This is a genomic window from Butyrivibrio sp. TB (assembly GCF_900110805.1).
GTDB classification, from domain to species: Bacteria; Bacillota; Clostridia; order Lachnospirales; family Lachnospiraceae; genus Butyrivibrio; species Butyrivibrio fibrisolvens_C.
In genome coordinates this window covers 1-57,671 of record NZ_FOER01000020.1, presented here as the reverse complement: position 1 = coordinate 57,671, position 57,671 = coordinate 1, and the positions used below count along the sequence as shown (strand labels likewise).

General features: G+C 38.7%; 56 protein-coding genes (1 of these 56 running past the window's edge). 50 read left to right on the top strand and 6 right to left on the bottom strand.

What is annotated here, in order from left to right; translation table 11 throughout:
* From BMX21_RS13460 to BMX21_RS13440, 5 genes are all read left to right on the top strand, one after another.
* Positions 1-1,032, top strand: partial view of a glycoside hydrolase family 2 TIM barrel-domain containing protein gene (locus BMX21_RS13460; RefSeq protein WP_092045235.1) — the 3' end only. Its footprint begins 1,554 nt before the window's first position; only the last 1,032 of its 2,586 coding nucleotides appear in the window; its start codon lies off the left edge, out of view; it ends in the stop codon at positions 1,030-1,032.
* A gap of 198 nt (positions 1,033-1,230) precedes the next feature.
* Positions 1,231-2,592: an ElyC/SanA/YdcF family protein gene (locus BMX21_RS13455; RefSeq protein ID WP_092045233.1), complete on the top strand. Its 1,362-nt coding sequence runs from the start codon at positions 1,231-1,233 to the stop codon at positions 2,590-2,592.
* Positions 2,593-2,624: 32 nt separating this feature from the next.
* Positions 2,625-3,587 (top strand): ABC transporter ATP-binding protein, encoded by a 963-nt coding sequence (locus BMX21_RS13450; protein ID WP_092045231.1) that lies wholly within the window; start codon positions 2,625-2,627, stop codon positions 3,585-3,587.
* A 132-nt stretch (positions 3,588-3,719) separates the two neighbouring features.
* The gene (locus tag BMX21_RS13445) at positions 3,720-4,472 is read left to right on the top strand and encodes an ABC transporter permease (RefSeq protein ID WP_177174043.1); all 753 of its coding nucleotides are present in this window, start codon (positions 3,720-3,722) and stop codon (positions 4,470-4,472) included.
* Positions 4,473-4,588: 116 nt separating this feature from the next.
* Complete coding sequence (locus BMX21_RS13440) at positions 4,589-5,389, top strand: ABC transporter permease (RefSeq protein ID WP_177174042.1); 801 nt, start codon at positions 4,589-4,591, stop codon at positions 5,387-5,389.
* A 27-nt stretch (positions 5,390-5,416) separates the two neighbouring features.
* On the opposite strand, the gene BMX21_RS13435 is transcribed toward BMX21_RS13440, so the two are convergent.
* Positions 5,417-6,784, bottom strand: coding sequence for a CapA family protein (locus BMX21_RS13435; protein ID WP_092045223.1), 1,368 nt, complete (start codon positions 6,782-6,784; stop codon positions 5,417-5,419).
* Positions 6,785-7,067: 283 nt separating this feature from the next.
* Here BMX21_RS13435 and BMX21_RS13430 point away from each other — a divergent pair, with 283 nt between their 5' ends.
* The 4 genes from BMX21_RS13430 (at position 7,068) to BMX21_RS13415 (ending at position 9,788) form a co-directional block, all read left to right on the top strand.
* Complete coding sequence (locus BMX21_RS13430; protein ID WP_092045221.1) at positions 7,068-7,511, top strand: LytTR family DNA-binding domain-containing protein; 444 nt, start codon at positions 7,068-7,070, stop codon at positions 7,509-7,511.
* Positions 7,508-7,975: a DUF3021 family protein gene (locus tag BMX21_RS13425; protein WP_092045219.1), complete on the top strand. Its 468-nt coding sequence runs from the start codon at positions 7,508-7,510 to the stop codon at positions 7,973-7,975. The genes BMX21_RS13430 and BMX21_RS13425 overlap by 4 nt, the downstream gene beginning before the upstream one ends.
* Positions 7,976-8,092: 117 nt before the next feature.
* The gene (locus tag BMX21_RS13420) at positions 8,093-8,794 is read left to right on the top strand and encodes an ABC transporter ATP-binding protein (protein ID WP_092045217.1); all 702 of its coding nucleotides are present in this window, start codon (positions 8,093-8,095) and stop codon (positions 8,792-8,794) included.
* 202 nt (positions 8,795-8,996) lie between these two features.
* Positions 8,997-9,788 carry an ABC transporter permease subunit gene (locus BMX21_RS13415; RefSeq protein WP_092045216.1) on the top strand — a complete coding sequence of 264 codons (792 nt, stop codon included), beginning with the start codon at positions 8,997-8,999 and terminating at the stop codon, positions 9,786-9,788.
* 61 nt (positions 9,789-9,849) lie between these two features.
* On the opposite strand, the gene BMX21_RS13410 is transcribed toward BMX21_RS13415, so the two are convergent.
* Positions 9,850-10,437 (bottom strand): 4Fe-4S binding protein, encoded by a 588-nt coding sequence (locus BMX21_RS13410; protein ID WP_092045214.1) that lies wholly within the window; start codon positions 10,435-10,437, stop codon positions 9,850-9,852.
* 64 nt (positions 10,438-10,501) lie between these two features.
* Positions 10,502-10,705, bottom strand: coding sequence for a 4Fe-4S binding protein (locus BMX21_RS13405; RefSeq protein WP_092045212.1), 204 nt, complete (start codon positions 10,703-10,705; stop codon positions 10,502-10,504).
* Between the two features lie 255 nt (positions 10,706-10,960).
* Between BMX21_RS13405 and BMX21_RS19955 the strand changes: the two genes are divergently transcribed.
* The 3 genes from BMX21_RS19955 to BMX21_RS13390 all read left to right on the top strand — a co-directional run bounded on the left by BMX21_RS19955 (position 10,961) and on the right by BMX21_RS13390 (position 13,326).
* Positions 10,961-11,470, top strand: a complete 510-nt coding sequence (locus BMX21_RS19955; RefSeq protein ID WP_330390229.1) for a winged helix-turn-helix transcriptional regulator — start codon at positions 10,961-10,963, stop codon at positions 11,468-11,470.
* A gap of 205 nt (positions 11,471-11,675) precedes the next feature.
* A complete protein-coding gene (locus tag BMX21_RS13395; RefSeq protein WP_022753421.1) occupies positions 11,676-12,050 on the top strand; it encodes a C-GCAxxG-C-C family protein in 375 nt (124 codons plus the stop codon).
* Between the two features lie 184 nt (positions 12,051-12,234).
* Positions 12,235-13,326, top strand: a complete 1,092-nt coding sequence (locus BMX21_RS13390; RefSeq protein ID WP_022758369.1) for a hypothetical protein — start codon at positions 12,235-12,237, stop codon at positions 13,324-13,326.
* 553 nt (positions 13,327-13,879) lie between these two features.
* Here BMX21_RS13390 and BMX21_RS13385 read toward each other — a convergent pair.
* A complete protein-coding gene (locus tag BMX21_RS13385) occupies positions 13,880-14,569 on the bottom strand; it encodes a 2-phosphosulfolactate phosphatase (RefSeq protein ID WP_092045210.1) in 690 nt (229 codons plus the stop codon).
* A 380-nt stretch (positions 14,570-14,949) separates the two neighbouring features.
* Here BMX21_RS13385 and BMX21_RS13380 point away from each other — a divergent pair, with 380 nt between their 5' ends.
* From BMX21_RS13380 to BMX21_RS13365, 4 genes are all read left to right on the top strand, one after another.
* Complete coding sequence (locus BMX21_RS13380) at positions 14,950-16,104, top strand: glycosyl hydrolase family 8 (RefSeq protein WP_022758377.1); 1,155 nt, start codon at positions 14,950-14,952, stop codon at positions 16,102-16,104.
* Between the two features lie 432 nt (positions 16,105-16,536).
* Positions 16,537-17,352, top strand: a complete 816-nt coding sequence (locus tag BMX21_RS13375; protein WP_092045208.1) for a helix-turn-helix domain-containing protein — start codon at positions 16,537-16,539, stop codon at positions 17,350-17,352.
* A 285-nt stretch (positions 17,353-17,637) separates the two neighbouring features.
* Entirely contained in the window at positions 17,638-17,910 is a 273-nt protein-coding gene (locus BMX21_RS13370; protein WP_051199482.1) for a helix-turn-helix domain-containing protein, read from the top strand.
* 114 nt (positions 17,911-18,024) lie between these two features.
* Complete coding sequence (locus BMX21_RS13365) at positions 18,025-18,312, top strand: helix-turn-helix domain-containing protein (RefSeq protein ID WP_092045206.1); 288 nt, start codon at positions 18,025-18,027, stop codon at positions 18,310-18,312.
* Positions 18,313-18,377: 65 nt separating this feature from the next.
* Here the strand turns inward: BMX21_RS13365 and BMX21_RS13360 are convergent, their stop codons facing one another.
* Complete coding sequence (locus BMX21_RS13360; protein ID WP_092045204.1) at positions 18,378-19,145, bottom strand: hypothetical protein; 768 nt, start codon at positions 19,143-19,145, stop codon at positions 18,378-18,380.
* 274 nt (positions 19,146-19,419) lie between these two features.
* Here BMX21_RS13360 and BMX21_RS13355 point away from each other — a divergent pair, with 274 nt between their 5' ends.
* The 4 genes from BMX21_RS13355 to BMX21_RS13340 all read left to right on the top strand — a co-directional run bounded on the left by BMX21_RS13355 (position 19,420) and on the right by BMX21_RS13340 (position 23,426).
* Positions 19,420-20,457 (top strand): hypothetical protein, encoded by a 1,038-nt coding sequence (locus tag BMX21_RS13355; RefSeq protein ID WP_092045202.1) that lies wholly within the window; start codon positions 19,420-19,422, stop codon positions 20,455-20,457.
* Positions 20,458-20,490: 33 nt separating this feature from the next.
* Complete coding sequence (locus BMX21_RS13350) at positions 20,491-21,054, top strand: PD-(D/E)XK nuclease family transposase (protein ID WP_177174041.1); 564 nt, start codon at positions 20,491-20,493, stop codon at positions 21,052-21,054.
* Positions 21,055-21,396: 342 nt separating this feature from the next.
* Entirely contained in the window at positions 21,397-22,233 is an 837-nt protein-coding gene (locus BMX21_RS13345) for a CPBP family intramembrane glutamic endopeptidase (RefSeq protein ID WP_092045198.1), read from the top strand.
* A gap of 287 nt (positions 22,234-22,520) precedes the next feature.
* Positions 22,521-23,426, top strand: a complete 906-nt coding sequence (locus BMX21_RS13340) for a hypothetical protein (protein ID WP_092045196.1) — start codon at positions 22,521-22,523, stop codon at positions 23,424-23,426.
* Here BMX21_RS13340 and BMX21_RS13335 read toward each other — a convergent pair.
* Positions 23,414-24,307, bottom strand: coding sequence for a LysR family transcriptional regulator (locus BMX21_RS13335; protein WP_092045194.1), 894 nt, complete (start codon positions 24,305-24,307; stop codon positions 23,414-23,416). The two genes, BMX21_RS13340 and BMX21_RS13335, sit on opposite strands and share 13 nt — an antisense overlap.
* A 127-nt stretch (positions 24,308-24,434) precedes the next feature.
* Between BMX21_RS13335 and BMX21_RS13330 the strand changes: the two genes are divergently transcribed.
* From BMX21_RS13330 to BMX21_RS13180, 30 genes are all read left to right on the top strand, one after another.
* Positions 24,435-25,472, top strand: coding sequence for a YeiH family protein (locus BMX21_RS13330; protein WP_092045192.1), 1,038 nt, complete (start codon positions 24,435-24,437; stop codon positions 25,470-25,472).
* A gap of 91 nt (positions 25,473-25,563) precedes the next feature.
* The gene (locus BMX21_RS13325; protein WP_092045190.1) at positions 25,564-25,800 is read left to right on the top strand and encodes a hypothetical protein; all 237 of its coding nucleotides are present in this window, start codon (positions 25,564-25,566) and stop codon (positions 25,798-25,800) included.
* A gap of 223 nt (positions 25,801-26,023) precedes the next feature.
* Positions 26,024-27,889, top strand: coding sequence for an AAA family ATPase (locus BMX21_RS13320; protein ID WP_092045188.1), 1,866 nt, complete (start codon positions 26,024-26,026; stop codon positions 27,887-27,889).
* A 174-nt stretch (positions 27,890-28,063) separates the two neighbouring features.
* Positions 28,064-28,258, top strand: coding sequence for a hypothetical protein (locus BMX21_RS13315; RefSeq protein ID WP_022755914.1), 195 nt, complete (start codon positions 28,064-28,066; stop codon positions 28,256-28,258).
* Positions 28,233-28,847 carry a hypothetical protein gene (locus BMX21_RS13310; protein ID WP_022755913.1) on the top strand — a complete coding sequence of 205 codons (615 nt, stop codon included), beginning with the start codon at positions 28,233-28,235 and terminating at the stop codon, positions 28,845-28,847. Before BMX21_RS13315 ends, BMX21_RS13310 begins: the two co-directional genes overlap by 26 nt.
* 79 nt (positions 28,848-28,926) lie before the next feature.
* Positions 28,927-29,766: a hypothetical protein gene (locus BMX21_RS13305; protein WP_092045186.1), complete on the top strand. Its 840-nt coding sequence runs from the start codon at positions 28,927-28,929 to the stop codon at positions 29,764-29,766.
* Positions 29,767-30,127: 361 nt separating this feature from the next.
* Positions 30,128-31,945, top strand: a complete 1,818-nt coding sequence (locus tag BMX21_RS13300) for a hypothetical protein (RefSeq protein ID WP_092045183.1) — start codon at positions 30,128-30,130, stop codon at positions 31,943-31,945.
* A 68-nt stretch (positions 31,946-32,013) separates the two neighbouring features.
* Positions 32,014-33,183: a hypothetical protein gene (locus tag BMX21_RS13295; protein WP_092045180.1), complete on the top strand. Its 1,170-nt coding sequence runs from the start codon at positions 32,014-32,016 to the stop codon at positions 33,181-33,183.
* Between the two features lie 153 nt (positions 33,184-33,336).
* Entirely contained in the window at positions 33,337-34,959 is a 1,623-nt protein-coding gene (locus BMX21_RS13290; RefSeq protein WP_092045178.1) for a hypothetical protein, read from the top strand.
* Between the two features lie 24 nt (positions 34,960-34,983).
* A complete protein-coding gene (locus tag BMX21_RS13285) occupies positions 34,984-36,141 on the top strand; it encodes a GTPase (RefSeq protein ID WP_092045176.1) in 1,158 nt (385 codons plus the stop codon).
* A gap of 46 nt (positions 36,142-36,187) precedes the next feature.
* Positions 36,188-37,111, top strand: coding sequence for a helix-turn-helix domain-containing protein (locus tag BMX21_RS13280; RefSeq protein WP_092045172.1), 924 nt, complete (start codon positions 36,188-36,190; stop codon positions 37,109-37,111).
* Between the two features lie 235 nt (positions 37,112-37,346).
* Positions 37,347-37,766 carry a hypothetical protein gene (locus BMX21_RS13275; protein WP_092045169.1) on the top strand — a complete coding sequence of 140 codons (420 nt, stop codon included), beginning with the start codon at positions 37,347-37,349 and terminating at the stop codon, positions 37,764-37,766.
* 30 nt (positions 37,767-37,796) lie between these two features.
* On the top strand, positions 37,797-37,982 hold the full coding sequence (locus tag BMX21_RS13270; RefSeq protein ID WP_027207443.1) for a hypothetical protein: 186 nt from the start codon (positions 37,797-37,799) through the stop codon (positions 37,980-37,982).
* Positions 37,983-38,321: 339 nt separating this feature from the next.
* On the top strand, positions 38,322-39,437 hold the full coding sequence (locus tag BMX21_RS13265) for a tetratricopeptide repeat protein (RefSeq protein ID WP_092045166.1): 1,116 nt from the start codon (positions 38,322-38,324) through the stop codon (positions 39,435-39,437).
* A 304-nt stretch (positions 39,438-39,741) separates the two neighbouring features.
* Positions 39,742-39,960, top strand: a complete 219-nt coding sequence (locus tag BMX21_RS19715) for a SymE family type I addiction module toxin (RefSeq protein ID WP_092045162.1) — start codon at positions 39,742-39,744, stop codon at positions 39,958-39,960.
* Positions 39,961-40,182: 222 nt separating this feature from the next.
* Positions 40,183-40,407, top strand: coding sequence for a helix-turn-helix domain-containing protein (locus BMX21_RS13255; RefSeq protein WP_092045160.1), 225 nt, complete (start codon positions 40,183-40,185; stop codon positions 40,405-40,407).
* 17 nt (positions 40,408-40,424) lie between these two features.
* Entirely contained in the window at positions 40,425-42,143 is a 1,719-nt protein-coding gene (locus tag BMX21_RS13250; RefSeq protein WP_092045157.1) for a phosphoadenosine phosphosulfate reductase domain-containing protein, read from the top strand.
* A gap of 13 nt (positions 42,144-42,156) precedes the next feature.
* Positions 42,157-43,056 carry a DUF4007 family protein gene (locus BMX21_RS13245; RefSeq protein ID WP_092045154.1) on the top strand — a complete coding sequence of 300 codons (900 nt, stop codon included), beginning with the start codon at positions 42,157-42,159 and terminating at the stop codon, positions 43,054-43,056.
* On the top strand, positions 43,053-46,661 hold the full coding sequence (locus BMX21_RS13240) for a hypothetical protein (RefSeq protein WP_092045151.1): 3,609 nt from the start codon (positions 43,053-43,055) through the stop codon (positions 46,659-46,661). The genes BMX21_RS13245 and BMX21_RS13240 overlap by 4 nt, the downstream gene beginning before the upstream one ends.
* A 15-nt stretch (positions 46,662-46,676) precedes the next feature.
* On the top strand, positions 46,677-47,822 hold the full coding sequence (locus tag BMX21_RS13235; protein WP_092045148.1) for an aminotransferase class V-fold PLP-dependent enzyme: 1,146 nt from the start codon (positions 46,677-46,679) through the stop codon (positions 47,820-47,822).
* Between the two features lie 10 nt (positions 47,823-47,832).
* Positions 47,833-50,043 carry a DEAD/DEAH box helicase family protein gene (locus tag BMX21_RS13230; RefSeq protein ID WP_092045145.1) on the top strand — a complete coding sequence of 737 codons (2,211 nt, stop codon included), beginning with the start codon at positions 47,833-47,835 and terminating at the stop codon, positions 50,041-50,043.
* Positions 50,044-50,190: 147 nt separating this feature from the next.
* Complete coding sequence (locus tag BMX21_RS13220; RefSeq protein WP_092045139.1) at positions 50,191-52,185, top strand: AAA family ATPase; 1,995 nt, start codon at positions 50,191-50,193, stop codon at positions 52,183-52,185.
* Positions 52,186-52,196: 11 nt separating this feature from the next.
* The gene (locus BMX21_RS13215) at positions 52,197-52,736 is read left to right on the top strand and encodes a hypothetical protein (RefSeq protein ID WP_092045136.1); all 540 of its coding nucleotides are present in this window, start codon (positions 52,197-52,199) and stop codon (positions 52,734-52,736) included.
* A gap of 19 nt (positions 52,737-52,755) precedes the next feature.
* The gene (locus BMX21_RS13210; RefSeq protein ID WP_092045133.1) at positions 52,756-53,301 is read left to right on the top strand and encodes a DUF4357 domain-containing protein; all 546 of its coding nucleotides are present in this window, start codon (positions 52,756-52,758) and stop codon (positions 53,299-53,301) included.
* An 11-nt stretch (positions 53,302-53,312) separates the two neighbouring features.
* Positions 53,313-54,500, top strand: coding sequence for a sigma-70 family RNA polymerase sigma factor (locus BMX21_RS13205; protein ID WP_177174040.1), 1,188 nt, complete (start codon positions 53,313-53,315; stop codon positions 54,498-54,500).
* A 22-nt stretch (positions 54,501-54,522) separates the two neighbouring features.
* Positions 54,523-55,560 carry a DUF262 domain-containing protein gene (locus BMX21_RS13200; RefSeq protein ID WP_092045128.1) on the top strand — a complete coding sequence of 346 codons (1,038 nt, stop codon included), beginning with the start codon at positions 54,523-54,525 and terminating at the stop codon, positions 55,558-55,560.
* Positions 55,553-56,416 carry a protein kinase domain-containing protein gene (locus tag BMX21_RS13195; RefSeq protein WP_092045125.1) on the top strand — a complete coding sequence of 288 codons (864 nt, stop codon included), beginning with the start codon at positions 55,553-55,555 and terminating at the stop codon, positions 56,414-56,416. Before BMX21_RS13200 ends, BMX21_RS13195 begins: the two co-directional genes overlap by 8 nt.
* Before the next feature lie 157 nt (positions 56,417-56,573).
* A complete protein-coding gene (locus BMX21_RS13190; protein WP_092045122.1) occupies positions 56,574-56,885 on the top strand; it encodes a glutaredoxin-related protein in 312 nt (103 codons plus the stop codon).
* A 282-nt stretch (positions 56,886-57,167) separates the two neighbouring features.
* Positions 57,168-57,368 (top strand): hypothetical protein, encoded by a 201-nt coding sequence (locus BMX21_RS13185; protein WP_092045120.1) that lies wholly within the window; start codon positions 57,168-57,170, stop codon positions 57,366-57,368.
* Positions 57,369-57,385: 17 nt separating this feature from the next.
* Positions 57,386-57,595 carry a hypothetical protein gene (locus BMX21_RS13180; RefSeq protein ID WP_143057263.1) on the top strand — a complete coding sequence of 70 codons (210 nt, stop codon included), beginning with the start codon at positions 57,386-57,388 and terminating at the stop codon, positions 57,593-57,595.
* Positions 57,596-57,671: the final 76 nt, after the last annotated feature.

The following is a 57,671-nucleotide window of genomic DNA, read 5'->3' as shown; positions in this document are numbered from 1 at the left end:
CATAGAAAGTTCCCTGATAAGGTCTTCCTTGGAAGCGAGAACGGACACGGAATAGGGCAGTGGGAAGCTGTAGTACGTAATGACTACATCTGCGGACAGTTCCTGTGGACAGGGATCGATTATCTGGGAGAAGCTCATGGCTGGCCGATACACGGTGCATATTCCGGCCTTATAAATACAGCAGGACTACCTAAGCCGGAATATTATAAGAGAAAGAGCCTGTGGACATCAGATCCATTTATCAGGATATTCACATTAAGACCTGATGAGGAAAAAAGAGAATGGATAAGCAGAACACGTTCTTGGAATTATGATAAGGGAGAGAAAGTCATAGTAAAATGCTACGTGCCTATTTTGGAAAAAGATATTGTTGAATATGGCAATGAAGATAAAGGCGGTAATTGTGCCGATACTAATGCAAATGCCAATACTAATAGTAGCTTTAAAAACTGTAAAAGCAGTGCATATATCAAAAGTGTCAGATTATATATAAATGACAGACTTGTAGGAAGTGCTTCCAAAAGGTCGGATGACGGATCCTACAGATTCGAAACAGAGTTCGAGCCCGGCAAGATAGAGGTAAGAGCAGAGCTTGAAGATGATCGAGAAATACAGAGCAATAAAGAATTAGCATCAACTTCTAATTTGAGCTATATATCAGATATTATATATACATCGTCTCTGGCAGACCATGCTGAAGTATCTGTATATGATAGAGGAGACATCATCACAGGCGAGAGTTTCGAAGAGGCATCTTCTAAGAAAGGCTATATCTATCAGGTCCTTGTAACACTAAAAGACGCAGATGGAAGAGACGTAGTATGCCAGGATGAAGAGATAAGTGCATCAGTATCTGATAATGCGCAGGTACTAGGCCTCGATGGCGGTGATCTTGCAGATAATACCGACATGAGATCACCAGTCAGGAAGACATATCAAGGCAGAATTGTCATATACGTAAGGCGCATAGGCGTAGGTAAGATAGATCTTGATATTTCTTTTGGGAATTACAAAGAACATATTGAACTGTAGAATTTATATTTTCAAGGAAGTTTGTCAAAGCATATAGGAGCCAGCCATGATGAGGCTGGCTCTTTTTGGCGTAGTTAGTGTGCTGGTTCATTCATATTTGATCAAATATGAATGAGCCAGCACACTAGATTTACTATACTTATAATATTTGTTACTATACTGTATTATGCGATATTGGATATAAGAGGAGGTTTTTAGATGACGTACAGGTTATTGGCGCTGTCTTTTATGGCAGTATTTTATATGATCTATTTTGGCAAGATGCTGATCCAAAGAAGGAAAGGCATTGTTACCAACCAGATCGCCAAAGGCAAAGAGCACGATAGAACTTTCTATGTAGAAGCTGTTATGAAAGTGGCAACTCTTGTAGTACCGCTTGCTGAGGTGATATCAATAGTACTTGGTACATCAGGACTTATGATCATGTGGCGAGTTATAGGAATGTACTTTGCATTTATCGGAGATATAATATTTTTTCTATCAGTATATACCATGAAAGACAGCTGGAGAGCAGGAGTGGCAAGCTTTGATATGGCTCAAAGAAAGCTTGTGACAAGAGGGATATATAACTATTCCAGGAATCCGGCTTTTCTTGGATTTGATCTTGTTTACATAGGTATACTACTTATGTTCTTCAATCCGGTACTTATGGTACTTACTATATTTGCAATAGTAATGCTCCATCTTCAGATCCTTCAGGAAGAGAAGTTTTTGCCCAAGGTATTTGGCGAAGACTATCTTAAGTATAAAGAGAGAACCAGTAGATATGCAGGACTTGGAAAGCTTTCTTTTGATAAAATAAGATTGTATATCTATTTTATACTTTTTGTCTGGTCTGTTTTGTATTTCTTTACATGCCTTGCATACGGAGGTGGACTTAGCCTCTCATGGGTATGGATATGGATCGTTATCGGCGCATTTTCTTTGGTCAGAGTATTGATGCTTGGAGCAGGGATCAAGGGACGTAGCAGGATTAAGATAGCACCTGTGTTTAGATGGGTTTACAGGATAGTTTTTGGGATATTCCTTATATCTTTTATCATAATCGAGTGCAAGGTTATAGGTGCGATGACTGCGGCGGCGCCTGATAACCTTGAGTATGTGGTACTACTAGGAGCCGGCTTACATGGAACGCAGCCTTCTAATCCCTATAGGGCCAGAATTCAAAAGGCAGCAGAGTATCTTGAAGGCAATGAAAACGCTATATTGATCGCATCCGGCGGACAGGGTTACGACGAAGCCATAAGCGAAGCAGAGTGCGCCAAAAGGGTCCTTGTAGAGCAGTACGGTATAGACGAAGACAGGATCATCCTTGAGGATAAATCCAGAGATACAGAAGAAAATCTGAAAAATAGCCTTGCTATAATAGGAGATGCAGATGCATCTGTAGGAATCATAACCAATGGATTTCATGAATGCAGAGCCATGTCTATCGCAGAAAGTGTCGGATATGAAAACGTTCACTCTGTCCCTGCCAAGACTCTTTTCCCGGTAGGAATCCATTATACCGTAAGAGAATTCTTTGGAATGGTAGAATTCTACCTCAAATACGAACTATAAATGCCCCCTGGGGACGAGTTAAAGGAGTGATAATGAGCTTTATTGAAGTAGATAACTTACAGAAAGATTTTATAGTAAAAAAGAAACGTGAAAAAGGTAAACTTTTAAGAGAAAAAGAAATCGTGAACGCTCTCAAAGGCGTTTCTTTTTCTGTGGATAAAGGGGAACTTGTAGGATACATAGGTCCTAACGGAGCCGGTAAGTCAACTACAGTCAAGATTCTCTCCGGAATCCTGACACCGGATGGCGGCCAGGTATCGGTCGGCGGTATCGTTCCCTGGAAAGAGAGAAAAAAGCATGTCAAGAACATCGGCGTAGTCTTCGGTCAGCGAAGTCAGCTCTGGTGGGATGTCCCCATAATAGACAGTTACTCGCTTCTTAAAGATATCTACAGGATCCCGCAGGGAGATTATGAATCAAGGTTAAAAGAGCTAAGTAGCGCCCTGCAGCTTGAAGAGCTTATGAGGACGCCATTAAGACTCCTTAGCCTAGGGCAGAGAATGCGAGCAGAGCTGTGCGGATCACTTCTTCATAGACCGGAGCTGCTTTTTCTTGATGAGCCAACCATAGGCCTTGATGCAGTCAGTAAGCTGGCTCTAAGAGACTTCTTAAAATGGGAAAATAAGCAGTATGGCACCACCATCATGCTCACAACCCATGATATGGAAGATATCGAGGCGCTTTGCTCCAGGGTTATGGTCCTTGGTCATGGCAAGAAGCTTTTTGATGGTAAACTTCAGGAACTTCTTGAGCACTATGATACAGTCCGCAGAGTAAATGTTAAGTACGATGGTCATGTTGACTTGAAATTCCCGGAGGGAGTAACCCTTGGTGATACAGGAGAAGGAATAGAACTTATCTACAATCCATCAGAGCTTCCTACAGCAAAACTTCTGGAAACATTGCAGAAAGCGGGAAATGTTGCTGAGCTTACACTAAAGCCTGAGACCACGGATCATATGATCGCCGCTATGTACAAGGAACTGGACTTATAAGTATCAGGCCAAAAATATCATGATTTTATGACAATGTAGATAAATTCATAGACAGGTACTTAGATAACAACTGACTATATATGATTAGAGGTGTATATGCCATATTTTACCGTGTTCAAAATGAGGCTTCGGATGGAGCTTCAATATAGAGGAGCCATGATTGGAGGGATAGCCTGTCAGATGTTCTTTGGCCTTATACTGGTGGCCCTGTACAGAGCACTTTATGAAGGAAGTCCCCAGTCGTTGCCAATAGAAAGCGTAGCAACATATGTCTGGCTTCAGCAGGCTTTTTTCCGTATGATGCTGGCATCTGACACAGAGCTTGTGGATAAAATAAGGTCAGGAGATATAGCTTATGATATGTGCAGGCCTGTAGATATGTACGGATTCTACTATGCAAGGATCATGGCGCAGAAGCTCATGGGTAGCCTCATGCGAGCTGTGCCTATGCTGGTGGTAGCGTTCCTTCTGCCAAAAGGATGGGGTATTAGTCTGCCGGCATCAGTGCCGGGACTTTTGGCTACTATACCGGCTCTTTTGTTGGGAATGTTATGTGTCTGCGCTCTTGAAAATATCACTGTGGCTTTTACCATGAAAACCCTTGACCCAAGAGGAATGCAGGGACTGCTTAATCTTTTGATGATGACACTTTCAGGGAATCTGTTCCCGCTTACTCTTTTCCCGGAGAGCTGGCAGAAAGTTATAACATTCCTTCCGTATGCCCAGCTTCTTGATGCGCCTATAAGGCTATATACAGGAGGGTATCCGCCCCATGAGGCATTATGGATCTATGGACTTCAGGCTTTCTGGGTTGTGATACTGATAGCGCTTGGCACATGGATGTGGAATGCTAACAAAAAAAGAATGATAGTTCAGGGCGGTTAAAGGTAAGCATAGCGTACGATATTTTGGCCCCGGCCTTACCGATCAGGTGACGTATGTTTGGCAAGTGCGAAGTTTGAGTAACTTATTATGTAACTAACCAGATGGAAGGAAGATACATGAATACGATACATTTATACATAAAATCAATAGGAATGCTCCTTAAGAGTCATCTGCAGTACCCAAGTTCTTTTATTATGCAGACCCTTGCCCAGCTCGTTATGGAGGGCGGAGAGATGATGGTAGTCATCCTCATAGTTGACAGATTCGAAAGCCTTAAGGGCTGGAGCGGTGGGAATCTGTATTTCTTCTTCGGGATAATGTCTGTATCTTTCTATCTTACAGAGATGTTCGGAAGAGGGATCACCGGAGACTTCCCATCTATGGTCAGAACAGGGCGGCTGGATACTTTCCTGGTAAGACCAAGAGGAGTGCTGACCCAGGTTCTGTGCGGAGGGACAGACCCAAGACGTATCACCTGTATAGCAGTTGGCGTAGCGGCACTTATCATGGGCAGCAGACTCTCAGACATAATCTGGACACCCCTTAAGGCTCTTGCATTGGCAGAATCCATAGCCATGAGCTGCCTTCTGATACTGGGACTTTTTATGATAGAAGCTATCTTTTGTATATTTAGTGTAAAATCAGTAGAGCTGGTCAATGCCATCACTTACGGAGGCCGAAGCGCCTGCCAATACCCGATCGATGTATATCCGCTGCCGCTTAGAGCTCTTTTTACAGTAATAGCACCATTTGCTCTTACAATGCATGTTCCGGCATCCTATATATTGGACAAGCCGCTATATGGCTGGCCTATGTGGACAGCTTTTGTTACTCCGCTTTCGGGAGTATTAGTATTTGGCGTGATGACAGCAATGTTTCATCTTGGCATGAGACATTACAGATCTACAGGAAGCTGATTAATAGAAAAAAATCTTATTTGCATATCAGTATGCAGTATCTAATGACATATCGCAGGACTCTCCCCAGACCTCCTCAACAAGAGCATTGCAATTGTCCAAAGTAAAGGATGAGTCCTGTTTTGATATCTTGTTCAAAAGAGCAAGTTCCTCGGTATATAAAGCCAGAGGATATACAGTCACGCCGTTTGTTTCAGGCTCAAGATGACATACGGTAGGGATGACATCATAGCTTTCTATATATACTTTTCCTTCGATATCTTTAGTAATAGTAACATTGGGGATGCCTCCAACAACTCTGTTAAGAACACCCTTGCCGCTTCCGGAAGTCCAGCTTACGAAGTTGCCTATAGAGTAGTAGCAGAGCATCTGCCTGCCATCTTCTTCGTAGAACTCTATATCCTCGATAACATGAGGATGAGTACCTATCACAAGATCAGCCCCGTGCTCCATAAAGAGCCTGCTCCAGTATTCCTGATTGGAAGTGTGGTGTAGCACATATTCCGTCCCCCAGTGAGGACATACTATGGTAAAATCAGCTATCGTCTCAGCAAGGTCAAGGTCTGCGATAACTCTGTCTTCGTCAAGCGTCTCAACGCAGTATGGCATACTCTTGGGGATCGGGATACCATTAGTTCCGTAAGTGTAGTTAAGAATCGCTATATTTATATCATTGACATTCACCACAGTAATCCCCGCAGAATCTTCTTCATTATCATATATTCCTAATGTTATGATCTCAGGATGGAAGGTATGCCAGTAGTTGAGCGTATTGATGATGCCTGTTGTCCCCTTATCAAGAGCATGATTGGTCGCATGGCATACTATGTCAAAACCTGAATCAGCCAGTGCATCTGCTATAGGATAGGGAGCATTGAAGCAAGGATATCCGGATATACCAAGCTCTTCACCGCCTATGATGACCTCTTGATTGACAAGGGCAAGATCAGCGCTACTTATGATATCTTTGGTATTTGCAAAAAGAGATGAGAAATCATAACTGCCATCTTCCTGCCTGCAGGTATCTTCGATAGGCATATGAAGGAGGATATCGCCTACCATCCTGATGGTCACATGCTTATAAAGACTCTCTGCAAGAGCCGCGGTATCTATATCAGTTATAGGAAGATTGTCAGTAATAGTAGATATGTGATCAGATCTTATAAGACGTCCGGAAGAAGTAGTGCCTTCAGGAAGTTTATCATAGGCAGAAGATGAGCTGGCTGCACCTTTCTTATTCCCTTTAACAGAATCAGACAGAGCAGGATTTGAAGGATTAATGTACGCAGTTTCAGGATCTATGCGGGCGCTGTTGTAGCTGCACGACATACATAGAAGAGACCAAGTAATGATCATAAGACTTGAAGAGATCTTCCTGACATCTATCTTGCCCATATCAACCTCACTCTCACCTTGACTGACCGCTTGGGGAGCAGTATCCCTATGAAGCCTTCGAGGATACTGCACTGTTCAAGTGTGAAGTCTGCAAATAATATATCATATACAATATAACGATAACAATAACGCGCGGCTCAGTCAACAGTATACACACATTAACGTAAAAACGAATATAATTACATAAACATATCTGCTATAATATTTTCAACAGTTAAAGTTCTAGTCATATATTCTTGTATTTCGCATTCAAGAATAAATCATCTCATGATAAGATAATCTTATGAAGACAGATATAATGCAGATCACAGAGGGTGAGGAATACGTCCGTATACGTTATAAGGATCTTACCCCATCTATAAAAAGAATAATAGGCATCCTTGAAGGGACAGAAGATAAACTTTGGGGCAAGACAGATACAGGTACAGTCAGCATCAGACGAAAGGATCTTTTGTACCTTGAATCTGTTGACGATAAGCTTTTTGCCTATACAGGGGACAAAGTCCTTAGGATAGACGGAAGCCTTAACTCATTTATGGAGGATTTTGATGACGGCACCTTTTTTAGGTGCAGTAAGTCCATGGTCATCAATGTCGGCAGGGTCAAAGCCTTAAAGAGCCTCTCATCCAACAGGATCGATGCCACTATGGAAGGCGGAGAGCATATCATCATATCCAGAAGATATGCTTCAGAATTCAGAAGACTTTTAAAAGGAGGCAGAGGATGAAAAAAGAAGGAAAGCCTACTTTGTGGGAACTGTATCTTACCAAAGAGATCGGGATTGAATTCAAGGCATGTTTGTACTTTTTTGCATTCCTATTCTATTATTGTGTGTACAGGATCATAAACGGAGTATACGATGCCAGTATCCTGCATATGACCGAACTTATACTCATATGTTATGTCATAGGATATGTACAGGTATATCTGCTGTGGAATTTTGATGAATCGGACAAACTGGGAGTAAGGGAAGTTATAGGGATAGTTATATGTACGGCTGTCTACTGCGTATCATCATGGCTATGCGACTGGTTTTCAAGAGATCTATTAGTGACGCTTTTATTCGCAGCATATATCCTTCTTGTATATTTCTGTGTATATCTGATATATAAATACAAGCGCATCATCGATGATAAAAAACTCAATGAAGATCTGAAAATTTTTCAGGCCCATCACAAAAAAAGTGAATGATAAAGGCAAAAAAGTGCACCTTACGGGAACATGTATTGTTCCTGTTTTTTTTATCTGTTATGAATAAGATATAGATAAGGCGTCATGAAAGAATAATGAAGTAAATCGGAGGATCATATGAAAGAAATTGCAAAAGGTCAAAAAGTAATAGAGATAAGCAATCTCACTAAAAGCTATGGAAAGCAAAGGGGCGTTATAGACGTATCTCTAAGCGTAGAGAAAGGGGATATATTCGGATTCATAGGACCAAATGGTGCCGGCAAGTCCACAACTATAAGGTCCATGCTTGGATTCTTAAAATTCAGTCAGGGTAGTATCAGGATACTGGGCATGGACAGCGTTAAGGATCATGAGGATATCTTAAAAGAAGTTGGCTACATGCCTTCGGAAGCATGGTTCTATGACTCCATGAAGGTCAGAGACGTAATAAAATATGCAGCTGATATAAGAGGACTTAACTGCAGCAACGAAGCTGATAAGATCTGCGAAAAGTTAAAGCTTGACACTAATAAGAGGATCAAGCAGCTGTCTCTTGGTAATAGAAAGAAAGTCAGTATAGTATGTGCCATGCAGCATAAGCCAAGTCTTTTCATCTTCGATGAGCCAACAGGTGGCCTGGATCCTCTTATTCAGAAGAACTTCTTCGAACTGATACATGAATATGTGGATAATGGTGCGACATGCCTTCTGTCAACACATGTGCTGTCAGAAGTTGATAAGTACTGCACCAAAGCTGCTATCATGAGAGAGGGAAGGCTTACGATGCTGGATACGCCGCATATTGATGATGAGACTTTTTTGAGTTTCTATGAAGATTAAAAAGAATGTCGGAAAGAAAAACTGAAAAGATCAAAAAAGAAAATCAAAAAGACCAATAAGAAGATCAAATAGATAATCCAAAAGACTAAAAAACAAGAATAAAAGATAAAATGAAAAGAATACTAAAAGAAAACTGATAACAGAATAGCATACATTTTTGAATCTTTGATTCAAAAATGTATAGAAAATGTGAGGTACAAACATGAAAGCGGTTTTGAAAAGGGAATTACTTTTGAATATAAAGAGCATGCTGATATGGAGCCTGTCTGTTGGTATTTTGGGACTTACCTGTATACTTTTGTACAGTTCCATGGAAGGCGAGATGAAAGATATGGCAGATGCTTTCTCTAATATGGGAGCCTTCTCGGATGCTTTTGGCATGAGCACACTTAGTATTGCATCGCTAAAAGGCTATTTTGCCACAGAGATAGGAGCAGTTCATGGCCTTGGAAGTGGCATGTTCGCTGCGATCATCGCTATCAATATCATATCCAGGGAAGAGGATGGACATACAGGAGAGTTCATCTTCTCAATGCCCCTGTCAAGAACCAAAGTCCTTACAGCCAAGGCTATATGCGTGTTTATAATGCTTATAGTATTCACTATAGTATGTACAGCCTGCTATGTTGTAGGATTTAACATACTTGGTGAAGAGATGCCCATGGATCAGTTCATGACTTTTATGTGCAGGCAGTTTGTTATGAATCTGGAAGTTGCCGGTATCTGTTTTGGCCTGTCATCTCTTGCAGGTAAGAACAGGATGGGACTTGGCCTTGGACTTGCACTTTTATTCTACGCATATGACGTAATGGGAAGAGTAATACCTGATCTTAAGGATTATCTCTTCGTAGGACCATATTCTTATGCCAATGCAGCAGAAATCTTTACAGGAGAGGATACTCCTGTAAAGGCGCTGATACTGGCAGTTTTGATCCTTGTGATCGGGGTAGCTTTTGGCTTTTATAATTTTAATAGAAGGGATCTTGCGAGCTGACGTATATTTTTTCTATATTTAACTCAGACTACCCACTTGGAAGGTGCAGTAGTTTGAGTATTTAATCCTTGCCTTTGAGTTTGCAGATCCCCTGAGTCATGGTTCCCATAGGGCAGAAGGTACACCAGGTCCTTGGCCTGTAGAGGATCATGACGATAAGGCCTATCAGGGTTGAAGTCAGCATGAGACTGTAGAACCCATACGAGAACTGAGTGATCCACGCAGGGACACCGGTAACAGTATAGGCCCAGTTCCAAGGAAGCTTGAAAGTCCAGAACAGTTTAACAACTGTGCGCAGCGTAGCACTTCCTGCAAACACAAGATAGGTCTGATATACCATATTTCCAAACATTGTCAGGAAAAAGATAAGAAAACCATATCTGAATACTTTGCCATACATCCAGGAGGGAGCGACCTTCCTGGATTTAAATTTGAAAATTTTTGGAAGCGTTGCAAAGAGCCTGCCTCGTCCGCAGTATCTGTTACAAAAAGCTTTGCCGCCTCCCAAAGATGCAATGATGATAGGAACTACAAAATCTATCATGCCAAGCCATGCGAATAATATGTTAAAAAAGCCAAGTGAAAAATATATGATTGGCCATATCCAAAGGTAATCGTACCATTTCTTTTTCTTTTGCTTTTGCTTCATAAAAACCTCATTTCTATAATTCTAAGTAATAATCCCAAAAGAACTCTTTAGGCCTTGTCTTGGATCATACCGACCCCCTGTCATTTACTGTGATGCATCCGGCAGGGCATATTCCGGCGCATCTGCCGCAGCCGACGCATATGGAAGGGTCAACTTTCATGAAGCAGCCACTCTCGGAACTAATGGCTGACATGGGGCACTCCTGGGAGCATGCTCCGCAGCAGACGCATATATCTTTGTTAATACTTGCAACTTTCTTTGAATTCATGGTTTTTCCTCATTTAATAAAATAGATTCTCGCCAGAGTTAAATGACTCAGACTTCTCACTTGGTGATGTTATACCGTCCAAGTGAGAAGTCTGAGTTATAAAGTTTCAACTTGCGTATCGCAGGAGATAATGTTAGTATATGTGGTACAAAAAATATATCAAGTACGCAGAATATACATACGTGGTATTAAAAAACTGAGTGACGTGTGTTCCGCCAAGTTGAACCATTAGTCACTCGTGACATGAGGTTATTTATGAAAGGAAAAAATAAAGAAGAATCAATAGTAAAAGAAAAAATGAATAATACAAAAGAGAATGCAAAGTCGAAAAAATCGGCGGCAAAAAAGCATGTAAATTCGAAAGATGCAATTGAAAACGAATCATCTAAATCAAAAAAGGCAGCAGCAAAAGCTGATTCAGCCAAAGATCACGAACCACTCTGCGAAGATCTGGCGGGTAGGAATTGCGGTCTCAAGAAAGTGCTGGACATCATAGGTGGCAAGTGGAAGATAATGATCCTCTGCGTTATAGATAAGGAAGGCACCGTTAGATATGGAGATCTTAGCAGGAGAGTGTTCGGCATCACCAATACAATGCTGGCCAATTCACTTAAAGAGATGGAAGCAGACGGACTTGTTGAGAGGAAGCAGTACATGGAGATGCCTGTCCGGGTAGAATATTCACTTACTCAGAAAGCGGAGAGCATCATCCCGATCCTACTTCAGCTCAAAAGATGGGGTGAAGAGAATCTTCCCGATGATTAAGAAGAAAGCAAGTAGACATATATAACAGAAAAGTAATAAGAATCATAAGACTGGGAAAATAATAGATAAGACTGACGAAAAAGTGATTCTATAAAACCGAATTCATCGAAGGCAGCTTCATTGAAGGCATACTAAAAAATATATAATAAAGAAATATAAAAAATATATTATTGATATATTTGGTAATAAAGGAGAAAAACGAACTATGGAAAGAAAAGAACTTGCAGTAGAACTTAAACACAATGGACACAATTGTGCACAGGCAGTATTGTGCGCATTTGAAGATGAACTTCAGATGTCCAAAGACGACCTTAAGAAGATGGGCGCAGCCTTTGGCGTAGGAATGGGATGTATGGAAGGAACCTGCGGTGCTCTGTGCGCAGCTCAGATGGTCATGGGACTTAAGAAGTATGAAGGTGCACCTGTACTAAGAGATGCAGCCGGAATATTGAAAGAGTTCGAGAATAAGTGCGGCGCCACCATCTGCAAAGATCTAAAAGGCAGAGACACTGGCGTAGTCATCTGCGAATGTGATGACTGCGTAAGACATGCGGTAGAAGTTGTAGAAGGTCAGATGTGATAAATATTAAATTAAGGCAATGTGCATATTTTCCTTTGAAGTTGTGGAAAGTTGTGGAAGAAAAATGAAGTTGTGGAAGGTTGTGGAGAGTTGTGGAAGAAAAATAAAGTTGTGGAGAGTTGTGGAAGGTTGTGGAAGAATGAGCTATAATTAGATTAGAACTTGTGATTTAAGGAGTATTTGCATGAAATTTGAAGAAATCAAAAATCCATATACGCTTCAATTTAGTTATATACCGCCTCAATTTATAGAGAGATCTATCATAACTAATGAAATAATCAACAACTTCATAAGGGAAGTGCCGACTTTTCGAGGCATGTTCATCACAGGGGTTAGAGGATCCGGCAAAACAGTTCTGATGGGCGATGTGCGCAACAAAATAGGGAAACTGGATGATTGGATAACTATCGATATCAACCCTGAGAGTAACCTTCTGGATTCTCTTGCAAGGGGCCTGTATATTATTCCTGAAATAAAGGCACTTTTTGTAAAAGCAAAGCTCGATTTCTCAGTTCTGGGGATAGGAGTACATATTGAGAATGCTGAGCTGGTGGCATCTAATGAAGAGGATGCTCTCAAGATGATGCTTGGAATTCTAAAGAAGGCTAAAAAGAAAATTCTGGTCACAATAGATGAGATCACATATAGCACTGATGTTGCCCGTTTTTCACATGCTATGTCATCTTATGCAAGTGCTGATTATGATATCTATGTCCTTATGACAGGACTGATTGAGAACATCAAGGCTATAAAGAATCAAAAGTCGCTTACTTTTTTGTATAGAGCCAAAGCCAGAGAATTAGACAATCTGAATATCACAGCTATCTGTGCTGATTATCAGAAAGTTCTCGCCCTTGATAGAGAGACTGCTGAGGCACTGGCTTTTTGTACCAAGGGATATTCACTGGCATTTCAGGCGCTGGGATATCACTACTGGAACGCCCTTTCAAGATATGGCGCAGGCAAGTTCGATATAGATGATGTATATCGGGAGCTTGATATTACGCTTTCTGAACTGTCTTATGAGAAAATATGGGATGAGCTGTCTGAAACAGACAGAAAAGTCTTAGCGGCGATAGATACCATCTGTAAAAAGAATAATACCGATGCTGCAAAGGTTGAAGATATAAGAAAGCATATAGATATGACATCTAATACATTTACCACCTACCGCACCAGACTTATTGATAGCGGAATAGTAGATGGGAAAAAATATGGATCTCTTTCTTTAAAACTTCCGCGATTCGGAGAGTTTATCAGGTTTAATACATATTGATGAGCAGAAGATCGATGTATAGGAAGATGGCCCCTTGCTTCGGCCTCGATGGGATAAGACCATCGGGGAAGCGAAGTGAGGGGCCATTTGGTGTAGTATGGCAAGGGGGCAATTTAGATCCATGATAGTATTATCTCTTTAAAACGCGGAAGACATTCACTATTTCTGTAATTTGGCTTTCACGAGAAATAAATCTATTGGGTTCGATTCCAAAATTAATGCTGAAAGGATTATTATTCATTGCTCCAACTCCTTAGAATGGTGGATTGTAAGATGAGTTTAATAACTTTTAATAACTTTTCTTAAGCTTAATAAGTTTTAATAACTATTTTTAAGTTTAATAAGTTTTAATAACTTTGCCAATTAAAAATGCATTTTTAGCATGGAATAAAAATTGAGCACAATCCAATAATCTATAGTAAGTAATCAGCGCCCATCGTAACCTTGTATTTTGCACTGTCCAATTTCCTGGTAGCAGGTGTATCCGATGGGGCAGTGAAGTGGTGATCCGAAAGGTTTAGTATATTAGTATTTTTGGGACAAAAATCATTGCTTAGAGCTGGATCTTATTAACTGTTAATCTATCGTTTGTTTTTGATACTTTTAATATAAACGGGAATTTATTGATATCTACACACAGAGGATAGTCCTCTTTTGGAAAAACATCCTGCGTATCAGGGTCGAAGAACTTGGATGCGCCGTGATCCTTAAGATGGGCTATCCTTCCTTCTATGTCGAAGTCTTCACCAAGGATCAAGGCTCTTATATATTCTGCGGCAAGGAGATCTTCTTCGGAGCTAACCTTGCCGGCAAGCCCCATAGGACAGATGGAGACGTCTTCCGGGTTCCTGGCCTTAATATACTCAGCTACGGCCTTGGCATTAACAAGGGATCCTGTGATGATCTCGGAGGCATTGACTGCATTGACTATGCCCTGCGTTCCGGCGCTTGTGGTATGGATTATGGTCTTACCTTCAAAGTCGCCTGAAAGGAGCTGGTATGGGGAGTTGCCATAATCGCAGCCTTCCTGCTTCCTGCCTTCGCGCTCTCCAAAGAGAACATAGGACGGGTTTTGCTTTTTGAGTTCCAGAGCATCTTCAAGCTTGCCGATAGGATAGATCCTGGCAGCGCCCTTATCAAAAAGGTAGCACTCCACAGTAAATGCTCTAAATACATCTATGATAACTGTAAGCCCCTTGGCTTTTTTTGCTCCTTCTATAAGTTCTAGTATCTCAATATTCATAATCGCATTTCCTCTTTTCTGTAGAGAATGAATACTTCCCACTTGGTTATAAGATTTATTCACACTAATTTAGTATGTTCGGGACATATTCTAGCACTTGGGCTTTTTGAATTCAAATATAAACGAATCAGCACACTGGCAAGCATTTTTAGCAACAATTAGAAAGAAAAAGACAATATAAAGTAAGACTAATATGGGCATATATGTAAATATGATAATTACTATCATTCATGCGAATAAAGTAAGAAAAAGGTTCGAAAAAGCATGAAAAAGCGCAAAGAGAATTGCAAAGAAAGTACAAAGATAATCACAAAGAAAAGTACAAAATCACAAAGAAAAGCGCGAAAAATTAAATGAAAGAGATGGAGAGTATATAAATTATGGGATCATTCGATAACAAAACCTATAGAAATGTATTCAAAGAGATAGGTAAAACGCAAGAAGAGATAGATGCTAAGATCAAAGAAGCTGTCGATACCTTCTTTTATGATGAAAAAGAAAGAATCTATCATCCTGCAGGCGATGACATGGGATATCTTGTAGATACCGGCAACAACGATGCCAGAACAGAAGGTATGTCCTATGGCATGATGATGTGCGTACAGCTTGATATGAAGGAAGAGTTCGACAGGATCTGGAAGTGGGCTAAGACCTTCATGTACATGGAAGAGGGTGACAATGAGGGATATTTTGCATGGTCATGTCAGCTTGATGGTACCAAGAACGCTTACGGACCTGCGCCGGATGGTGAAGAGTTTTTTGCCATGGCTTTGTTCTTCGCATCACACAGATGGGGAGATGGAGAGGGCATCTACAATTATAGTAAACAGGCCAAGGAAATCCTCAGAGCCTGCCTTCATAAGGGTGAAAATGGCAGAGTAGGCGATCCTATGTGGAACAGAGACAACGGCCAGATCCTCTTCGTACCGGGAAGCCCATATACAGATCCTTCCTATCATCTGCCACATTTCTATGAGCTGTTTGCTCTCTGGGCATATGAAGAGGACAGAGACTTCTTCAAGAAGGCTGCAACAGTTAGTAGGAAATATCTGGTATCTGCCTGTCATCCAGAGACTGGTCTTAATCCTGAATATGGCAACTTCGACGGCACACCTATGGATGAGAAGCTCCCGTGGGGACAGTTTGGTGATTTCTTCAGTGATGCCTACAGGACAGCTGCCAATATAGGTCTTGATGCAGAGTGGTTCGGAGTAGACGAAGGCCAGCTTGGCGTACCTCTTAAGGCTATGAAGTTCTTCGGAACAGACCTTGAAGCAGTAAGATGTGCTTACAAGGTGGACGGAACTCCCCTTGAAAGACCGGTACTTCATCCTGTAGGACTTGTATCCACTATCGCTCAAAGTGCTCTGTCCGTACCTTACAGCGAAGATCCTGATAGCGACTTCGCTGTAGCAGCCAAGTGGGTCAACTGGTTCTGGAATCAGCCACTTAGAAAAGGAGAGCGTAGATACTATGATAACTGCCTGTATCTGTTCGCACTTCTGGCACTTTCAGGCAATTATAGGATATGGTGATGAAGGACTATATTGAAAGCTATATTAGTGTTCAAGATTGAGGATTAGTAAATTCAAGTGAGGCTACTGCATGTTTAGTTTAATATGCAGCAGCCTCATTTCTTTACACTTTTTGAAGATCATCCTGAGTTTTTTGCGAAATATCATATCAGTAACGAAAAGGATGGCTGAGAAGTATAAAATTTTTAGCGGATAAAAAAGGCTTCTGGTATGACAATGATCATATCAGAAGCCTTGATTTTCTTAGAGCAATAAAACTGTTAAAAATAATAAACAGTCTTGCTTGCTATGTTTAGATTGAATAATATTTTTATTATGGTAAAATAGATATAAGTAGCGTAAATACAAGAAAACCGATGACATAACCAGCTACATTTTGATGTATAAAAATATTAAACACATCCTTGGCAAATCTTAGAAATGAGGATTACTATGAACCGAAATAAAAATCATGAACTGGCTGATGTTATCAGACTTGCGAGAGGCGACAGAAGTTTAAGAGACTATGCCGAAGTGGCGGGCGTTAGCTACATGACCATTTATAAAGCGGAGCAGGGCGATTATGTTCCTAGTCCTAAAATAATTAAAAAGTTAACTTCCGGCTCAGCTGATCCGCAGAATGGCGTTACTTACGAAGATATGATGATCACCGCAGAATACCAGGATAGCGAAACACTGACTCAAAAAGCCAGCATATTGGCAGAAAAAATGGTGGAAGAGTCATCTTCAAGACATTCTGACATCATAAATGTTTCAAAGAATTATAAAGGGCTAAAAGACGTTGAATCTACCAGAAGAATGGAACTTCTGGATCAAGAAAGGCGTATAACAGGAATCCTTCTTACATCCATGATGTCTCAAAACATACGTTTTAACAATAATGTGGATCTGGAAGGATATAACGGTTCAAAGGCCCCAAATGTAATCCTTAATATTGAAAAGAGCAAAATAAAACAATGGTGGTTTGATATAAGATGTGTCACAGGAAGCAGCAGTTTCAGACCATTAGATATACAGCTTGCATTGGCTAATGTATTAGAATACAAGACTTCTAAGGAGATAAAAGGCTCTATAGTTGTAAACGACCGGTATGCATATGATTATCTGGCAGGGCGTGCTTATAAGATAGCATACAGAGGTGAATTGTCTGTAATATTAGTTGATTATGACTGCCAAAAAGTGACAGATGAATGCTATCTTGCAAACTATAACGAAGGAGATCATAGCGCAGAAGTATATTTGAGATAAAGGAGTGATGCCGTTTTGAAAGAATAAGGCATTGGAAAATAAAAAGAGAGACGTTCTGCAAAACGTCCCTCTTTGAAATGAATCAGATGCTGCACATCTGACCTGTATGAAGTATTTAACTCTGGCCGAGCTAACTTCATATCCTAAGATATCATTAACGGTTGCTTTATGCAATAACTCTGTATTGTCTTGATTCGTTTCGAATATTTTCCAATCAATTACAAGGGGAATGCCAGATTATTGGACCCCAAAAGGCTATGTTTTAACATTTGAGGAGGACTAACTATGCCTGAAAAGGTTATTAATGCTAAGGCTACATGCGCTAATATTAGGCGTATGTTCGAAGAAAAAGGATATAAGCCAGAAGATATTAGGAAAGAACTTCATCTGGGAACAGTACAGAGCGTGTATAAGTGGTATTCTACAGCAAACGGAAAAGGAAATAGCCTCCCTTCCATGGATAACTTTATAATAATGGCTCAATTACTGGGAGTTACTATAGATGAGTTGATCGTTACAAAAAATATTGAGTTTGAAGAAAGGGAACGCTATAATTGACAATATGGCATATATGCCATACAATTTGGTCAAGAAAACACAGAAAACACCACCGGATGCCATAAAACTGGCAAAACAACGCAGATTAGATTATATAGAAAGGATGGATAAATCATGAGAACCTTTAATGATATGCTTGATGAGCAGTTTAAAAATGAAGAATTCAAAAAAGAATATGAAGCCATTCAGCCTGAGATGGATGTGATCAGAGCTATAGTAGATGCACGAAATTCGCAGAATCTTACGCAGAAAGAGCTAGCTGAACGGACAGGAATCAACCAGGCAGATATAAGTAAAATAGAAAATGGAACTCGAAATCCATCGCTTAATCTCTTGAAAAGATTGGCTGATGGAATGGGCATGGTCCTTAAAATTGAGTTTGTTCCTAAACAAAGAGTATAAATCAATGAAATAATATTCTAGAGGGAGCCCAAATGGCTCCCTTTCATCGTCTAAAGAAGGAAATATCAAACAATCCTATTATACTTATCCCTTTCCGGGTACTTTACATATTCGTAATGGTGCTTGTCATTATAGATAGTCACCCATGGCCTTGAACAATCAACAGCTTCTGCTTTATAGATATAGAAATCATTATAGTCCTTAATTACTATGAAATAGTCCTTGTACTTATAGGTTCTATAATCATTAGTTTGCGTATCATAAAGACGCTCTGCCAATGCATCTACGGATTTGGAATCATTTAATATCTCAATAACTTTTGAAGAGAGTGTATCAATAGCCTTAATAAGAAAGTCAGTGTCATCATCGCCGCTCAAAGAGATGATATTAGTTGGAGATGAAAAAGAAGTGGAATACACCTGAATCAAAATATGTATTACTGATTCGGAATCGGAATCCAAGTCTTCACATCTCTCTTCATAGTCGTCTATGATGCTGAAGACCTTCTTGTACCGCTTGACTTCTAGACTTTTGTTTGCTTCTTCTTTTGCACTTTGATATAGTGGTGTGTTTTTTATATATTTTTCATACTCATCATATATTTGTTTTAGATATTTGTTTTGTTCTGATTTGTCTTCGATTTCATTACTTTTAAGCATTTTTTCTATTAGGTCAGTGGGAATATCTGGGCAGCTTTCAGCAAAAATACTATATATGATCTTATCAAGATTGGATGATTTGTTATAATTTATTGCGATAATTCTTAATCGAGCCATAACAAAACCAAATATAAAACCTTCATAATATGATTCTTCGAAAACTGTTCTAAACACCTTTCTACCTCCTGCTAAATATATGAAAAATGCTACCATGTTTTCAGAGATTAGTCATTCAACTCGCAGTTGAATAAACTGATGCACAGAAATTCGAAAGGTGTTAAATTTGAGTTTGAGAATAGTAAGTATATTATAAAAGCCGCAATCTGGCACACCACTAAGCAATATAGTATAATAACCTCAGAGGGAGCCGCGTGCTCCCTCTTTGCTATTCCGCCAACGAGAATACACTTAATGCGCACCCCTTTCACTCATCGTGAGGTACCAAGCCATGTCAGAAGGAATTCAAGAACCCAATACACCAAATAAATTATCCACCAAGAAATCACTAATCCTATTCGCTATCATATTCTGCCTGGGCCTTCTCGTAATAGAAGCCATAAAGATCAACTACCAGGTAACCAACAAATACGGCAGCTGGGGCCATTACTGGGAGCACGTGCGCCTCAATCGCGAGAAGCCAAAACTGGCCGAAGAGCTTGACGCAGCCAGGGATGCATATAAATATACAGTAGAAAACTCCGTCCTATACATGATCAGAGACGGCGACTATGTAGAATCAGTAACCGCCGAAGTTGTATATGACGACATACGTTCCGCTGAAACTACTGCTGAACGCATAGGATCATGGTGCAATCTTGACAAAGCCTATGTAACAGTCCAATTGGATACAAGTTTTAACAGCATCCCCGATTTAGACAAGTGCAATATGCTCTTAAAGATCCAGGATGAAATAGAGCATAATCTGTCCGAACTGTATTATGGCAGCAGCTATTACCAGATGTTCGAGCAGTACAAATACCAGCCCCGCGATTCAATAGAATACAAAGATCACTATCTATGGATTGAATACACCCAACGTTGCACCTTTACTGCCGGTACAACTGAGTATAGTCCCGACACATATATGTTTAGCGTGATCAAAAACAACAGATATACTATCTATAACTGCAGGGAAAGCCACGGAGAAGTAGTAAAACTCATAAAATATGACACAGGAACTATAGAAGCCGACGGCAGCTGGACATCTGATAGCGAAAAGAAGAAATCTAAGGACACCACAACTACAAATTCTTCTGGCAAAAAAGATACAGACTCCTCCGGCTCGAAAGATACAAACTCATCTGGCAAAAAAGATACGACAGGCAGCAGCTCTGGCAGCTACGATCCATACGACGTGCACGACTACGACTCTGCAGATGACTTCGCTGATGACAAGTATGAAGAATTTTACGATTATGAAGACGAGTACGAGGATGAAGACGAAGCATATGATGCCGCGGAAGATTACTGGTATGATGAGTATTAATTTGATATAGTTCGGAACAATATCGAAGCGAAATTGACATTTGATAACGTGGTTCGAGGATATGATTATATCGAAGTTAAGCCTGTCTATCACATAGGCTTTCTTGACTTTACACTTTTTGAATATCATCCTGAGTTTTTTGCGAAATACCATATCAGCAATGAAAAGGATGGCTATCAGTATACTGACAAGTTTCATCTGTATGTGATAGAATTAAATCACACAGAAATGGCTACAGAAGAAGATAAAAAACACAAAATCGATACTTGGGCCAAACTTTTCAAAGCTACTACATGGGAGGAAATTAAGATGATCACAAGTGCCAACCCATCCATGAATTCAACTGCTGAAGAAATATTTGCCGCTAATTCTGACTTTATGATCGCTGAGCAGTGCCGCGTAAGAGAAGATAATATCATCCACGAAAGAAGAATGAAAGAAGCGTTGGCTGAAAAAGAGAACATAATTGCTGAGCAGGCTGAAGAGATATCAATAAAAGATGACAAAATTGCTGAGCAAGCAAAAGAACTTAAAGAGCAAGCCGAACTAATTGCAATATTACAAAAACAACTGGAAGAAAAAGGCATAAAGGATTAACTGATCAGGCAGGGAAATATCCCTGCCTATTATTCCGAACGAAACCAGCAACAAAACTGTAAAGATGCAGGTGGTAGTCTTACATCCAGAATAGATGCCAAAGTCAAGGAAGCCATTGCTAAGAGTCTGTGGAGGAAAGAGTATATGACTTACCTTGAGAACAATGGACGGATCTGTTTTTTATATTTTGACGGTCGTTAGCAAGAAAACTGTAGCTAAATAGCTGCAGTTTTTTATTGCTCTGAGAGTTACGTTAATAAGACCTGCAAAACTTCCGATAATATCGATAAGAAGCGATATTGCCAGATATAACAAAGTAACAGACATAGTAGGAGAATACCAATGCTAAAAAAGTATATCGATTTTATGAAAAGATCACCACTGATAACTGCTGCGCTCTGTATAGTATACGTGGTTGTGTGTTTTAAAACGGTACATACAGATACAAATTTTCAGTTCTTTATAGTGAGAACCATGCTTTGCGGGGCAGTGTGCTTCTTCCTGTACCAGATATCCGGAGATAAGACACTGACATCCTGTTATGTCTCCACGGGCTATGTAATTAAGAATTCCATAGGTTTTCTTGCGATGTCCCTTATCATGGGCTTGGTACTACTAATCTCAAATATAGAAGAGCAGGTCCCGCTTAAGGATAATCCGGTATTGGGATTTATAGTCATATTTCTTATGTTTATGTCCGTAGGCCTTTTTGAGGAACTGGCTTTCAGGGCAGTTATTAATGATGCCATAATCTATAAGTTCAGGGAAAAGAAATATGTCTTTGTCCTTAGTGCAGTAGTATCTTCGATAGTGTTCGGGGCAGTACATATTGTAGGAGAATTTGATGTAACGTCCCCTATTGCATGGGGGCAGGCTGTAGCCAAAACGTTGGAATCAGGCGTTTTCGGACTGGCTCTTCTTATACTGTATTGGAAGACCAGAAATGTATGGGCCATAGGTGTGACACATGGATTGTTCGACTTTCTGGCAGGCTTTACAGATGGGCTTTTTGTTTCGGTGGGAAAATCAGGTTCATCGTATATCAATACTGGTGAAGATGGAGTACGGATCCTTATCACATACTTTGCAATAGCTGCAATAAATGCGGTCTTGACGTTTATTGTATGGAAGAAGGTTGGGAAGACTATCGATTTTGAGAAGATAAGAAGAGAGTGGTAGGCACTCGATAACGATCATCCTGAGTTTTTTGCGAAATACTATATCAGCAATGAAAAGGATGGCTATCAGTATACTGACGAGTTTCATCTGTATGTGATAGAATTAAATCACACAGAAATGGCTACAGAAGAAGATAAAAAACACAAAATCGATACTTGGGCCAAACTTTTCAAAGCTACTACATGGGAGGAATCGCGATCATCACATTGATTGCATGTTTTTTATAGAATATGTATAGAGTCAAGAGAATAATACCATACGCTTGTACAGTTCTGTTAGTAGCGCTGATGACACTATTTGCAGAAACTTTAAATGAGAAGGAGATTATATTTCCTGAGATAACAGCATTAGCAGTTGGATATATGGTGGCAAAAAATAGAAGCTGGAAGGTTAATGGAAAGCGTATGCTTTCACTGATAACAGGCTGTGCGATAATAGGAGTGTGCATTGTAAGATTTGTTCCGTTTGATACGTATATCGAAGTGATTTTGGCATTCACAATCGCTCAGGTAATCTTTATGTTTTCAGGAACCACGTTTGCACCATTTGTCTCAGCAATAGTGCTCCCGGTGATGATGCATACTACAAGTATAGTGTATCCTATAGCTGCATTTGTACTGACATTACTTGTAATATTGTTTCATAAACTTTTTCTATTTCAAGGAATCCGAGCAGATGAGGAATATGTTCCTGTGATGCTGAATTCCAGGGACGATATGGTAGATACTTCCATTAGAATCCTTTGTGTGACAGTAATAGCCGGTGTTGCATTCAGAACGGGTTATAGATTTGTTGTGGCACCTCCATTACTTGTGGCATTTACTGAGTTTTCCAGACCAAGGAACAAAACAAGAAATATGCCAGTCAAAACGGTGGCAGTGATAACTGTGTGTGCCATAATTGGTGTGATTTCAAGATATTTCTTTGCTATTTGGATAGGGCTTCCTATTACGATTTCAGCAATTGTTGCTACAAGTGGTATGCTTATTGTTATTCATTTTACTAAGATGTATATGCCACCGGTTGGCGCTATTACCATGCTGAGCATGATAATATCTGAAAGCGTACTAATCACATATCCGATTCAGATTTTTGTAGGAAGTAGCTTGATTCTTTTTCTGTCCCGGATGATTTTCATGAGACGGCAGGATAAAAAGCTTTATGAAAAAGAACATGAACTTCATGCAGAATGAGTTATAGGTTGTATTTCCTCACATATTGCACGGATCTCTTCACTGAAAACAGTATCTTTGGGCCAGATGAAGGTAAAATCATGTTTTACCCTAAAGTCGTCAAGGGGGATTGTTTTCAGATATCCGGACTGCAGTCCTGATGCAACCGCTGCTTTATATAAAAAGGTGATGCCACAATCTTTTTCAATAAGGCTTATTATGGCATGCATGTTCTCCACCTGGGTAAAATGCCTAAAATCACTTGTGGAGTAATTGTTCAGGGCAAGAGCCCTTTCCAATATATTGCGCGTTCCTGAACCGGGTTCTCTTATAAGAATTCGCTCGGGAAAGAGATCTTTTATCACGCGTGGCTTCTGATTGAAAGAGTGCTTTGCCGAACAGACAGGAACGAACTCTTCTTTGCTAAAAAGCAGCGTTTCATAATCATTTTCAGGGAAATATCCTTCTACAAGTGCAAAATCTATAACACCGTCGGAGAGTTTTTTAAGAAGCTCCGATGTGTTGCCAAATGTAATCTTAAGATTAGTATCCGGGTGATTTTTTATGTAATCACTGATCGGATCAGCAATTATGTATTCTCCTATGGTCATGGTGACACCAAAAGAGATGTCTTTTAAGCCATGGTTATTCTTTGAAAGTATTTCTTTGAGACTTTCATCATCATTTTTTATCTGATTCATTTTTTTATACAGGAGTTTTCCGTTATCAGTTAGAAAAAGTTTTTTTCCATCCTGAGTAAACAGCTTTGTCCCGTATTCATTTTCAAGATGATGTATGTGCTGAGAAACAGCGGGCTGAGTAATATTCAGCTCCTTAGCCGCCTTGGTGAAATTGAGGTGCCTGCAAACACATAGAAAGGTATCTATCCTGAAATCCAGCATAATCAGTCCTCCCTAACGATAAGAAATGTTTATTGATATATAATAATATATAATTTTATCTTTTTCAAAAGACAGAATAGAATAAGACATGCGAAAGAACAGATTAAAAAGAGAGAGAGGTCTTGAGATGGATTTTTTGAAAAAGAATTACATGGGAGTAATAGTATGCTTCACTATTGCAGTTCCTTCATGGCTCCTGGGAAAGTGCTTCCCTGTCGTTGGCGGAGCGGTGATTGCAATCATTCTGGGCATGATAATAGCCCTGTTCTGGAATGACAAGGGGAAGGCGGCTGATGGAATAAAGTTTACATCAAAGATAATTCTGCAGGAGGCTGTTGTCCTCCTTGGATTTGGTATGAATCTTTCGGTCGTTCTTCAGACCGGGAAACAGTCACTTCCTATAATTATCTGCACGATTTCAACATCGCTTATCCTATCATGGATTCTTCATAAGGTTATGAATATCAAAGGAAACACAGCTACTCTTATCGGAGTTGGCTCATCAATATGTGGCGGCTCAGCAATTGCAGCTACGGCTCCTGTCATTGATGCGGATGATGATGAAGTGGCACAGGCAATTTCTGTGATATTTTTCTTTAACGTGCTGGCAGCACTTCTTTTTCCTTCGCTGGGAAAGCTTATAGGTTTTGATATCACAACAGGAGAGGCTTTCGGTATTTTTGCGGGAACTGCAGTTAATGATACTTCTTCCGTCACCGCAGCTGCGTCAACATGGGACAGCATGTGGAACCTGGGTAGTCAGACTTTGGACAAGGCAGTTACAGTGAAGCTTACAAGGACATTAGCAATCATTCCGATTACACTGGTTCTTGCTTATATGAGAGCAAAGGAAGCAAAAAAGGATGGAAGCACCACCAACGGTTTTAGCTTCAGGAGAGCATTCCCGATGTTCATAGTGTTCTTTGTTCTTGCTTCAATCATCACAACACTTTGCTTGGAAATGGGAGTACCTTCGGATATTTTTATACCTCTTAAAGAACTTAGCAAGTTCTTTATCGTAATGGCCATGGCTGCTATAGGCCTGAACAGCAACGTGATCAAGCTCATTAAATCCGGTGGAAAGCCGATACTGCTTGGTGGATGTTGCTGGGGCGGAATAACAGTTGTAAGCCTTGTGATGCAACATGTAATGGGGATATGGTAAACGATTCAAAATAGACGTTGACACCCCCCTAGTATATATTTCAATAGGCGTTTCACAAACGCCTAAGTAATCATATCATTGGGGGTGAAGTATGGAAGTTACAGGAACTACAGGTGCGGGAGTGCTGACCTTGCTAAAGAAAAGGCCAAGCTTGCTGAAGACAAAGTTTGGCGATTTCAGTGCCTTAAAGAAAAAGCCAAACTCGCTGTGTTTATTGAACCTAGTACTATCAACTAAGACCATGGATGGATCTGATCTTACTCTAAAGCTCAAGATAAAAAGTGTGAAAACTGATTACCTCCAAGAAAGCGTCATTCATCTCACTTAAAGGGATGAATGACGTATTTTTATATCTTGCTAGAACAATATCAAATAAACATCGACATTATTCGGAACAATATCGAAAATACTTTGGCATTGTTCCGAATAATGTCGATATTTGTTTGACGATGTTCCGAATAATATTTATAATATAATTATTAATAATCCATATTAGCGAGAAAACCCACATCTTTAACCGTGATGACAATAAAAGAATGAGGAGCATTTCCATGAAAACATGCAAAGAGATATCAGAAATATGGGGAATATCAGAACGTAGAGTAGCAAAACTTTGTATAGATGGCAAGATAAAAGGTGCAAAGAAAGTTGGAAGGCAGTGGCAGATTCCGGATAATGCAAAGAAACCATCTGATAATCGCATTAGTACAGGCGAATATGTAAGAACAGAAGTGAAGGAAGAACTCAAGCCCCTTCCGGTTGGTATTTCGGATTATATCCGCGCACAGTCTGAATACTACTATGTTGACAAGACACTACTGATACGAGATTTTCTTGATAAAAAAGCTTTGGTATCTTTGTTTACCCGTCCCAGACGATTTGGAAAAACCCTGAACATGGACATGCTTCGCGTTTTCTTTGAAATTTCTGATGAAGATACAAGCAAGTACTTTGTTGATAAAGCTATATGGAAATGCGGCCCGCAGTATAGGGAGCATCAGGGCAAATACCCTGTGATCTTTCTGACTTTTAAGGATGTAAAATTTGATTCCTGGGAAGATACTTTTTCTAAGATCGTCGAACTTGTACAAGATGAGTTTGGAAGACACTCTGTACTGAAAAATAGCGATAAGATCGAAAAATATGAGAAAGATTATTTTGAAAAAGTATTGAGCGGGCAGGTGAGTGAGGTTGAACTATCTGCGTCTTTACAGAAATTGTCAAAGATGCTGGCAGCGCATTACGGAAAAGCCCCTATTATAATCATCGATGAGTATGATACACCCATACAGGAAGGATATTCCAAAGCATTCTATGACGAGATCATAGGATTTATGAGAAACTTTTTTTCCGGAGCGTTTAAGGACAATCGTTACCTGTCGTATGGATTTTTGACCGGAATATTAAGGATTGCGCAAGAGAGCATTTTCAGTGGTCTGAACAATCTTACAGTTAACAGCGTTATGGATGATGAATATGATGGCTTTTTTGGCTTCACAGACACTGAAGTAAAAGAGATGCTTAAGACTTATGGTTTTTCGGATAAAGAAGAGGAACTTAAGGAATGGTATGACGGATATCTCTTTGGAAATAAGGAAATATATAATCCCTGGTCTGTTATCAATTATCTGTCGAAAGGTTGTCTGCCTCAGGCATATTGGGTTAATACCGGCAAGAATGAAGTACTTGAAGATGTTCTAAAAGTAGCTACAAGTGATATCACGGAAAAACTTAATGCGCTTATTCTGGGCGAAAAAGTAATTGCAAGAATCGATCAGAATGTCGTTTACAGATCTTTGACAGAAGACCCGGGGAATATTTACAGCCTGCTCCTGGTTGCAGGATATCTGAAGACACTGAGTAAAGAACTTCAGGGAGACGGAACATGGCTCTGCGAAGTATCTATACCCAACCGAGAGATAGCTACTGTTTATAAGAGTGAGATATTATCCCACTTAATACAGATAGGAGTCGTGACCAGAGGAACGGCTAACAAGATCGCTGAGAGCCTGTACACACTAGATATTACGAAGCTTCAAGAAGGTATTGACGAATACATGCAAAAGACCATAAGCTTTTACGATGCCGGTGCAGAAGGCTTCTATCATGACCTCACTCTTGGACTTGTAGCACTAATGGATAATCAGTATAAGATCCGTTCCAATAGGGAGTCCGGTGATGGAAGGTACGATATCAGTATGTTTCCCAGAAAGAAAAAGCTACCTGGTATCATCATGGAACTGAAATGGGATAAAGATTTGGATGATAAAGCGCTTGATCTGTTATCTTCAGACGCATTGGATCAGATACAGGAAAAAAGATACGATGCAGAGATGAAAGAGGAAGGCATAACGGATATTGTTAAGATAGGAGTGGCCTTTTCAGGAAAAAAGGTAAAGATCAGCACAGTTTATTGAATCTGGTACTATTAATTTTAGCGTACAAATAGTTACAAATAGCGGCTTTTATAGTATAATTTAAGTAGAAATATAAGTTGTGATCTTGCCTATTTGTGCTTGAAAAAGCAGATTTGGGTGAGATTTTTGTACCTGAATAATGGTACATGCAGATTTAGGAAGGATATTTTTAATATGGCATATTCCACAAGATACGGAAAACCTAATATGACCAATCTTCCTTCGGATTTAGGAATTGCAATATTTAAGGAAATACTTGAGACTCCTAAGCCGGATTATTCAAAGCTGCAAGAAGATGCTGCTAGACTTGAAAAAGAAATGATTGAGATAAGGAAGAGAGAAAATGCTCAAGGGACTACTTCAAACTGAACTTCTCTACTGCAATCACCTTGGTATGTCAGAGAATGATGAAAAAGATATAATGAATTTTACAATTGAACGCAGAGAAGGTGCTGGATTGAAAGATTATATCCAGCATTTTGCTTTTCCTGAGGAAGAAGCAGGTATTATGCGTACTTATATTGTGCGCGATAATATTTCTTCTGAATTGGTTGGATATTTTTCACTTAAGACAGGATTGATATCATTAAATGAAAGGCAGACTGAGATTACTAATCCTGATACCAAAGGGAAAGAGACTATCACTACTTTTGATACACTTCCCGGGGTAGAACTTGCTAATTTTGCAGTGAATAGTGCATACATACGTAGGCATAAAGATTTGAAGGGAATTGGAGTTATTATTTTCAATAGTTTCATTTTACCAATAGTAAAACAAACTTCTGAAAGCGTAGGCTTGAAAATTCTTTATATTTTTGCATTACCATATGATGATCTAATGAAAAGATATGAATATTATGGATTCAAAAGACTGAATGATGAATCGGAAGAAAGATTACACGATAGACTGAAACCATATTATGATCTGAGTTGTAAATTTATGTATATGGTTTTGTGATGTATAACATACGATATGCACACCACTCAACGATATAGTACAATACCCCAGAGGGAGCCCCCGGCTCCCTCTTTGCTTTATGATTCTTTTCCTAATAATCTTCGACAATATAAGTGAGCACTATACCAAAAATTGGGAAAAAGAAATAGGAACCGTCCATAGCAATCTCGCAGACAGCATAAAAAGTGAATCCTGGTATCAGGAAGTAAATAAAGACGGTATCAGCCATATCACAACCACTATAGACTATGGCACCTATCGAGAAGAAAATCCCTTCATAATCAATGCCTGGGTACAAGTCGAAATGAACCAGGGCTTTGAAGATAACAGCTTTATGGATAAATGCGAAAGGTGCGTTCTACTGGCACGAGAGATTGATGATGCCATAGATGACCTATACAAAGACAGCACCTTTTTTTACATGTATAAGAAAAAAGAAAATAGCGATAGGAAGATATATTACTACGGACATTACTGGCGCCCTAAATTAGAAGTCCAGGTCTCATTGTATGGCAGTTCATACGAATATTGCATAGTATATAATGGTGACCTGGCCGTGTCCTTAAAGCAGGATAACACCTGCGTTGAATTCTATGAATACACCTTGAAAGATGGCCACCTGACCGCACTTACCGATAGGAGTGGCAATCCCGCATCCCCACCTATCACAGACTCCAGGGAAAAAACATCCAGCACCGGCACAGGTACTGCAGCCCCAAGCACTTCAGCGTCAGAAGCAAAAGACAAAACGCAAAGCACAAGTGGCAGCGCCTATGATCCATATGATGCCAAAGACTACAATTCATCCCAGGACTTCGCCGATGACAAGTACGAAGAATTCTACGACTACGAAGATAATTACGAGGATGAAGACGAAGCTTATGATGCAGCGGAAGACTATTGGAATGATGAGTACTAAAGGAAGGGAATCCTGATATGAGCAAGCGAGACAGATACGATAGTGACGATAATAGATATTTCTATGAGCATTATGAGGGAAAAGACTATTACGAAGGCTATTCCGGATTTAATCGTGGGAAAATAGATTTAATAATATACATAATATTCGTGCTCTTCTTGATCTATATTGAAATAACCAAATAAAAGCATAGACGCAAGTAACAGTGTTGATGCCAGTAACCGTAATTTATGGTCACTGGCATTTTTAGTTGTAAAAAATCTGAAGACAACGAAAAAACAATGAAATTCTTATTCTATACAAATACTTTGAATAGTATAATTATGAATTAGTAATCATATCATTGTGGGAGGATTGAAGTATGGAAGTTACAGGAGCTACAGGTGCGGGAATTCCATCTAAGAGATATATCTGGTGGGAGTATTTCAAGAGTGAACGGAAAGTTCGTAAAGTTATAATTCTTCATATAGTAATCAGTGCAGTAATTATACTAATTCTACGATTATTATATTTGGGCAATATCTTTCCTTCCTTTACAATAAAGCCATTAATAGATTTGATAAATTCAATCGACGTATCATCTATGACAGGATCAGTGTTATCGACAGGTTTTGTGGGTTCAATTATATATTGGTCGTTAAATGTATTTAAGAATGGGTTTGATTCCACATTTATGACTTCTTTTGAAAGGAAAATAAAAAAATTATTCACTATAGCTTTTAGTTTAATAATGTATGCTGTAGTTTTTATAGTTACACTTATAATACTTACAGCAGCGTATTCATCTGTTGAAAAAGCTATAGGGGCAAGGTTGATTTTATTAGTCTTTATACTAATTTTGGCAATTGCTGTTGTTTTTTTCCATATGCATAAGCTTAAAGATACCGGTAGAAGTGACATTTTGACATTTTGGGAATCATTTTACATTGTATCTCTTTTAGTATGTTATCCAATTAAGGAAGTGTCCCTGAGCTTTATGATTGTTTATACAATTTGCGTGCTGATTGGGACATGTACGATTTTGCATTACCTTGATGATACAAACATAAATAGTATTGCACTTTATTATTTTGAATTTAATGGTGAGAAGAGTAATGAAAGCAAGGATAAAAGTACGGATGAAAGTAAGGATGAAAGCGAAAAAATATATATTCATTACAGATTAGATGATTACAGAGTTGTTTGCTCCAAAGATGCTATTTTAAAACAAGATTCTCAAAGAATTCTTTATGATATCACTAATCTATGTCAAAAAGAATTATTGCAATATGATGGCTTTGACCAAAACTGGAAAGATACAGTTGCTCAAATCAGAAAAATAAAAGAAATTGAGAAAGATAAAACTATAAAAGATAGATTAGCAGAAGCGAAAGCAGATGTAGAGGCTATATTCAAGAGTATAACGATTTTTCTTCATGACCAATATAAGGGCATCAAGAAAATACTTCCAAAAAACATTCAAAAACCCAAAAACGAAAAGGCAATGGTTAAGAAAATATGGCGTAGGGTAAGGAAAAGCTATAGTAAGCAAGTTAAGGAGCAGTTAAAACGGTATAAAGAAAAGAATGCCAAACAGGAAATAGAGAGAGCAAAAAAAATACATAATTCATTTTTGCTCAGGATTTTTGATCCAGCGGTTATTATATGTTTGGTTGTTGAACTTGTGTCTTGGGTATTAGGTGGGGTAGCTTTATACTTGGGTTATACAAAACTTTTGCAAATATCTTTTTGCTTAAGTCTCATCGCACTTGCTGTCTTGGGTGTGTTTGCATTTGTACATAAGAAATTCATGAAAACAGAAAGTGAAACCAAGCGAACAGAAGAAATTCTAAAAGAGCAGAAAGAATTATGGGATGTAGTTCTGGAAAAGGAATGTTCTGAAGAAATGAGTAAGGAGAGATTCCTTAAGCTGTTGCCGCTTTATCATGTGAATCCTAGGTGGCAGATCATTATGGTTCCTATAGTTTCTGTATTATTTGTTACATATGTTGTTTATATTACAAGTGATTTTCCAACAGAATCGTCAGGAACTTCAATATTAAGTCCAGAGTTTTTGGGACTGGTTGTAATAAATATTATTGCTAGCTATGCTGGAAACTATATACAGAAACAGCTTTCAGAAGATTATTATTATGAATTGATAAAGAAAGATATGATTTTAGAAAAAAGTAATGATTAGCTTTATTGAACTGAACAATTCTCGAAAAATAGATGGGGTATATTATCTAGCTATAGGGAGGACTGATAATGGATATAAATGGCTTTTTAAAAAAGGACGAGTATTTTGATGTAATAAAAGATAAGGATCATGGATCTGCATATTATTCTCTTAATATTGCGCTTAATTCGTACTTTTCAACATATCAGATAGTAAAGAATTGCTTATCTAATGAAACGGTAGATCCTGATACAATTAATGAAAAAGTGAAATCACTTCCAGCATTTATCAAGGCATCTATTAACATCTGGATGCATTTACAGCATTTTTTTGAATTGGAAATGAAAAGAATACTTGAAAATAAGAATCCGTTGCTTATAGTAAAGTATTCTAATGAGACGGATTGCTATTGCGATAATGTATTAGACATAGAGATTAAAGAGTCACAATTTACCAGAAATTCAATAGAATTTTCAGAGGCTGAGAACAGGTTGATCTATTTGTTTAAAATTAAACAAATAGAGTCGGAAGATATTGATATTGCAAGAATCTTAACTAATCATAAAGCTGAATTAGATCTTATAAATCAGATGCGTAATAGTACTGCACATCGTGGTAAGAGAATTATCAAGTACACAGTACTTGATGAACTTATGTGTACCAGAATTCTCCCGTTCATAAATGAGTTATTAGAGCTGGAGGAGTATAGTACATATAACAACATGTATGGAAGTGATGATAAGGTTACAGATTTGATAAAACCTTTGATAAAAGGCGAAAAAGATAAAATTGATTATCGACAGATAGCTTTATTTAAGGAAATTGCAAGAAGTCGTCCCAATAGGAACGAATTTGGTATATATGGAAGAATGAGTGCCTGGGATATAGAAAAGATAGAAAAGCAAAAAGAAATAATTAAGATTAGAGAATGTGATTGGGTAGAAGAAGAGTTTCGCAGGTGTCCATGCTGCTCAGAAAATGCGTTATTAGAAGTTGAAACTGTTGTTGATTACACATATGAAGAGGCCGCTTCAGATGATAATGAAAAAGCTAGTATATTTCCTAATCCTATTCCAGTATTAGGGTTGGATCGCCTACACTGCGCAAATTGCGGTTTTTATGTGAATACATTTGTTGGAGATTTACATGAAATTGAGAAACTTGAATTTGAGTTACCTTCTCATGAAGAGGAAGAGCTTAATGATATTTTGAAAGCTGAAGCTTATAATGAGTTTCTAGAGGAAGAATATGGTTTATAAATAAAGAAAGAAAAACGATAATATAAAAAACAGCTCAATAGAGCTGTTTTTTAGTGGCCCAATATACATAAATATAGAATCTATTCTATCCGATATTATCGATAAGAATTGGAATGTCTCAAAAATAGGAACCATAAAATAGGAGTGCATTATATGCAAGGATTGCTTAAAAAAATCATTTCTACCTCATTGGCTACCTGTGTAAGTATAAGCTTAGTAAGCTGTTCATTTGAATCAGCAAAAGAAACTGTGATAACAACTGCTGAGAATACCAAAGATTCTATAGTGAATTGGTATTCAAATTTGGATTTTTCAAAATTTAAAGATGGCTGGGACTATTCTGCAGAATTTCTGGGTGCACAGTTCGCAGCAATAATGTCTAGTGAGTATGTAGCAAATGTTGAAGCTGCTATTTCAACATTGAAGACTGATATGAATGCAGCGGTTGGATCTATGCGAGGAACAGCACAAGAAGCAGGATTTCTTGCCGAACAGTGGGCAGCAGATACATTTAATATTAATGCGGTAGCCAGTGGATCTTCCTATAGAGCAGAGACACCCAACAGTACAGCTCTTGGTTCTGCCGATGTTGTAACTACTTATGATGAAAATGCAAGCTTAAAATATTATCAGGAGGCATCAGGAAGTGCATCAGCTCAGGCTAAAACCATAATGACGATTTACAAAGAGTATCAAGCTAAATCCGATAACCCTATTTCTTTAAAAGAATACTTAGATAAACATGGATATGATTCAGGAATGGAACATGAGGCACTTTTGGCTTCTGTTTATGAGGGAATGACCAGAATAATACCTTCCGACCAATTGGAAGTTGCCACGCAATATCTACAAGGAAAGATTGACGGAGTTTCTGTTCCTAGTGATATGACAGAGGCTCAGGCTAGTGTTTATAAAGAAACATTATCTTTGCTAAGGGATAGACTAAGAGCTCCAGATGGTACTGAATCGAAACCATTAACATATGAGGAAATTCAAGCTATTGCCGAAGTTTCTAAAAACGGAGAATTTAAACCTGAAGATTTTGGAGTAAACTTGTCAACTGTTATAAGCCCCAAGTACGTGGTAAAGATGGCTATAGGAACAGGAGTAGAAGTTGCAGTAATAAATACAGTATTGACCGTGGGACCTGATATATATTCAATACTTAAGGAAGCGGCAATTACTGGAAGTCTTGATGAGGATGCATTGAAAGAGCAGGGTATTGAAGCTGCTATTGCAGGATCAGAAGGCTTTGTTGAAGGTTCCATCTGTCGAATAGTTACCGTATTATGTCAAGCTGGAACGTTTGGCGCTGCTTTGCAAGAAGCAAATCCAAATATTGTTGCTACATTAACTTTTCTTATGATAGAAGCAGCTATTCATGGCTATGAATTATCTCAAGGCCAAATAACAGCTGATGAATATGGAAATATGATGGTAGACCGTGCCATGGTAATGCTTTTGGCGTTACCAACAAGTGCGCTATTACTGGCAATATTACCAGGAACTAAACTTGCTATGATGGCTGGATGTATGGCAGGTGGAATGATAGCTGCTATAGGATATACGATTGGGAAGGAAGCAGTATTGGATATCGTTGATGGCGGCGGTTTTGAAGCTATCATTCCGACGCAAGTTGTAACCGCTACAAGTATTGCGACTGATACTATTGCATCATTGAATATCCAAGAGAAGTGGTCAGACTTTAGCGATACAGTTATATCTACTGCGAGTGATGGATACATAATGGTAACGTCTCTTATAACAGGTGATTAGCAATTCTTAGCACAGGAGGCTGAAATGGATAAGGGAAATGTTCTTGTTATAGGTAATTCAGGAGTAGGAAAGTCAACACTGATCAATGCTGTATTAGGTGAAAATGCTGAAAAGAAAGCTATTACAGGAAGAGGAATAAGTGGTACTACGACCAAATTGGAAATCTATGAAAATAAAGATATATCCTTTCGATTGATTGATACTATAGGCTTTGAGCCTGGGCTGCTTAAAGAAATGAAAGCTGTTAACGCTGTAAAAAAGTGGTCAAAAGACGCAACTAAAGAAGGACAAGAAGATTCACGCATAAATATAATCTGGTTCTGTGTAGATGGAACATCTTCGAAATTGTTCAAAAAAACAATTGATTCGCTGATGAATGCCACAAGTATATGGAAGAATGTTCCTATTGTGGTCGTTATAACAAAGTCCTATTCTGAACCGGAACGCGAAGAAAACAAGAAAATGGTAAGAGCAGCTTTTGCTGCAAAGAAGAAATTCACCAATAGGCTAAATGATATTATTCCTGTGGTTGCAGCACCATATGTTATTAGAGAAGGCATATATGCCCCACCAGAAGGAATTACAGAGTTGATAGAACTTACTAATAATCTTCTTCCGGAAGGATTTAAGGCAGCAGATAAGGATGTTAAGGAATATAACATTTTAAGAAGAAGAGCTCTATCACATGCTGTTGTTAGTGCTGCAACATTAGCAGGGATTGCAGTTGGAGGAGTTACATTGCCACTTTCTGATGCTGCGATTTTAGGTCCGACAGAAGCCTTGGAAATTGAATCTATTGCTAAAATTTGGGGAATTAAGAAAAGTGAAAAATCCAAGAAAATGCTAGATACAATAGTGGAAGTTGGTACTCTATCCTTGGCAGGCAAGACTATTGCTGGTGCGTTGAAAACGATTCCCGGAATTAATATTGGCGCAGCAGTTGTAAATGCACTCATTGCAGGCGGAATAGTTTTCTCTCTTGGAGAAGGCGCATCATATGTTTTCGAACAGATATATATGGGTAATAAGACATTATCAGATATCGACTGGGTTAGGAAACTTCTAGAAGAGAAGTTAACAAAGTCATTTATAGAAAAAATTACAGAAGCATTGAAAGATGTTTCTGAAAATGCAGATAAGAAGCAGATTTTAGAAACTATATTAAAAGTATTCTCTAAATGAAATAACAAAACCATATGTACTATGAATGCAAGGAGACTCACTATAAATGGCCATTAGCAAATCATTTAGATCCTTTAATGATGGAGGGAACATTGTTTCGTTCTCACATATAAAGTTCAGAGAGCAAGTTAAAGAACTACAAGATAACAGGAAAAATGATGGTAAAAAACAATCACTTGATGATATTTATATCGAACTTGCAGAGAAGATAGGTATTTCCAGTGAATCAGTAAAGAAATGGTATAAAGGTGATAACGGACCTGGCGATATAGACTTAATAAAATCCTTGGCTAATGCTATGGGTGTAGATTATTCAAATTTAATAGCAAAAACAGAAAGCTTAAGAAATGGAAAGGATTTTAATTTTAACATTTCAGATACATCAGAGTCAGAAATAATAAAAGACATGTATCGCTTAATGATTGATTTTATATACTGGTTTATTGGGACAGAGCAGGATTCTAAAGCTGTTCATTATTTTGATAATCCCCAAGAAGAAATGCATCGATATATTTTAGAAATGTACCGATGCTTGGATGTTGAATCAATTTCATTGAGTGACCAGAATTATTTTAATTTACGAAAGACTATAACAGAATTGCGCTATATTGCAAGTTGTTATTCACCGACGATGAATATTCCTAAAGATTGGAATGAGGTTAATCAGCTTCTTCAATCAGTAGATTTTTATGAATCGCTATATTGTTATCCTACGGATACACTTGAGGATATTGGAGTGGAAGAATCGATTGAAGATCCAGATAAATTAATGCATATGTTATTTGAAGATATGCCAGAATTTGATTCCTATGCTTTGGAAAGGTGTGATAATAGATGCCAGGAATTAAGTTCATATAGACAATTTCCTGATTGTGCACCCTTTGAAATCATTGCCAGAGAATTCGCATATACTTTACGATTGATTATGAAGAAAAGATTTCCTGAAGTGTTCAAAGGAGATGAAAAATAGGTAGAAAAGGTAGATTTAGGTAGAAATACTAATCTACCTTTTTTTATCATCTGGCAATTGATATGATTGCTTCATCACAAAGATGATTTGTGAGGTCTCTCTTTCTTAAAACAGTATAGTGTGGACGAAAAGACCATGTAAATCCCTAAAAAAATATCTGCCAGGGTGAAACACATGGCGGCAGATATATTCAAGAATAAGAGACAGATTTCCGAAATATTAGGAGGATATAGGAATGAGTGAAAATATTGTAATGGCACCAAGTAAATTTACAAAAAAGGATGTTAGAAAAGAGTTCAATGTTGATGGAAACGATCAGAGTTCCATTTGGCACTATGGAGATTATGATATTTGGTATTTGCATCTGTCCAAACAAAGACCAACAGGTGGCTGGATATCAACGTCTAATAATGGAAGAATCAACATTTGGTATCAGGATGCAGATAATGCGATGATAATTGAGATGGCATTGAAAGATGTACCTATTGAAAAGACTGATGGTAAGCTTCATTTAGTATTTGCTTCTGATGATGAGAATTCAGATTATGATTTCAAAGGCGTATTTAAGCCATACAGTACAGAAGATGGAGTTATAGACCACGTATTTAAGCGAGTAAGTAAAGGCTTTGATATAGACGAAATGCAACCGGTTTAAGGCCTATGATTGCAGAAGGAAAGGAATAATATGGGAAATATAATTGCGTTTGAGAGAGGATGCAGAGGATGCGCATGCCTTGAACGTGTTGGAAAGAAGACGTTTGAGTGTAATGCCAGAGCTCATATGGATGATTCACCGGTCATCCCGGTACAAAATGGCATAAAGACTGCCGATTGGAATATTTGCAATGGCGAATTCTACGAAAGATCATAAAACGTCCATATACAGCTAGGAGGTATGATGACCACGAGGATTACTACTACCATCAACCATACGAAGCGGTTCCAATGGAATTGGCAAAAACGCTAACAATGCTCTTTAGGGAGGATTTTCCGCAGTATTTTGATTTTTGATTACAGATAGGGGACTGATGCTTGATAATTTATGGGAACAGCGTTATAAAAAATGTGAAAACAGCTCTGAAAAGGGCTGTTTTTAGTTGCCCTAATGAGGCATAAAAAAGAAGCTTATCATTCCGATAATATCGATAAGACGTCGTATAGCAGTTTTTCGTATCTATCGCCAGCAGATGATACGACAGAGGATACCAATATGCCTGTATTCAAATGCAAGATGTGCGGTGCACCGCTTCATATAAAAGGTAAAGAGACAATCGTAGAATGTGAATACTGCGATACTATGCAGACTTTGCCCCATATATCGAATAAGCCATCAATAGATTCGTTGCTTGAAAGGGTGAATATATTTCTGCAGGATAGCGAATGGGATAAGGCAGATGAGTACTGTGAGAAAATTCTGGATATAGACCCTAAGTTTGCATATGCGTATCTGTGTAAATTACTTGCAGAGTACAATATCAGAAATATAGAAGAAGCAAGATCATATATTGGCAAGCCATGGAGAATGAGTTCTAATTTTGATAAGTTTCTACGATATGCAGACGATCTATCAAAAGAAAAAATACTAGAGCTGGTCAGTGAGCAGGAAGCAAAACTTTTAGAAGCAACGAAGCCAAAGGTAATACTATCACTATACAACGCAGCTGTAATGGAATTTAACAAAGCAGTAACTGACGCTGAGTACAAAAAAGTTATAGAGATACTGAATAAAATATTAGAGATCGATCCTGATAATAAAAAAGCCAAAAAGTTAATTGCTTTGACTGAAAATAAGATAAGTGAGTACAGATCAGCTGTACAAAGATATCATGAGCAAGAGCGTATAGATGCTGAAAATAAGCGAATAAGTAAATATCGAGAACCTTTAATTGCAGTAGTTATCTGCTTGACTTTACTATTGGGAGTTAGTGTCTTAGGAATTACTTTTGTACTATATGATGTACTCTCGGGTAATGAGCAGTCTATATTTAATACAACAGGACTGATGTTCTTGGATTATTACTTTATCTTTTGTATGTATATGCAAATTAAGAGTACTATTCACAGCAAATATATAAAATGGACACTGATTACTTTGGTGACCGGATTATTAATGGTTTTCGTATATGGGATAGTATTTCCGAATTTAAAAATATTTATGATGATTATTGCATTTTGCGCATTTTTCTTTTTCATAATTGCTATAGTCATTCTCAAAAACAAAATCGAATATGGAAGCAAGAAACCTAATGTTTTTATTATGGCAGGCATCCTGGCAATTTCGATAATAGCTCTTGGGATTAGCGCATTTATTGAACTTCATAAATAGCGGTCAAATAAAACTTGAGTTTATTGAACCTGGTAATATTAACCGGGCAATCCCAGATATTTATGTGAGGATTACTTTGCACCTGATTATTTTCAATACGTTGTTATTGATGACTATGCGATAATAGGACTAACCCGAGAAAGCTCGGAAATAAAGGCTTTTGCGGCATAGTCCTTTTTATTTGACCTTAAAAATGGACGAACAGAGATGAAAGATGGCGCCTTCTAAAATCTCATAACTGAAAATCTGATGTCAGGTACTGTGTCAGCCTCAGACTGACCATCTGACATATTTGTTGTAACGAATGGAGGCAAACTATGACAAAAAGAAAAAATATAGACCTATGACAGTTGGTGAATGCAGTGACTATGGGAGAAATTCCTTCCCGATGCTCAGAATCAAAGGCGTGTGGCTTAAACAGCTAGGATTTGAAGCAGGAGATCCTGTGATGGTTAAATGTGAGGATAACAAGCTTATCATCACGAAGGTGGAGCCGGGCACTGAAGCGGCTGTGGCAAGGTAAGTAAACATCAGTGGAGCCGATGGGATGATTCTTGTCGGCTCCATTTTGTTGCCAGTGCAATTTGACTGGCGATAAAAACCTAGAAAGTCGGGCTTAAGAGGGATTCTGATAGATAATCTTGAAAATTCCAAGAAAATCTTGAGTAAAATTTACTAACGTGATACAATAGAACCATGTATGCGTTATAAGAAAACAGCCCGTTTTGAGAGGTTAAAAACGACTATGGCAATGAACTACGATAAATTATGGAAACTGCTTATTGATAAAAAAATGAACAGGACGGATCTACATGAGCAAGCGCATGTGTCAACAAATGCCATAGCTACCATGGGCAAAGGTGGCGATGTGTCGACAAAGGTTCTTGATAAGATTTGCAAGACGCTTGATTGTCAGATCCACGATATTGTTGATTACGTACCGGATGATGACGACGTACAAGAAAATTAACTGCAAGGAGCATTTTCGTGTGGTGTAAGAACTGTAATATAGAGACAAATGAAGAAAAGTGCCCAATCTGCGATGAGGAGACAGTCGAAGATTATCCTACTGAAGTTTACTGGTGTGATAATTGCAGAGTTCCGGTAATGCAGGAAGTGAATCAAGCGGACAAAGGAATCTGCCCAAGATGTGGCAAGCCGATGAAATATCTTGCTGCAGATATTAGACCAGTATTCCCTGAAGAAAGGTTGCTGATTGAGATTCTGCTGAAGAAGGAACCTCATCAGTGGATAAATGAATCTGTATGGGCATCTAACAACAGATACTATATAAATGGCAAGTCTGTTGCTTTGCCTAACAAGTTGTTTCAGGAGGCAAATGCTGACGAATATATAGAGCAGCTTGAAAGAAATAAAGAAGATAATTCCTATGAAGCTTTTGACCGTTACATAGATGCTTTTGTCGAGGCGAATAGGACACGGTTGAACTATCTGATTGACGAATCACATACATTTGTCAAGAAAACGGCGGCTAAGTTTCCGGAGGAGAATATAGTCCTATCGTTCTCGGGAGGAAAAGACTCCACTGTAACTGCAGATGTGGCAATAAAAGCATTGAGTGATCCATCACTGGTGCACATTTTTGGAAATACTACGCTTGAGTTTCCACTCACAATTGAGTATGCCAAGCGCTATAGAAAAAATCATCCGCAGTCTATTTTTAAGATTGCTGAAAACCATGAACAGGTATTCAGAGAAGTGTGTGTGGATATAGGACCACCAGCCAGAATGATGAGATGGTGCTGCTCTATGTTTAAGACAGGTCCGATTACCAGAGTAATAAATTCATTATATAGGGATCAGCGAATCCTGACCTTCTATGGAATCAGGAAATCGGAGTCTGTAAGTAGAAGTAAGTATAACAGAGTCGAGGATGATGCTGAGTCAGTAAAGATTCAGCAGCAGACAGTAGCATCTCCAATATTTTTTTGGAAGGATATGGATATTTGGCTGTATATCCTGGCTGAAAAGATTGATTTCAACGATGCTTATCGCTTAGGCTACGATAGAGTTGGATGCTGGTGCTGCCCTAACAACAACCAGAGGGCACAGTTCCTCTCAAGGATATATATGCCTGAGCAGTCAAAGGCTTGGAGGGACTTTCTCATAGACTTTGCACGAAAGATAGGAAAGCCAGATGCAGAAGAGTATGTAGACTCAGGTGCATGGAAGGCAAGACAAGGTGGTAATGGCCTTGCTGCAGCGGGTGATGTGAAAATTCGCTTTACCAACTGCACAACTGAAGATCATGCAAAGATTTATCGCCTGGTACGTCCGATGGATGATGAGTTCTTAAATATGCTTACACCATTTGGAAGAGTGGCTCCTGAGCTTGGTCAGAAGCTATTGCATGAGGTGCTCGTACTTGATATAAGGACGAATGTTCCTATTCTGTCAGTACAGCCTTTTGAACAAGGCGGATACGAGTTTGCTGTAAAAGTCAGAACCATGAATGTAAAGGATCATGACGAATTACAGCATATGGTTGGATACCAAGTTAGGAAATTTAATGCATGTAGAAAATGCTTGAAATGTGAATCCCTTTGCAAAGCAGGGGCGATTTCGATTTCAGCAGACAGATATTATATTGATCCGGAAAAATGCGTCCATTGCAAAATGTGCATGACTGCAAAATACCTTAGAGGCGGCTGCATGATGGACAAATATTTGCGGACAAAGGATTAGGAGGAACAGAGGGATGGCTACGAAGTTTCGAGCCCATGAAACATTCTTTATTAGAAAGGGATGGCTCAGTAAAGGAATGCGCTATGTATCAAATAAGCCAGGTGTCTTTACTGACAAAAATGATAATCCGATGGATGTTCTTGGAATCGGTGCCAATATGGTCAAATCCCTTAGATATTGGCTTCAGGCAGTAGACCTGACGAAAGAACCCAAGACTGGTAAGAGGGATCAGAAATTGACTCCTTTCGGAGAAATTGTATATGCGAAGGATCCATATACAGAAGAGTTAGGGACACTTTATCTTCTCCACTATAAGCTTGTTACTGATGAAGAGATGGCTCCATCCTGGTATTACTTCTTCAATAAATTTGCTATGAAAGAATTCACCAAGGATGATTTTGTCGCTCAGATACAGAATGAATTGAAGATGGATGGTACAACGGTAGCTATCAGATCATTGACCGATGACTTTACCTGCATTGTTAATACGTATGTGCCAAGGTATAAGTCTGATCCAAATAAGGTTTCTCCGGAGAATAATATTAATTGTCCACTTGGAGAACTTGGGCTTATTGATATTCTGAGCAAAGAGCGAGGCAATTATACATATAAGAAATCCATACCAATGGCAAGGAGTTTTAATCCTTGGGTGATTATGGCTGTAATAGCAGATCAGGCAAATGGCAGGGAAGAGATTAGCTTAAATGAGCTTCTGTCTGCAGAGAAGAATATTGGTAAGGTGTTTAACTTAGATTCAATCTGTATGCTTTCTTTGCTTCATGAAGTGGAGAAGCTTGGAGAGATCAAGATAATCCGTACAGCAGGATTAGATGTTGTCCGGGTATTACATAAACGTAGCTTTATTGACTGCGTTAACAAATACTATGCCGATATAGAGGGAACAAATTCATGAGCAAAATGATTTCTGTTGCGTCAGGATTCCAGTATTCAGTAAACATTGGATATGACCTGAACAATGATGACAAATTAAAGAATTTCATACCGACAAAATCGGCATTGACGTTGTTAAAGGACATACTTAGCAGTACAGCTCCTGATGCAACGGAAAGAGCGCGAGTTCTTGTAGGAGCATATGGAAAGGGTAAGTCTCACATTATACTTACTATTCTTTCGATGCTTATGCAGAGAAAACAATCTCTTTTTACACATTTGATGCCGAAAATTAATGAGGATCCAGAGCTGAAGCAGTTGGTTGATAATTACTATTCAGATAAGAAAAATAGGATCCTGCCGGTTATTATTAATGGAACAAGTGGCAGCTTACCACAGGCTTTTCTGCTTGCATTGCAGAGAACGCTTGATGAGAATGGTCTGGATATCATGCCAGAGACCAATTACAGGGCTGCTATTAATGCTATACAGAATTGGAAGGCTAATTATCCGAAGACTTACGACAAGTTCAAGAAAGAAATAAGCCTTCCGGTAGATGCATTTATTTCTGAACTGAACGATTACAATGCTGCAATCTACAGCGAGTTTGAAGAGGTTTATCCTAAACTGACATCAGGAAGCATCTTCAATCCGTTCGTGGGATTTGATGTTGTAGAGTTGTATGAGAGCGTTGTAAAGAGTCTCAAGCAGCGTGGATATCTGGGAATATATGTTGTTTATGATGAGTTCAGCAAGTTCCTGGAGTCTAACATTACAGCAGCATCTGTTAGTGATACAAAGATGCTGCAGGATTTCGCTGAGAAATGTAACCGAAGCGGTGAGAATGAGTTGCATCTGTTGCTAATCTCACACAAGGAGATCTCCAATTATATCGACAAGTTACCAAAGGCAAAGGTCGATGGTTGGCGTGGCGTTTCTGAAAGATTTCGTCACATTCATATGAACAACAACTTTGCTCAGACATACGAGATTATATCTACTGTTATCATTAAGGACAGAGATAAATGGGAAGATTTCCAGAATGAAAATAAAGCCCGATTTGACCAGCTGATGTCAAGATATGCTGAGCATGCAATATTCAGCGACACAGATCAGAAGGAATTGATGACAACAATATATGAATGCTATCCGTTACATCCGGTTTCAACATTCATTCTTCCAAGACTTTCTGAACGTGTAGCACAGAATGAACGTACATTATTTACATTCCTGTCTGCTGATGGAACATCGACTCTACCAGCATTCTTGAGAGGATTAAAGGATAATGACTTCAGAGTGATTACTCCTGATCTTATCTTTGATTACTTTGATCCGGTTCTGCAGAAGGAGCCTTTTGCAGGAGAACTTCATAAGAACTATGTTTTGACAAAGACTATTCTTGATAAGATTGAAGATCAGATTCTTGAAAGCAAGATAGTAAAGACGATTTCTTTGATCTATCTGCTTGGCCAGTTTGATAAGCTGAAGCCTGTTAAGGAGGAGATTGTTGGAATCTACAGCATGGAATACAAGCCGACTGAGATTGAGGCGGCAATTGATCATCTTATCAAGGATGAGTATGTGATTTATCTGAAGCGTAGTAATGACTATCTGAAATTAAAGCAGACATCGGGCGTGGATGTAGAGCAGAAAATATCAGATACTATTGCGGCTTTGGCACCTTCATTCTCACTGAAGAGAGCATTGAATGCCTCAAATATTGATAATTACCTTTATCCATCAAAATATAATGATGAGAAGGAGATGATTCGCTACTTTGAGTTTGAGTTCATAGAAGAGCAGGAACTTGACGGCTCTGTTGATTGGGTGAAAAAGGCTGAAGATATCAATGCAGATGGTGTTGTATACGCTATTGTCTGCGAGGATCCGGGATCTATTAAGGGCATAAAGAATAAAATCTTAATGACCAGCCGGGGATGCGATAGATTTATTTTCATAATGCCGAAAAAGGCTACTGAAATTAGAAAAATCCTGCAGGAATTTGAAGCAGTAAGTGCACTGAGGGATAAGGCGAAAGAGGATACAGTTCTTTTTGAGGAATATGAAGTAATCTATGAGGATTTAAGAGATGTAATCAGCGAATTTATCAGTGGTTACACTCATCCTGAGGATTATAAGTCCGCATATATTTATAACGGCGAAGAGAGGAGTATATTACGTAAGGCTGCTTTGACAGGACTTGCTTCAGAAATCTGCGATAAAACTTTTTCTGAGACACCAGTTATTAACAATGAGGCAATCAATAAGGATGAGATTACCTCAATCGCAAATAATAGCAGAAACAAGATTCTTTCTGGACTTCTCAGGAATGTGTTAGAGCCAAATCTTGGGCTTACTGGAACCGGTCAGGAAGTATCTATTATGAGAAGCACACTTGTAAGAAAAGAGGTTCTTCTCGATGATCAGGAGGGTACCAGAATCAATCTGGCTCCATCGGATAAGTTGATGAAGGGAGTGCTTGATGCAATTGTTTCCTTCGTCATGGATGCCAAAAAGAAAGGTACAGCATCTTTTGATCAACTGTATAATGTGCTTACAGCTCCAGAATATCATATAGGTATTAGGAGTGGAGTTATTCCAATCTATATTGCAGCTGTTTTCCATGAATTTAGTGAGGACATTATTCTGCAGAATGATTTGGGACAGTTGCCATTATCTGCAGATACCTTGCAGATGATTAACGCATGCCCAGAGGATTACACACTGGTATTCCTTGAATGGAATCCTGAAAAGCAGGAATTTGTAAGCAAGCTTTCGGAGATATTCAGTAATTATGTTATTGAGGCAGAAAAGAATCTTAGTGCTTATGATTTTGCAGCGTCTGCAATGAAGCGCTGGTATCTGTCACTGCCAAGATATGCTAAGGAATCCAAAGGAATTGGAGATAAGGAATCAAGCAAGAGATACCTTAAGATGGTTAAACTGCTTAAGCAGAATCTTAACGGTCATGAGCTGTTGTTTGAGAAACTTCCTGAAGCCTTTGGATATAGAGATTTCAATGAAGGCCTTGCAGAGAATATTGAGAATGCTAAAAACTATTATGATGGCAAAATAGCTGAGCTCAAGGTTGAGCTGATAAAGCAGACCAAAGAGATCTTCTCAATCGCTGCAAACAGGGCTAAGTTGAAGAGGACATCATTATCATCTGTAATTAAGGACTGGTGTGAAACACTGGATCCGCATGTATTTGAACAACTTTTTGAAAATGGGACTAACAAGTGCCTGGGACTTTTTAAGGAAGTTACAAATGATGAAGAGACATTTGTTGCCAGATTAGCAAAAGCTGCTACAGATCTAAGAGTTGAAGACTGGGATGATGATACTGTAGAACGTTTCAAAGAGAATCTTGAGATGTACAAAAAGACTGCTGAGGAATTCCAAAGCAGTGAGTCTGAAAGTGAAGACAGTGCTGCAAGTACTTATGAAATCAGATTCCGCAGTGATGACGGTTCATCAGAAGTAAAACGATTTGACAGAGTTGAAACAAGTAAGAGAGGAAAGCTTCTGTATAATTCCATTCTGTCTGAGATAGACTCCATGGGATATTCTATTTCAGAGCAGGAGAAGAGGCAGATCCTCATGGATATATTAAAGAAGATGTGCTAAGGGGAGGTGTTTCAAGTGGCATATTTTGATAATGCTGCAACTACATACCCAAAGCCGGATTGCGTCTATGACTTCATGGATAGCTTTTATCGTTCCAGCGGAGCAAATGCTGGACGTGGAAACTATAAGCTTGCGCAGAGCGCAGGAGCTTTAATTGGAGATACACGAAAGAAGATCCAAGAGCTCCTGCATTGCCAGGCAAAGCAGGTTGTCTTTGAACCAACGGCAACAATAGCTTTGAATATTATTATTCAGGGCATTATTGAAAAAGGAGCTGTTAATATTTATATCAGCCCCTTTGAGCATAATGCAGTTACCAGAACTCTTCATCATTTTGAAGAGCAGGGGAAAATCAAGGTCACACAGCTGACTGTTTCAAAGGATATGGTGTATGACCTGGAAAAAATCAGATATCAGTTTGATACTGTTAAACCTGATTTTGTTATAGTTAGTCATGCCAGCAATGTGTTTGGACTTATAGCGCCAGTAGAGGATATTTTTGCACTGGCTAAAAAGTACGAAGCCATAACTCTTGTGGATATGGCACAGACTGCTGGGTTGGTAGATTTGAACGTAGGCCTTACCACTATAGATTTTGCTGTATTTGCAGGACATAAAACATTGTATGGCCCAACTGGAATATCTGGATTTGTGATGAATCCATCCGTGAAATTTCCGGCAGTAATATTTGGTGGTACCGGATATGAATCTGCAAATCAGGATATGCCGGAAGATTTACCTCAGAAATATGAGATGGGGACTTTGAACATTGCTGGTATAGCCGGATTAAATGCAGCCCTTGGATGGTCAGCACAGGTTACTATCGATGCCATAAGAGAAAAAGAAGCTGAGAATCGAAAGAAGCTGATAGACCTTTTAAGCAGATATTCCTATATTAAAATAATTGGGAATTATGACTCATGTAATTATGTAGGAATAGTTTCTTGCATTATAGAGGAAATAAGTAGCGACAGTGCAGGACCTGTGTTTGACAGGTGTGGAATCGCTGTCAGAACTGGGCTACAGTGTGCACCGCTGGCACATCAGTTTATGGGAACGTTTCCAGCGGGAACTATCAGATTCAGTGTTAGTTATTTTACGACAGATAAAGATTTTGCAGAGTTAGAAGAAGCTTTGGATTATATAGATTCAGAGCTGTAGGAGGATTGTTGTGAGCTTAAAGGACAAGAGAATAAAAAGCGAATACCGGTCCTTGATTGATAATGTGGTGCAGGATTTTTATATTCCGCTGCTTCATGAGTCAACGTCGTATAAGCGTGCTGTGGGATTCTTTTCATCTTCAGCCCTTGTCGAAATATCAAAGGGAATAGCTGATATGGCTAAAGATGGTGGAAAGATTGAAATAGTTGCCTCACCGTATTTGTCTGATGACGATATTCAGGCTATCAAGGAAGGATATGAGAACAGACAGAAGATAATAGAGGGGGCACTTATACGTCAGTTGTCTGATGAGCATGAGGATTACTATTCTATGGAGCGCCTGAATCTTCTGGCACATCTTATCTCAGATGGGATTCTTGATATTCGCATTGCCTATACTGATAAGGACAATGAAATTGGAATGTACCATGAGAAGATGGGAATTCTAGAAGATAAAGACGGAAATCATGTTGCCTTTTCTGGATCCATGAATGAGTCTATGACAGCGATGTCCATCAATTATGAGACTATAGATGTATTCTGTGATTGGAGAGAGGCTGAAGCTGATAGAGTTAAGTTAAAGGAAAACGCCTTTTATTCCATGTGGAATAATGTTGAGCCAAGCTTAAAGGTTTTGGAATTTCCAAATATTTCCGATGTACTTATTGAGAAATACAGGAAGAAAGCTCCTAATTTTGATATTGATCATGAGCAGTTTAAAAGGAGAATGCTTGCCTATGGGAGCATGATTCTTGATAACAAATCCCTTTTGGGAGGACCTGTAGGGGCCAGAATACCAGATGATGTTGAACTACATGAATATCAGAAGGAAGCTATTGCTGACTGGGTAGGCGAAAACTATAGAGGAATTTTTGATATGGCAACAGGTACGGGCAAAACCTATACCGGTCTTGGTGCCATTTCAAAACTTTCAGAAGATATTAATGATGACCTTGCAGTAATAATCGTAGCTCCATATAAACATCTGGTAGAGCAGTGGGTTGAAGATATAGTCAAATTCAACATGAAGCCTATTATTGCTTATGGAGATCCAGCTCACAAGGATTGGAGAAAGAAATTTTCCAAGGCGATAACAGATCAGAAGATAAGAAAAGATAAAAGATTCCTTTGTGTAGTGACAACGAATGTTACTTTTGCAAGTCCTGATTTTCAGGAGAGGATAGATAAAATCAAGAGTCCAATTTTACTGGTGGTGGATGAGGCCCATAATTTTGGAGCCAGAAGCTATGCCAAACATTTGGATGACAGGTTTACATATAGGCTTGCATTATCAGCAACGCTTGAAAGGCACAGAGATGAAGAGGGAACAGCACTTTTATACAGCTTCTTTGGAAAGAAATGTATTGAATATCCATTGGAAAGAGCTATTGATGAAGACAAGCTGACCCCTTATAAATATTATCCGGTTCTTGTTTACCTGAGTGAGCTTGAGCTGGAATCTTACGAACAGCTTTCCTACGAGATGTCGAAGTGCATGATAAAGGACAAGAATGGAAAGTATAAATTAAATAAGCGAGGAGAAATCCTTGCGCTAAAGAGATCCAGGGTTGTTGCAGGGGCAATGCAAAAACTGGAAGCTCTGAAGAGAGAAATCACTCCTTACAAAGATGACAATAATATTCTGGTGTACTGTGGAGCTACAAGGGTATTGGATGATAGCGATACATCATCAGATGACGAAAGCGATATCAGGCAGATAGAAGCAGTAACCAAGATTCTTGGGAATGAACTTAATATGAGTGTGGCGCGGTTTACTTCTGAAGAAAGTATGGAAGAACGTGCCTCAATTAAGGAACATTTTCAGGACGGCGGCAAGCTGCAGGCTATAGTAGCGATAAAGTGTCTGGATGAAGGTGTTAATATTCCAGGCATACGAACAGCTTTCATATTGGCAAGTACCACTAATCCTAAGGAATACATACAGCGTAGAGGTAGAGTACTTCGTAAAGCAGATAATAAACCGTTTGCAGAAATATATGATTTTGTAACTCTGCCCAGACCGCTTGATTCAGTATCAGGATTGACTATTGAACAGGCGAATAGGGATAAGACATTGGTTAAAAATGAGCTTGCCCGGATTAAGGAGTTTGGCAGATTGGCATTAAACTCGATGCTGGCAAATAACCTGATTTGGGAGATTGAAGAGGCTTATCATCTTAACGATACAGATCATGATAAGGAGGGTGAAGATTTTGAGTGATAACGGCGAAATCCAGGTTGATAGCAAGGCCATAGAGCGTCTTAAGCGATCAATCATCATTAAAGAAAACATGAATCTGAAAACGAGAACAATGAATGATTCTCAGATGGTGGCATGGATTAAGAAGAAGATTGAGGAGGAAGTGCAATGTTACTTAAATCAATAAAACTTGAGAACTTCCGCCAGTTTCGCAATGAGTCCATTGATTTTGCCCAGGGAGAAGGCGGCAAAAATGTAACCATCATCATTGGTGAAAACGGAACGGGTAAAACTACGTTTGCTCAGGCATTTTTCTGGTGCCTGTATGGAGAAACAGAGTTCTCTGACAAGATTATTCTGAATAAGATGGTAGCCACAGAAATGACTCCCGGTTCAGAAGAGAAGGTTCGTGTAACCTTGGCTCTTAGACATGGTGAAGTTGACTATACCCTTATAAGAGAGCAGGCATATCATAAGGACTATTCAAATAATGTTAAGGGTGATAATACCGTATTTGACATTGCAATAAAGGATACCAGCGGTAATACTTCCTACGTAAAAAAGTCTCAGTGCGAAGCCGAGGTTAAGAGCATTCTGCCTAAAGAACTGTCCAGATACTTCTTCTTTGATGGAGAGCGTATTGAGAAGATGAGTAAAGATATTTCTACAGGTAAGAAGGCAACTGACTTTGCAGAGGCTGTAAAGGGCCTTTTGGGTCTCAATGCGATGATAAGTGCTATTGGACACTTTAATCCGAGAAGCAGTCTTAGCGTTATTGGTAGCTATGAGAAGAGCTTTGACTCAAAGAGCAACAATAAGATTCAGGAATACACTGCAAAAATAGATAAGTGCAATACAAGACTGGCAGAGATTGATACTGCCTTAGAGGAACTTGATGCTCAGAAAGCGGCAGCTGAAACCAGAAAATCTGAAAAAGTAATTGAGTTGAAACAGTATTCTGAGGGTGAAAAGCTTCAGAAGGAAAAAGAAGATTTACAGAGGCAGATTGAAAATACTACTCGTATGAGAGCTACAGTCTACAAGACGATGTGCAAGGATTTCAATGCTTCAATGAGTCCATTCTTTTCACTTTCTTTAATTAAGAGAGCATTGGAAGTTCTGTCAAGACACGATTATTCTGGCAAGGACATTCCTTTTATCCGTGACAAAACTATTGAGTATCTGTTGAAGCAGAAGGTATGCCTTTGCGGTACCCACCTGGATGAAGGATCTGTGCCTTATGAGAAAGTGAAATCACTACTGGATGTTATCCCTCCGAAATCACTCAGTACATATGTGACGGATTTCAAGAAGGAGTCAAAACGTAGGGCAGGAGCTCTTAAGAATTTGGTTGAACAGATGCAGGAGAATCTTGCGACTGCCAGCCAGCAGAGTGATGATATTATGGATAAGACTGATGAACTTCACAAGATTGAGGCCAAGCTTAGTGGTGAAGATGTCAGCGAAAAGGTTCGTGCAATAAATAATGAGATTCAGATTTGTGTTAAAACTATCAATAAGTGTAATAACGATAGAGACAAGCTGAATATAGAACGTGGCGGTCTTGAGAAGGAGCGCGAGCGTGCAGATACAGAGAGACAGAATCTGACTTTGCTTGATGAAAAGAACAGAAAGACTCAGATGTATCTGACTTATGCAAGAAAGATTTATGAAGAGCTGGAAAATGTGTATCGTACAAGCGAAGAAGAGATCCGTAATCGCTTGCAGGATACAATTAATGATATTTTCAAGCAGATTTATGAAGGTGGCTTATCATTAACAATAGATTCAAATTATCATATCATGGTCCAGGCCAATGATTATGAGGGTGATGTAGAGACTTCTACAGCACAGAGCATTTCCGTTATCTTTGCTTTCATTACTGGTATCATCAAAATGGCCAGAGAAAATAGAAATGCCAGTGATGATGATGCTAAGCTGCTTTCATCTGAGCCTTATCCGCTTGTAATGGATGCACCGCTGTCTGCATTTGATAAGAGAAGAATCAAGACGGTATGTGAGGCTTTGCCAGAGACTGCTGAGCAGGTAATCATTTTTATCAAGGATACAGATGGTGAACTGGCTGAGGATTACATGGGTAACAGGATCGGCAGCAGACACCAGTTTGACAAGAAAAATGAGTTTGAGACCAATTTGGTATAAGGAGGAGCGCCATGTTTGATAAACAATATAGGTTTAAAGGTAGGCATGCTCTTCGTGTGGATCAGCTCACAGGAGTATTCGATGAATTAAGCAAAGCAAAGCTGATAGACCGTAACGTAGATGTCTATGCGAATGCACCGTTGATCGGATTTCTATATGGAAGAACTGCTGACCTTGATGATCTTAAAAATCCAGAGACCGGTCAGGTATATAATCAGAATGTCATGGGTGATCGTGTAATTTATTCTGGTGATGAATTACAGTATAACTTCTGGCTGATTATGCTGCTTGATGCAAATTATGAGCCTGATGAAGAAAAGCGAATTGATAAAGCTTTCAGACACTATGGTCAGGATCCGGCTGATGAAGAGCGGTTTGATAGCTACGTAAGAGGTGGCATTGATGTTCTTTATGAAAAGCTGGTTGAAGGGGATAGTACTCCTGAGGCATTCGCAAACAGGCTTTATGAGTTTATTGATGAGTTTAATGACCGCTTCAACAGCGAAATCAGCAGTGATGATATTCTGCAGTTATGTGTTAATAAATCATAAGTAAGAGCGAGATGAGTTAATGAGTAATAACGATATCGACAGGGTCTTTATAGAATTAAAGGCTCTGTCACAGAAAAAAGGTTATTTGATCTTTGATGATTTAGAGAGAGGCACTGATGGCTTATCGCTTAATGAAGTGGATTGGCTGACAAACCGTCTGTTAACATCAGGAGTGGAAATCTTTGATGATGTGCCGGATACAATTAAAAATGGACCTGGCTTAAAGCAGGCTAAGATACAGGGACATCCTTCCGGAACGCTTTTGTTTTTGAAATACAAGACATTAAAAGCTACAGGAAGAATGGTCTTACCTAAAGGTTTTGTTGTGTATAAGGGTTCAGAGTACAATGAGGTTGTCACTTCCTCTTGCACAATTGCAATAGGTAACAAGCGCCATGATCTAATGCAATCCGGCAAAATGAAAAATGGGGTTTTGACTGAAGATGTTCAGTTTGGGAGCCCATCAACGGCTGCCCAAGTATTGATAGGAAATTCGGTGAATGGGAAAATTGTATGGGTAGATTCTAACGGATATACCTTGAAACAACTTCTTGCCGAAAAATGAGAAGAGAACTAATGGAGAGTAAGAATGGTATTGAAAGTGCTCTTGCAAATTTAATACAGCTATCATCTGAAAAGGGATTCCTGGTATTTGATGATATTTATGATGAGGCTGATAAATGGGCTCTATCTATCCGAGATGTAGACTACCTTTCAAGCTCCATTGTTACCCGTGGAATCCTTGTATATGATGAGGCACCGGTTACTAATGCAGCCGGTTCTTCCGAGGATGATTACGATGATTATGCGCAAAGAGACTATGAGGCTGTATTCAATAGAGTTATTGAGCTTGATCCGGATTTAGAGGATTTTATCAACGCTGTCCGGGCTGTCGTTCCACCTCAGGCGCGTGAGATGGATCAGCTGAAATATCAGGTTCAGGAGGGAAATTTATACGCTCGCGACCGAGTGATACAGATGCATTTAAGATTTGCTGTGCGTATTGCTTTGCAGAGAGCTGAAACCTATGATTGTGAAATTTCTGACACTTTACAGGAGGCTTTAATAGGTTTAGTAACGGCTGTAGACAAATATGATCCTGACTCAAGTGGGCCTTTTGGATCATATGCTTCACTGTGGATACTACAAAATATAGGCCGAGCACAGGCAACTCAAAGGCCTGCGGTATATTATCCTGTTCATAAAAAGGAAGGCTATTTTACAATGTATCCAATTTTGAAGGAAAATGGATACTTGGATTTTGATATATGGACCGATCCTGAGGTGAGAAGGGTAATTCAAGACCGGCTTGGCTGTGGTATTAATCAGGCAGAGGACATAATCAGGCAGTCTATGCCAATCGAATCACTTGACGAAATCTACGAAATGTTTTTGAAAAACATTGATGTAGATGAAATACAGGACGATGTTTTTGAAAACATTATAGGAAACGAAATACAGCAGGATGTCTTTCAAAACATTAATTCTGATGCATTTTATTGGAATGATGACATTTATGAGGAGATTGAGCAGCGGGCATTAAGAGAAACTCTTGAAAAACTAATGGGAGAATTATCAGAAAGGGAGCAGGAGGTTCTTAAAGCAAGATATGGTTTTGAAGATGGTGTTGAAAAAACACTAGAAGAGGTAGGGCAGAAGTTTGGCGTCACCAGGGAGAGAATTCGTCAGATAGAATCTAAGGCTTTAAGAAAACTTTCACACCCAACAAGAATACGGAAATTGAAAGACTTTAATAGTTGTTAGTTTATTATAGGAGACTAAAATAATGAAATGGGAATCATATTCACATCCAATTTCTGATGTAAAGGAATGGGACGAAACTGATAGGCTAGAATTAAGACCTGAATTTCAACGAAATGAAGTATGGAGTACAGCTGCACAAATAATGTTGATTGATACTATTCTGCGTGGTATACCTATACCTAAAATATATATTAAATCAATTGTGAAAAATGAAAAAACATATAGGGTTGTAATTGATGGACAACAAAGACTAACTGCGATTTTAAAGTTTGTCAAAGGTGAATTAACCCTTAATAGCCCATATAACGGACCATTTGAAGGGAAAAAATTCAATGATCTTCCAGTGGAAACTCATAATAATTTTTTGAGATACAAAATAGATATTAATGAAATCTTTAATCCTACAGAAGAAGAGATTCGAGATTTATATTCTAGAGTTAATAAATACACTGTACAGCTAAATAAACAAGAATTGAGAAAAGCAGATTTTCCAGGCGATTTTATCCGATTATCTGAAAAATTATCAGAATCACCTTATCTAAATGATGAAAAAATATTTACTGTTAAACAACGCAGAAGAATGCTTGATGTAGAGTTTATAGAAGAACTATTGACGGTAGTGTTAGAAGGAATAAAGGATAAAAAAGACTATCTAAATGATATATGCGAGAAATATATGGTTATGGATAACAAAAATGAAATAGAAAAGCGTTTTAATTATGTTATTGAGGATATATCAAAGATTTTTGATGATAATATTCTTGCTTTACACTCTACTAGATTTAAGCAAAAATCGGATTTTTATTCGTTGTTTTCTGCAATTTACCAACTTCATGAAAATGCAAAACTAACTAATGATGAGGATCGCTTGTCCATTGCTAGAGAAAAATTGAAAGAAATGAATCAAGAGATTGGACCACAATCTAAGAATGACGCTTTTCTTGAGTATGCTACAAGATGTTTAAGTGATGCTAATTCTCGAATAAATAGAGAATGGAGAACGCTGTTTATAAAAGAAAGAATAAGTATAGCATATGAGGAAGGCTTAAATAATGATTGAATTATTTTTAAATAAAAAGTGCATATATTATATCGATCAAGATGAAATAATTGGTAGTTCAGGTAAAACATACGAAATTGAAAATGATGGACGACTAGGAGCTGGAGGTAATGGCGTTGTTTATAGGTGTATAGATTCAGAAGGATCAGAGTATGCAGTGAAAATTCTTCTTTATTTTGGTGGTAAAGCCAAAAAAAGATTTTTGCAAGAAATATCATTAATGAAACGTATACATAATAACCACATTATATCGTATGTAGATGAAGGGACAGCTGTAGTAAGTGGTGCAGATGGCAAAAGTAATATTGCATTATTTGTTGTTATGGAGTTAGCTGATGGTAATCTGGTAGATTACTTAAAGAGAAATCGAAAAATAGATTATTCTGTATATGCAGGTCAGTTTAGAGGGCTTTGTGAAGGGTTAAAAGAGATGCATCAATATGCAATACATAGAGATATAAAACCCGAAAATATATTAATAAAAGGCGATACATGGATATTAAGTGATTTTGGATTGTGCGAATTTTTAGATGAAAAAGAGCATATTGATTTAACAGGGAAACAAGAAAAGATTGGACCAATGTATTGGATTAGCCCAGAAGCAGCTAATTACAATTTCTTTAATGAGGATAGAATGGGCACTTATTCCGATGTATATCAGTTAGCGATGGTCTTTGCTTTTGTTTTACTTAGACGATTTCCGGGAGGAGTATTTTATCCAGATGACACTCTTAATACAACAAAAGGAATACGCGATCTTATTATAAGATCTATTTCAAATAATTATAACAAGAGACCTCAAAATGGGGGAGAGTTACTTGAAATGTATAACAAGGCTACGCTTGAAGCATTATGATAATAAATGTATTAGGTGGATGACGGAGTATAAGATTGTATTACATTAGAAAGAGTAGGTACAAATTATTTGATTTCTCGGACTCCAGTTTTTTAATTATACAATTGTGTTGATTTCATAGTTTATTCTGGTGATATTGAATACGTAAGGAGCTATTATGATCAAGATCTACGGTATGCCCACCTGCCCATATTGCGATTACATCTATGAACAGATTAAGTGCAGAGAAGATGAATTCGAGTATATAAATATTGGCGAGAACATCCGTAATATGAGTGTTTTCACAAGACTTCGTGATACCAATCCTGTATTTGATCATTGCAAGGAAATCGGTGATGTAGGTATCCCTGCCTTCGTATTTGAAGATGGCAGAGTATCAATCGACCCGGCAGACGCTGGACTTATTGAGTGTGGTACGCCGGGGGCTTGTTCTATTGATGATCACAAGAACGGCAGGAAAGGGTGCTGACAAGTTTTTTTCCTAAATCATATTGATTAGAGGAGTTTGATATTTTAAGGGCAACAGTATTTAGAGACTATGCTAAGATAAAGAAAATCACAGGTACTGTTTATGATAAAAATGAATCTGTGTGGAAATTATAATACTGAGTCTCATATCAGTCTCATCAAAATGAGACTATGTATTAATTGAAAAATGCTGAAATGGTGGGATTTATATAGGAAAGTCTCATTACAGTCTCACCATAGTCTCACTGAGTCTCATGCGTGAATGAGACTTTAAGGGGGAATCATGGGTATTTTCACAGATGGTGATGATGACGATGATGAGCTGATGGATTTCTTTATATTAAATGAGATCCATGAAGACAGCAAGAAATCCGGCAATGCAGGAGGGAATAAGGCAGCTTCAGGAGGCTGCCTTACAAGTCTTGTATTGATGCTGGCTATACCTGCCTTGATCATTGGCGGAGCTATTGCTGTGCTTACATGAATTATAAAGAGTATGAAATGAAAAAATATAACTTAATAGTCGCTACAATTATATCAGCACTGGCCTTATCAGCCTGCTCTTATGGGGAGGGTGAGTACGGCGTGTTCTTAAGCTATGATGGCGATCTTGAGGATCTTTCGGATTATAAGACGGTGGTGATAGATGCCCAGTATTTTGACAAAGAGGATATAGAGGATTTCAAGGAGCAGGTGTTGATTTACACTTAAAATTGACCCGGATTTAATACTTAAAGCTGACCCACCTAGTGATGAGCCATATGAGGTATAAATCCATTTCGATTAT

Bases quoted from the DNA above. Each gene is read 5' to 3' on its own strand.
- BMX21_RS13455 (WP_092045233.1), top strand. From the start codon at position 1,231: ATGACGTACAGGTTATTGGCGCTGTCTTTTATGGCAGTATTTTATATG.
- BMX21_RS13450 (WP_092045231.1), top strand. From the start codon at position 2,625: ATGAGCTTTATTGAAGTAGATAACTTACAGAAAGATTTTATAGTAAAA.
- BMX21_RS13445 (WP_177174043.1), top strand. From the start codon at position 3,720: ATGGAGCTTCAATATAGAGGAGCCATGATTGGAGGGATAGCCTGTCAG.
- BMX21_RS13440 (WP_177174042.1), top strand. From the start codon at position 4,589: ATGAATACGATACATTTATACATAAAATCAATAGGAATGCTCCTTAAG.
- BMX21_RS13435 (WP_092045223.1), bottom strand. From the start codon at position 6,784: ATGGGCAAGATAGATGTCAGGAAGATCTCTTCAAGTCTTATGATCATT.
- BMX21_RS13430 (WP_092045221.1), top strand. From the start codon at position 7,068: ATGAAGACAGATATAATGCAGATCACAGAGGGTGAGGAATACGTCCGT.
- BMX21_RS13425 (WP_092045219.1), top strand. From the start codon at position 7,508: ATGAAAAAAGAAGGAAAGCCTACTTTGTGGGAACTGTATCTTACCAAA.
- BMX21_RS13420 (WP_092045217.1), top strand. From the start codon at position 8,093: ATGAAAGAAATTGCAAAAGGTCAAAAAGTAATAGAGATAAGCAATCTC.
- BMX21_RS13415 (WP_092045216.1), top strand. From the start codon at position 8,997: ATGAAAGCGGTTTTGAAAAGGGAATTACTTTTGAATATAAAGAGCATG.
- BMX21_RS13410 (WP_092045214.1), bottom strand. From the start codon at position 10,437: ATGAAGCAAAAGCAAAAGAAAAAGAAATGGTACGATTACCTTTGGATA.
- BMX21_RS13405 (WP_092045212.1), bottom strand. From the start codon at position 10,705: ATGAATTCAAAGAAAGTTGCAAGTATTAACAAAGATATATGCGTCTGC.
- BMX21_RS19955 (WP_330390229.1), top strand. From the start codon at position 10,961: ATGAAAGGAAAAAATAAAGAAGAATCAATAGTAAAAGAAAAAATGAAT.
- BMX21_RS13395 (WP_022753421.1), top strand. From the start codon at position 11,676: ATGGAAAGAAAAGAACTTGCAGTAGAACTTAAACACAATGGACACAAT.
- BMX21_RS13390 (WP_022758369.1), top strand. From the start codon at position 12,235: ATGAAATTTGAAGAAATCAAAAATCCATATACGCTTCAATTTAGTTAT.
- BMX21_RS13385 (WP_092045210.1), bottom strand. From the start codon at position 14,569: ATGAATATTGAGATACTAGAACTTATAGAAGGAGCAAAAAAAGCCAAG.
- BMX21_RS13380 (WP_022758377.1), top strand. From the start codon at position 14,950: ATGGGATCATTCGATAACAAAACCTATAGAAATGTATTCAAAGAGATA.
- BMX21_RS13375 (WP_092045208.1), top strand. From the start codon at position 16,537: ATGAACCGAAATAAAAATCATGAACTGGCTGATGTTATCAGACTTGCG.
- BMX21_RS13370 (WP_051199482.1), top strand. From the start codon at position 17,638: ATGCCTGAAAAGGTTATTAATGCTAAGGCTACATGCGCTAATATTAGG.
- BMX21_RS13365 (WP_092045206.1), top strand. From the start codon at position 18,025: ATGAGAACCTTTAATGATATGCTTGATGAGCAGTTTAAAAATGAAGAA.
- BMX21_RS13355 (WP_092045202.1), top strand. From the start codon at position 19,420: ATGTCAGAAGGAATTCAAGAACCCAATACACCAAATAAATTATCCACC.
- BMX21_RS13345 (WP_092045198.1), top strand. From the start codon at position 21,397: ATGCTAAAAAAGTATATCGATTTTATGAAAAGATCACCACTGATAACT.
- BMX21_RS13340 (WP_092045196.1), top strand. From the start codon at position 22,521: ATGACACTATTTGCAGAAACTTTAAATGAGAAGGAGATTATATTTCCT.
- BMX21_RS13335 (WP_092045194.1), bottom strand. From the start codon at position 24,307: ATGCTGGATTTCAGGATAGATACCTTTCTATGTGTTTGCAGGCACCTC.
- BMX21_RS13330 (WP_092045192.1), top strand. From the start codon at position 24,435: ATGGATTTTTTGAAAAAGAATTACATGGGAGTAATAGTATGCTTCACT.
- BMX21_RS13325 (WP_092045190.1), top strand. From the start codon at position 25,564: ATGGAAGTTACAGGAACTACAGGTGCGGGAGTGCTGACCTTGCTAAAG.
- BMX21_RS13320 (WP_092045188.1), top strand. From the start codon at position 26,024: ATGAAAACATGCAAAGAGATATCAGAAATATGGGGAATATCAGAACGT.
- BMX21_RS13315 (WP_022755914.1), top strand. From the start codon at position 28,064: ATGGCATATTCCACAAGATACGGAAAACCTAATATGACCAATCTTCCT.
- BMX21_RS13310 (WP_022755913.1), top strand. From the start codon at position 28,233: ATGCTCAAGGGACTACTTCAAACTGAACTTCTCTACTGCAATCACCTT.
- BMX21_RS13305 (WP_092045186.1), top strand. From the start codon at position 28,927: ATGATTCTTTTCCTAATAATCTTCGACAATATAAGTGAGCACTATACC.
- BMX21_RS13300 (WP_092045183.1), top strand. From the start codon at position 30,128: ATGGAAGTTACAGGAGCTACAGGTGCGGGAATTCCATCTAAGAGATAT.
- BMX21_RS13295 (WP_092045180.1), top strand. From the start codon at position 32,014: ATGGATATAAATGGCTTTTTAAAAAAGGACGAGTATTTTGATGTAATA.
- BMX21_RS13290 (WP_092045178.1), top strand. From the start codon at position 33,337: ATGCAAGGATTGCTTAAAAAAATCATTTCTACCTCATTGGCTACCTGT.
- BMX21_RS13285 (WP_092045176.1), top strand. From the start codon at position 34,984: ATGGATAAGGGAAATGTTCTTGTTATAGGTAATTCAGGAGTAGGAAAG.
- BMX21_RS13280 (WP_092045172.1), top strand. From the start codon at position 36,188: ATGGCCATTAGCAAATCATTTAGATCCTTTAATGATGGAGGGAACATT.
- BMX21_RS13275 (WP_092045169.1), top strand. From the start codon at position 37,347: ATGAGTGAAAATATTGTAATGGCACCAAGTAAATTTACAAAAAAGGAT.
- BMX21_RS13270 (WP_027207443.1), top strand. From the start codon at position 37,797: ATGGGAAATATAATTGCGTTTGAGAGAGGATGCAGAGGATGCGCATGC.
- BMX21_RS13265 (WP_092045166.1), top strand. From the start codon at position 38,322: ATGCCTGTATTCAAATGCAAGATGTGCGGTGCACCGCTTCATATAAAA.
- BMX21_RS19715 (WP_092045162.1), top strand. From the start codon at position 39,742: ATGGAGGCAAACTATGACAAAAAGAAAAAATATAGACCTATGACAGTT.
- BMX21_RS13255 (WP_092045160.1), top strand. From the start codon at position 40,183: ATGGCAATGAACTACGATAAATTATGGAAACTGCTTATTGATAAAAAA.
- BMX21_RS13245 (WP_092045154.1), top strand. From the start codon at position 42,157: ATGGCTACGAAGTTTCGAGCCCATGAAACATTCTTTATTAGAAAGGGA.
- BMX21_RS13240 (WP_092045151.1), top strand. From the start codon at position 43,053: ATGAGCAAAATGATTTCTGTTGCGTCAGGATTCCAGTATTCAGTAAAC.
- BMX21_RS13220 (WP_092045139.1), top strand. From the start codon at position 50,191: ATGTTACTTAAATCAATAAAACTTGAGAACTTCCGCCAGTTTCGCAAT.
- BMX21_RS13215 (WP_092045136.1), top strand. From the start codon at position 52,197: ATGTTTGATAAACAATATAGGTTTAAAGGTAGGCATGCTCTTCGTGTG.
- BMX21_RS13210 (WP_092045133.1), top strand. From the start codon at position 52,756: ATGAGTAATAACGATATCGACAGGGTCTTTATAGAATTAAAGGCTCTG.
- BMX21_RS13205 (WP_177174040.1), top strand. From the start codon at position 53,313: ATGGAGAGTAAGAATGGTATTGAAAGTGCTCTTGCAAATTTAATACAG.
- BMX21_RS13200 (WP_092045128.1), top strand. From the start codon at position 54,523: ATGAAATGGGAATCATATTCACATCCAATTTCTGATGTAAAGGAATGG.
- BMX21_RS13195 (WP_092045125.1), top strand. From the start codon at position 55,553: ATGATTGAATTATTTTTAAATAAAAAGTGCATATATTATATCGATCAA.
- BMX21_RS13190 (WP_092045122.1), top strand. From the start codon at position 56,574: ATGATCAAGATCTACGGTATGCCCACCTGCCCATATTGCGATTACATC.
- BMX21_RS13185 (WP_092045120.1), top strand. From the start codon at position 57,168: ATGGGTATTTTCACAGATGGTGATGATGACGATGATGAGCTGATGGAT.
- BMX21_RS13180 (WP_143057263.1), top strand. From the start codon at position 57,386: ATGAAAAAATATAACTTAATAGTCGCTACAATTATATCAGCACTGGCC.